We start from the raw sequence: 56,509 nt of genomic DNA on the forward strand, positions 1-56,509 counted from the left end.
TCGCCCATGCCCGAGATCAGGATGCCGCAGCCGAAGAGGAGGCCAATGGCAAAAGCGGAAAGAAGTTTCATGCCGTTATCCTCCAAAGACGTGGCGGGTCAGGTAGACGGTCACACCCGCGGTTGCCATGAACGTGACGGTTGCCACGATGGACCGTGCCGACAGGCGCGAGATGCCGCAGACACCATGGCCGCTCGTGCAGCCGGAGCCATAGGTCGTGCCGATACCGGTCAGAAAACCGCCGACCACCAGCAGCAGCGGGGAGGACGGCACGGTGATTTCCGGCAGCTGCCCGGTTATGCCGAGCATGATCAGCGGGCTGGCGACCATGCCGGCCAGAAAGGCGGCGCGCCAGGCCCAGTCCTGGTTGAACTGCGTGGTCAGAAAGCCGCTGGCAATGCCGTTGATGCCGGCAATGCGCCCGAGCACGGCCATCAGGGCAACCGTGGCAACGCCGATCAGCGTTCCACCCAGGAAACTCATAAGGGGTGTAAAGTCAGTCATGATGTGCCCTTGATTACGATATATTCAAATATATGAATATACGAAAAAAGTATCAAGGGGTAATTTTCGATCGCTTTTCCGGGAACGGGGAGCTGACACGCGAAAAACAAACTCGGCCATTGGTGCCTAACCCGCTGGAATAACGGCATCTTTTGGCGTGAAGCGAAGCCTGGATCCGAATATGTCTCGCAAGAGAATGGCGGCCTATTAGGACATTTTTGGGACCGCGTTGTGTGGAGGCTCAACAGTTCAACCGTCTCTAAACCAGCGCAAGGGGCTGGTCCGGAACGTGTTGCAGGCACCAGACCCGAACTGCTGCGATGGCGAGATTACTGAGCCTGCGGTGCAGCCACGGGCGTATCTTTTGCGGGAACCCCGGACGCAGCCGGAGGTACCGGACCATAGCTGAAGCCGAGCACGACTTCCGTCCCGTCCGCTCGCTTTCGCGTTATCGCGCCAGGCAGCAGATGGGCCGGATTGTCGGTCAGGTCCGGAGTTTCGATATCCGTTTTTGGACCGGAGAACTCGCCCATCGGGCGCAGGATATCCTCATGTACCACGCTACCGAGGTAAAGCGGATGCAGACTGCCCGCTTGCAGGATGGCATAGCGGCTTGGCCAGAGCCGCAGCACCCAGCGTCCGCTTTTGTCTGCGTTGGCGGAATGATCCTTGCGGATGAGAACGAGAGACGGTTGGCGACCGTTCTGGCTTCGAGGCAGGATCGGCAGGGAATCCGGCGGTGTCTTGCCTTCCACGAACCCGCCTGCACTCGAGAGGGACCATTTTGGTGGTTTCTGCCAGCCATCGGCTTCTGCAGCCTGGGCAAAGCGGTCCAGGGACCCGGTGTACTGGATCACCAGCGGTTCCTCGGTATCGCCATTCAGTTCGATCCGCTCAGCAGGCAGTGCCCGCCAACCGCCTGCAAGCCAGCCCGTTGCTGTCAGCGCTTCGGTGTTGGTGCGCGGCTCATAGATCTGAAGTGCCTTGTCATAGGTACCTGAAAGGTGCCAGGTGCCGAAGATGCCGAGCGTAGCAACGACGATGACGGCAAGTGTCGTCCGGCCGATCTTCTCGTTGTGGATCGGGCCGAACACGAAGGCGAAGGCCGAAACCATACCAATGCCGAACAACAGTCCGGCCAGGACGTCCGACATCCAGTGGGCGCCAAGGTAGACACGCGAAAAGCCGATGGTAATGACCAGTGTCGCGGTTATGGTGAAAATGCTGGCCTTGGCCCAACGGCTGAGATCGTGGGCGATCAACACGGCGCAAATGCCGTAGAGCACCGCGTTCAGCGTCGCATGGCCACTGGGGAAACTGTAGGCGTCGGCACCGGCATAAAGTTCGATCGGCCGCGAGCGATGCAGCATCAGCTTGAACAGGGGCACGAACATGGCGGTGCCGGCCATCGCGATGACGAAGCCGATGCCGCGTCGCCAGGCTTTCCTGAGGAACAGATAGGCGGCAACCGCAACGGTGACGGCGGTAACGACAATCCCGTCGCCGAGCGATGTCACGAACACCATGATCCGGTCGCCGACCGGCGTGCGCAGGCTGTCGAACAGGTTCAGGATGGCAAGGTCGGCCCGCACCATCGGTTCGCCGGGGGCGATTTCTCCGACGATCCAGAAGAAGGCCGGCAAGGAAATCAGCAGGATCAGCGCGGAGGCCAGCATGCCTGCCGAGCGTGGATGCGCGGGGTCGAAATTGCGCGCGATCCATTGGGATACCCGGTCCTGACGCCTGGCGAAGCGTTTGACGATGGCCGCATGGGTGTTGGGAAACAGCGGCAGGACAATCAGGATCATCCAGCGGCCGAGCATCACCGCCAGGAAGACGATGACCAGGAGAGCGCCGAGCACCAGGGCCAGCCGTCCGCTGATCTGGCCGATGGCATCAAGTGCGGAACCTGCAATGATCCCGGGGGCAATATGCACGATCGTCCAGGCGAAGGCGGAGGTGACGTTGACCACCGAAAAACGGGTGAAATTCATGCCGGCCATGCCGGCGATGCCTGGAACCACCGATTTTACACCAGGCACGAAGCGGCCGATAAAGACGCTCTTGCCACCGTGTTTCTTGAAGAAATTCTCGCCGCTTTCCACAATGTCCGCATATTTGTTCAGCGGCCACATGGTCTTGATCTTGTCCTTGAAGGTGTAGCCGATCCAGTAGGAGATCGCATCGCCTGCGGTCGCTCCCAGGGTCGTCCAGATGAACAGCGGCACGGGATCCAGCTTGCCGAGCCCGACGAGCGTTCCGGCGCCCACCAGCACCACCGTCGTCGGCACGAAAAGGCCGATCAGGAACAGCGCTTCGCCCATGGCGGCCAGAAAACAGATCAGACCTGCCAGGGACGGGTTTTCCGCGATGAAGGTCAGAACAGGATCAAGAAATTCGGTCACGGGGTCGGTCGTGTTGGTCGAGAAAAGTGAAAAACTGTCAAATGCCGGGTGCCTTCAAAGACGTGAAGCAAACGGTTACCGCTTCATATAGTTGCGCCTTCTTCCATCCGATAGCGAAAAATTGGAATCTCCTGCCATTCGGGAACATTGAAGCAAGAGATGGTTTTTTAAGTGCGGGTGTTTCAAGATGCAGCCAGTGCGTCTTTTCTTTTGAGGTCTTCATGTTTGAATCCGCCCGCCTGCCGCAGAACATGGACAAGAAAACCTTCAAGAAACTGGAGCCGCAGTTGCGCGAGGCGCTGCTGGCGGCCCAGCTGCCCGTTGTCGAGAAACAGCCGTTTTCGACGATGATCCTGGTTGATGGCCTGGATGGCGCGGGCAAGGGCGAAGCGGTTGCCCGGCTCTATGGCTGGATGGATGCGCGCCATCTTGTCTGCAACGCCTATGGCGAATTGATGGACGAGGCCCGGCTGCGCCCGCCGCTGTGGCGCTACTGGCGCGATCTGCCGCCCAAGGGCGAGACGGCCATCGTGTTTGGGAGCTGGTATCAGACCGTTCTGCGGGACTGGATCTACAAGAAGATCGACGAGGACGCCTTCGACAAGGCCTTGACCCGGATCCGCCGGTTTGAGGAAATGCTCGCCAACGAGGATGTGCTGATCCTGAAATTCTGGTTCTACCTGCCCAAGAAGGAACAGGAAGAACGGCTGAAGCACATCGAGAAAAAACATGCCGCGCGCCATGTGCTGGCCGATTGGGCAGCGTTGAAGCACCACAAGAAGGCGAGCGAGGCCGGCGAAAAGATCATTCTGGAAACCAGCAAGGGCTACGCGCCCTGGTTTGTCATCCCCTCGCAGGATCCCGAGTACCGCGATGCCGCGCTGGCACAAACGGTTGCCAATGCCATGAAGCTGAAGCTGGAGGACGGCGAACCGCATTCAATTGCCGCACCTCCCGTGGTCGGCGGGCTGAAGCGCGAAACGGCAGTCGACACCATCGACCTGACGGAAAAGCTGGAGAAGTCGGAATACGAAGAGCTTCGCGACAAGTACCAGAAGCAACTGTCCGATCTGTCGGACATGAAGTCCCTGTCCAAGACGGGTGTTGTTCTGGTGTTTCAGGGCAATGATGCCGCCGGCAAGGGCGGTGCGATCCGCAGGGTGATCCGTCCGCTCGATCCGCGCATCTACAAGGTTCACCCGATCTCGGCACCGACCGACGAGGAAAAGGCTCGCCCCTATCTGTGGCGCTTCTGGCGGCGCGTGCCGGCCAAGGGACATTTCGCCATCTTCGACCGGTCCTGGTACGAACGCGTGCTGGTGGAGCGTGTAGAAGGCTACGCCGGACACGACGACTGGCTGCGCGCCTACAACGAAATCAACGAGTTCGAGCAGGAACTCACGGACTTTGGCTACATTGTCTGCAAATTCTGGCTCGCTATTTCCGAGGACGAGCAGCTGCGCAGGTTCAAGGCGCGCGAGGACACTGCCTACAAGCAGCACAAGATCACGGATGACGACTGGCGCAATCGCCTGAAATGGGACCAATACGCCATCGCGGCCGGCGACATGATCGATCGCACATCAACCCACTATGCCCCCTGGACGCTGGTCTCCTCCGAAGACAAGCGCCATGCCCGGATCAAGGTTCTGAAAACGATCTGCGACCGGCTGGAGGAAAAGCTTTAGGAAGAAAAAGACTTCAAAACGACCCTCATCCTGAGGAGGACCGGTCAGGTCCGTCTCGAAGGATGGGCCGCTTGTACCGGATTATGCCGCCCATCCTTCGAGACAGCGCTGCGCGCTTCCTCAGGATGAGGACCGTTTTGCTGAAGGGACAGGTGAAAATGCTGCTCAGCAAGCATTGCCAGGCATTTGAACCCGTGTGGAATGGGCGGCGATCGCGCTCAACATTTCGACACTTTCCAGGACGCGTGCCACCGTTCTCAGAGAGCCCCAGCCAGGTAATCCATCGCCGCCTGCACTCCGCCCCGCCCATGGGGAATGCCCAGTTTCTGGAAGCCGAGTTCGATGGCTGACAACGTGCCGAGCAGCATGACGGCGTTGACGTGGCCCATGTGGGCAATGCGGATGCCTTTGCCGGACAATTCGCCGATCGTTCCACCGATGGTGACGCCGCAAACTTCCTTGGTGAAGGTCCTTAGCGCCGCCACGTCGCCTTCGTTGAACCGCACAACGGTGACGGAGTTCGAGCGGGCATGCGCGTCGGTGATGTTGAAGTCGACCGCGCCCTTTTCCGCCCAGACCGCAACCGCCCGCCGGGTTGCCTCACCCAGAAGGGCATGCCTGTGCCAGGTCTTCTCCAGCCCTTCCTCGAAAATGAGATCGAGAGCCTTGTGAAAGGCAAACAGAAGGTGCTCGGGCGGCGTTCCGCAGTATTTCTGGTAGTGCTCCGGCCCTTGCCGGAAAGTCCAGTCAGTGTAGTTGGTCCGCAGCTCCGCCGTTTCATGTGCCTTGTCCGCTTTCGGGCCGGCGGCAACAAAGGAGAGGCCTGGCGGGCACATCAGGCCCTTCTGCGATCCCGTCAGCGCCACATCGACACCCCAGGCGTCCATCTCGAACGGCATGCAGCCTAGCGAGGCAATGGTGTCGACCATGAACAGGGCAGGGTGTGAAGCTGCGTCGATCGCCTTGCGCAAGGCGGCAATATCATTCCAGACCCCGGAGGCCGTATCGACCTGAACCACCAGGATGGCCTTGATCTCGTGGGCGGTATCCTGTTTCAGCCGTTCTTGCAGGTGGGCAGGGTCGACCCCCTTGTCCCAGGCACCGGGCAGAACCTCGATATCGAGGTCCAGCACGTTGGCAGCTTCTCCCCAGCCAAGGGCAAAGCGGCCGGACTCCAGCACGAGCACCTTGTCGCCACGCTTCAGCGTGTTGCACAGGGCGGCATCCCAGGCTCCATGACCGTTGGCTGCGTAGATGTAGGTCTTGCCTTCGGTCCGGAACAGCCGCTGCAAACCGTGCAGGCAGAACCCGGTCGTTTCCAGCAAAGGGCCTTCATAAATGTCTACCGCAGGTCGGTGCATGGCCCGCAGGACTTCCTCCGGCACATTGGTTGGTCCTGGAATCATCAGAAATTCTTTGCCATTGCGAAGCGTCATGGCCGGGTCCTCGTTTGAAGGCAGATCCTGAACGGAAGGGGATAGGGCAGCCTTGGCCGCCGAAAGAATGTGTTGCTGTGAAAATTGCCCGCCTGCAGGCATCCGTCAAGACGCCAGTTGGTCAGCTCGCCGGATTAACATGCGCGATACGATGGTTTGTGCGACCGCGAAATAGTGTGGGAAAGAGAGCTTCGGACCGGAAACGGCTTTCACCCGGAAGCGGTGCAGGCAATAAGGGTTGGCAAGCTGCTGGAAACAATGATCTATTCGACCATGCCTTGTCGCGGGTGTGGTTACGTGTCTTCTGGTTGTAAAGAAAATGTCTTGTTTCCGTTAAGTAAATTCTCCAAGTTAGAGGCCGTTTGGTCTCGTCGTTTAGGCGTTGCAGCATGATCCTGGTTGAAGAAGGACAAAGCCCGCTGATTGTCTGCCTGCCCCATTCGGGCACGGAGATCCCGAACGCTGTCGAAAAAAGACTGAACGCCACGGGCCGTCTTCAGGCCGATCTCGCCTGGCGCCTGGAACGCGTGTTCGACTTTCACGGAGAGTTGAGCGCGACAGTGCTGCGCTCCACCATTTCCCGCTACGTTGTCGATCTGGACCGCGATCCCAAGACACCTGTCAGCGCTGCGCAGGATCCAGCGCGCGCCTTGTGTCCCGCCACCACGCTGGATGGCAAGCGCATCTATCAGGAAGGCGAAGAACCTGGCCCGACCGAGATCGAACAACGCACGCTGCTTTTCTATACGCCCTTCCACAAGGCCCTGCGCCGCCAGATCGACCGGCTTTTGCGAAGTCATCGCAAGGTGATCGTGCTGGATTGCCAGTCCATGCGTTCGAACATCAAGGGCGTGACCGAAAATGGACTGCCGCTGGTCAGTATCGGCACGGCGGACGGAAAGTCGTGTGATCCGGACCTGCGCAATGTGCTGGTCGGCTCGTTCAAGGGGCGGGAAGGGTATACGGTCAGCGTCGATGAGCAGACCCAGGGTGGTTTCATCACCCATACGTTCGGTCGACCGGACCGCGGCCTGCATGCGATGACGTTGCTGCTGGCACAACGCTCTTACCTGCGCCATGAATCACCGCCTTTCGAGCCGGACAAGGTGCGAATGGCCCGTCTGACGGCCGTCCTGCAGGATGCAATGACCCGGCTGGTGGACTGGACGTCGGTGGGCGGTGCTTCATCTGGTCAGAACCAGATTGAAAGCCTGCCCTTGCCGGTGGAAGAGCCTCTGGTGGAGACGATGGACGCTGAAGACAGCGGCAGCAACGCTGGCCCGGTTACCGACAATGCCGAAGCATTGACGGAAGGCGCGGCAGAAATCCCGGACGATATTTCGGCGGAAACGCCTGACGCGGCACCGGAAAAGGCGGAGATCAGCCCTGCCAATCCATTGACCCTGCCCAAGGTATCCAGCGCCCAGACGAGCAAGGTCGAGGACGGACCTGTCACGCCCTTGCTGGTGGCCGAGTAAGCTTTAGACGGTCAGACCACGTTCTTTTCGATAATCGGTGTTCCGGCAGCCAGCCGGTCGAACGCCAGCGGCGAGAGATCCAGCGTCTGATAGCCGCCTGTCACGACCAGTTCCGCAAGGCCGCGCCCAACCGCGGGTGACTGCTGCAGGCCATGTCCTGAAAACCCGAGTGCCAGATAGAACCCGTCCAGCCCCTGCACTGCGCCGACAAAGGCGTTGTGGTCGAAGAGGTTCATGTCATAGCAGCCGGCCCAGGCAGCCCCCGGCCGGATTGCCTCGAAAGCGGGAACGCGCGTTGCCAGTGTCGGCCAGATATGTTCTTCGAAAAGGCCATAATCGACGTCGAAATCGTGGCAGTCCGGATCGCGATCTTCAGGCGGCGCCGAACCGCAGATGTAACCGGTGCCTTCCGGGCGCGCGTAGGTGCCGTTCGGATCGATCAGCAGCGGAAAACGCTCCAGCTTGTCCTTGCATTCAAAGGTAAAGACGCAGCGCTTTTTGGAAACGATCGGAACGTCCATTCCGGCCTGACGGCAAAGCTCGGCTCCGCCGGAAGCTCCGGCGCAGTTGACGACGACAGGTGTCGACAGTCTCTCGCCCGTCGATAGCTCAACGCTCCAGCCGCCATTGCCGTCGGATGCCACCCTGGCCTTTGCGGCAATGTAGTCGACATCCAGCGACCGGGCCTTCTTGCGGAAGGCCTGCATCAGGCCATAGCCGTCGAACCAGCCTTCGCCTGTGACGCCATGACAGCCTGCGGCAAGGTCGGAAACCTCCAGCCAGGGAAACTTCGCCTTGAGACCGTCCGGGTCAAGAAAAGCGATGTCCGCGCCGAGCTGCTGCTGCAGGCGGTGATTTTCCTGAAGGATATTGAGCTTGTCGGGCGTTGCCAGAAACAGGTAGCCACCCTCGTGAAGATCGATAGCGGGCTTGTCGCCGTTCACGTTGAGCGCTGCTCCGATCTCCCGCAGAAAGCGGATGCCGTAAAGCGAAATCTCGATGTTGATGGCGCTGGAGAACTGTTGGCGAATGGACGCTGCCGAACGCGCGGAAGCGCAGGTTTCATAGGCGGGATCCGCCTCGATAACGACGATGCGTCCGGAAAAATCGTCGCGCATGGCCAGGTGGCAGGCGACGGACGAGCCCATGACGGCTCCCCCTACGATGACGACATCCGCAGTCTGGTCCGCCATGGAGCCTCCTCAAGCGCTGTCAGGAAAAACAACGGGCCTGCTGACGCAAACCCTTTTCAAGAGAACCGAACGAGAGACGGGCGGCTTGGCCGCCCGCGTCAAATGTCATGACTTCAGGGTCTTAGAAGAACGCCTGCAGGCCGGTCTGTGCACGACCGAGGATCAGCGCATGAATGTCATGCGTGCCTTCGTAGGTGTTGACCGTTTCCAGGTTCTGGGCGTGGCGCATGATGTGGTATTCTTCCTGGATGCCGTTGCCGCCGTGCATGTCACGAGACTGGCGGGCGATATCCAGGGCCTTGCCGCAGTTGTTGCGCTTGATCAGCGAGATCATTTCCGGCGCCACCTTGCCGGCGTCGAACAGCTGGCCGACACGCAGCGCTGCCTGCAGGCCGAGCGTGATTTCGGTCTGCATGTCCGCCAGCTTCTTCTGGAAGAGCTGGGTCTGTGCCAGCGGGCGGCCAAACTGTTCGCGGTCGAGGCCATATTGACGGGCGCGGGTCCAGCAGTCTTCTGCAGCGCCCATTGCGCCCCAGGCAATGCCGTAGCGTGCGCGGTTGAGGCAGCCGAACGGGCCTTTCAGGCCGGAAACATTCGGCAACAGGGCATCTTCACCCACTTCCACACCGTCCATGACGATTTCACCGGTGATGGAGGCACGCAGGGAAAGTTTGCCGCCGACCTTCGGTGCGGTGAGGCCCTTCATGCCCTTGTCGAGCACGAAGCCGCGGATGGCACCGTCATGAGCTTCCGACTTCGCCCAGACGACGAAGACATCTGCGATCGGAGCGTTCGAGATCCACATCTTCGAGCCGGTCAGCTTGTAGCCGCCGTCGATCTTTTCCGCGCGGGTGCGCATGCCGGCCGGATCGGAACCTGCATCGGGCTCGGTGAGGCCGAAGCAGCCGACAAACTCGCCGCTTGCCAGTTTCGGCAGGTATTTCTGGCGCTGTTCTTCCGAGCCGTAGGCATAGATCGGGTACATGACCAGCGAAGACTGCACGCTCATCATGGAGCGATAGCCGCTGTCGACACGCTCGATCTCGCGGGCAACGACGCCGTAAGCGACATAGGATGCACCGGCGCAGCCGTAGTCTTCCGGCAGGGTGACGCCCAGAAGGCCGAGTTCACCCATTTCGTTGAAAATGCCCCGGTCGGTCTTTTCCTCGCGGTAGGCTTCAATGACGCGCGGCAGCAGCTTTTCCTGGGCAAATGCGCGAGCCGTATCCTGGATCAGCTGTTCGTCTTCCTTCAGCTGGTCGCGCAGGTGAAACGGGTCCTGCCAGTCGAAGGAGCCGCCACCGGCCGGTGAGGACTTAACATTCGCGGGTGCGTTCATGGTCGTGTCTCCCAGGCCGTGATCCGGCCAATGATGTGCGGCCGCTAGACGGCCAGGGTCATTCTATTTCCTCTAGTCTTGCCTCAAATCCGTTTGCGTAAAAGCGAAACCTCGTCCATCATTCATGACGAAATGGAATGAAGTAGGGGAATTTGCCATGCGGCGCGCCTTCGTCCCGCCGGCAGACACGCTGATCGCGTTCGAATGTGCCGCCCGGCATCTGAGCTTTACCCGCGCCGCGGAGGAACTGCACCTGACGCAGGGCGCAGTGTCCAAGCAGGTTCGCCAGCTGGAAGACAGGCTGGGCGTCGAGCTGTTCCGGCGGGTTCGCCAGCGCATTGTCCTGACCGACGCAGGCCGGATCTACCTTCACGACATCCGAGGAGCGCTGGAACAGATGACCGCGGCCACGCGGCAGGTGATGTCCTATGCCGGCAGTGCGGACGTTCTCAACCTCGCGGTTCTGCCGACCTTTGGCACCCGCTGGCTGGCACCGCGGATTGCTGATTTCGGGCGCCGCTATCCGGATGCTGGCCTCAATCTGAGTGTGCGTCTGCAGCCGTTCGATTTCGACGAGGAGCCGTTTGACGGCGCCATTCACCACGGCGACCCGGTCTGGGCGGGGGCGATCGCCGAGCGGTTGTTCGACGAGGAAGTCATCCCCGTTGCCTCACGCGTCTTTCGCGATCGGCACCAGATCCGCACACCTGCCGATCTTGCCCGCGTGCCGCGCCTGCAGCTTGCAACACGCCCGCTTGCCTGGCGGCAGTGGTTTGATCTTGCAGGCGTGGAAACAGATGCCGCCTTCCAAGGCGCGCGTTTCGAACAGTTCGTCATGATCTCCGAGGCTGCGATCCACCACGCCGGAGCCGCGCTGATCCCGCGTTTTTTCGTCGAGGCGGAACTGGCCTCAGGACGTCTCGTCCGGCTTTTCGACCTCTCCCTGTCACAGCAGACGGCGTATTATTTCGTCTATCCGGAGGGCCGGACGATGCGGCCGGTGGTGTCTGCATTCCGAAAATGGCTGATGGAGGAAGCCCGCACCGCACGGACGCGCCGGGAAACAATGCTGCCGGGCTGAAGCAGGCGTCAAGACAGTGCGTCCCCACGACGGTTCCCCTGGACCCGACTTTTTAGTGATCGGCAGAAATTGAAACCGGCGGGCACATGGCCCACTTTTCAGCGGAACGATTGCACCTTGCCGGCGTTTTGCTCAAAGGCACCATTCGGAGAGACCAGTCCCGCTTTCAAACTGCCATAGCCCGGCCCCGGGTTATGATCTGCTGCCATGCCTGATGGCAATTTTCCCTGCTCGTGTAGGAAAGCAGCAGGTACAAGGAGACGTAATTGGAAAAGCACCATCTGCGCCTGATCCTCAATGGCAAGTCCGCCGGCCGTGACGATGTCCGCAGTGCGGTGGAGGCCGTACGGTCCATGGGCCACAATGTCTCCGTTCGCGTGACCTATGAGGCCGGCGATGTCGAGAGACTGGTTCGCGATGCCCTGCGCGATCACGAGAGCGAGCGGATCGACACGCTTGTCAGCGGCGGAGGCGATGGCACCTTGAACGAGGTTCTGGATGCGGCCCTGCATGATTTGCCCGAAGGGGAAAAACCTCCCTTTTCATTTGCGGTTCTGCCTCTTGGAACGGCAAATGACTTTGCCAATCACATTGGCCTTGATCCGGCGGACATCACCTCCTGCCTGAGGTTTGCCGTGCGCGCATCCGCCAAACCGACCGACATTGGCGAGGTCAACGGCTGTGTGTTCATCAACATGGCAACTGGCGGCTTTGGTTCACAGGTGACATCACAGACCGACCCGAACCTGAAGCGCGTTCTTGGCGGGGCTGCCTATCTCTTCACAGGTCTGCAGCGGTTTTCGGAACTTTCGGCCTGCGAAGCCCGTATCGAGGCGGATGATTTCTCCTGGGAGGGCTCGTTCCTGGCCCTCGCTGTGGGCAATGGCCGCCGCGCTGGCGGCGGCATTCGGCTGTGCCCCGATGCCAAGCTCGATGACGGCTTTCTCGATCTGACCATCGTTCCCTTCCCGCAGTCGGGCAAGGTGATCGACCTTTTGTCGGTGCTGCTGGACAGCGGCGTTGACGACATCAACGGCGGCCCGATCCAGCGCAAGGTGCGCAATCTGAAAATCGAGACCCAGCAGCCCGTGCAGTTCAATCTGGACGGCGAGCCGATGAATGGACAGTCCTGGCAGATTGGGATAAGGCACCACCAGATCGACCTCAGGCGCTGACGGTCGCCGCGCCCGGCAGCAGGCTGAAACGACGTCTTTCCGTCAGCCGTGCAAGGTGCGGGAAGGCGCAGGGCACGGCTTTCAAGAGACGGACAGCATGGACGAATACCAGCTCAAGAATTTCCTCAAGTTCGCGCCTGCCAGGCTGGGGCTGGTGCCGAAAAAACACCTGCTCGTCCACATTCCCAAGAACGGCGGCATGTCGGTGCGCCATGCCAAGGCGCTGGAAGGCAATCTGGTTCTTGCCAACCGGCGCCGCCTGAAAAGCAAGGCTTATGCAAACGCGCTGATGACCTTCATGAGGGATCGCGGGCTTCATCCAGGCTACGAACATGCCCGGCTGCGGGATATCGACCTTTCGGTGCGTGCCGGCACGGTGCCTTTTGCGGTTGTTCGCAACCCCTGGGCACGGACTTTTTCCAGATTCAAGTTCTACCTCCAGACAAGCGGATCCCACGAGGCGGAATTCGATCTGACGGTGAAGGGGTTCGAGGAATTTCTGGAGACGCGCCACGAGTGGGGCAAGGTTGATTTCTTCTGGCACCGCGCCTCGCTCGGCTGGTACCCGCAAAGCGACTATGTGATCGACGAGAGGGGGAAGGTTGCGGTCAATATCCTGCGTCAGGAAAAACTGGGTCCGGAACTGGCAAGATATCTCGGGGCAGATGACACGCTCGAACAGCGCAATATCTCCCGCAATGCCCGTGCCGACCAGGGAGAATTCTACACCGACAGGAATATCGGGATCGTCGCCGACTGGTACAAAACCGAAATCGAACTGTTCGGCTTCGATTTCGATACGCCGGCAACACGGAACGTCTTTTTCAGCTGACCTCAAGTGCGACAGTATTTTGTGTGCTTCAAGATGCGCCTTACTCTGTCCGGCTCCAGACGCTGTTTCCATCGATAACTTCCTTGGTTATCCCAAGTGCATCGCGGTGTTCCCGGCCGATGTCGATCGCCACATAGTCTCGCCGCGCGCCGATGAACCTGTTCCTGAATTGTGCGGTAAAGGCATTCAGGTCTGGGTTCATGTAGTTCAGCTGTTTTTCCGGATCGAGTGTCTCATCCATCAGCTCGGCACATCTTGCAGCGAAATCGCTGTGCAGGAAGGAGGGGCTGGTTCCGAAGATCGGCCGCTTCTTGTTGAGACCCTTGCCGAGATCCATTCCGAGGAATGTCCTGCGGCCGGGTTCATAATGATAGAAGGACCGGTAGCCCCAGTTCTTTTCCCGGGTCATCAGGCTGATCTGGCGAACGTCGCGTGTCATTGCCTTTCTGACTTCTTCGGGACGGACATCCCGGTTCAGCACCCAGTCGTCTTCCAGGTGGAAGCACCAGTCCGCAACCGGCTGTCGCCAGAGCCAGCGGATTGCTTTTGTAAAGTGAGGCTTGTCAGGCTTGCGGGTGACGACATTGGCAAAATGCTGTTTGCAGATCTCCTCGCAGGCATCAACCTCCACAGGTCCGCCTTCAAAGGGATCGATGTTGACGTAAAGCGTTCCGATCTCGAAATGCCTGAACAACCGCTGTGAAAAGCTTGCCAGAGTTTTCTCCAACAGCTCAGGCCTTGCCCCCGAAACGAGGAGTACGTCGATTTTCACTGCGTCTGTCATCAAACCTGTCTGCAAATGAAGCCGGAAATGACCACCGTTAATCCACCCGTGCTTGAAATCGCCTGAATTCGCCTGGCGGGTCGTTCCCGTCGCGGTTATGCCAAGCCATCAGCCCGAACGCCAGCGATCTTTGACCTGCGCGCTGCCATATCATTATGACTTTTGCTGTTGCCAGCACATGTTCAAAGCATTCGGAAGTCAGGGTTCTCTTTCTTTTGATTTTGGAACCGACTATAACGCCGGAATCTTCGGTGCGAATTGAGGTGCCGGTCGGACGCCAGCGAATGACCCACAGTTTGCGAACTCTCTCAAACACCAGCGCCGCAGAAATGAAACTCACGTCCGCATTGCTTCTTGAAGAAGCTCTCACGGAACTGGATTGAGACAAAAGAGTCCGATGCAAAAAACAGCTCTCATCACGGGGATCACTGGCCAGGACGGCGCCTATCTCGCAGAACTGCTGCTAGAGAAAGGCTATACGGTTCACGGCATCAAGAGACGGTCATCGTCTTTCAACACAGGACGGATCGATCATCTCTATCAGGACCCGCACGACCGTGATGTGAAGCTGCACCTGCACTATGGTGACATGACGGATTCCACGAACCTCATCCGCATCATGCAGGAAACGCAACCGGACGAAGTATATAACCTCGCCGCGCAGAGCCACGTTCAGGTATCTTTTGAAACCCCGGAATACACGGGAAACGCGGACGCTCTCGGTACCCTGCGCCTGCTTGAGGCCATCCGGCTTCTTGGATTGAGCGAGAAAACGCGCTTCTACCAAGCATCCACGTCTGAGCTCTACGGAAAGGTACAGGAAGTTCCGCAGTCGGAAACCACTCCTTTCTATCCAAGAAGCCCTTATGCCGCGGCAAAGCTCTACGCCTATTGGATCGTCGTCAACTACCGCGAAGCCTACGGCATGCACGCCAGCAACGGCATCCTCTTCAATCACGAAAGCCCGATCCGCGGCGAAACCTTCGTGACCCGCAAGATCACCCGCGCCGCCGCCGCGATCAAGCTGGGCCTTCAGGACAAGCTCTACCTTGGCAACCTGGACGCCGAACGTGACTGGGGGCATGCAAAAGACTACGTCCGCGGCATGTGGCTGATGCTGCAGCAGGACAAGGCGGATGATTATGTTCTGGCGACGGGCAAGACTACCTCGGTGCGTAATTTTGTGAATTGGTCATTCTCTGAAGTGGATATCGCGTTAGATTGGCAAGGTTCCGGGGTAGATGAAAAAGGGATCGATGCGGCAACCGGAAAGGTTGTTGTGGAGATCGACCCTCGGTACTTCCGTCCGACCGAAGTCGATCTACTGCTTGGTGATGCCACGAAAGCATTCGAAAGACTGGGCTGGAAGCATGATCGAAGTGTTCGCGATCTCATTTCGGAAATGGTTACAAGCGATCTTCGGGAAATGAAGCCTTAGCCTTAAATGCTTCAGGGATTCAGACTATAATGCCAAGAGTTTTGCTGACCGGCGGTTCCGGTATGGTTGGGAAGAATTTGCTCGCGCATGAGCGACCCGACAACTTTGAATTTATTGCTCCCGACAGCTCGAAACTCAATCTTCTGGATTTCGACCAAACCGAAGCTTTTCTGAAGCGAGAGAAGCCGGACATCATTGTGCACGCCGCCGGCGTCGTTGGCGGAATTCAAGCCAATATCGCGAGCCCAGTCCGCTTTTTGACCGACAATTGGAATATGGGCAGCAACTTGATTACGGCTGCTCGGTCTGCAGGTGTTCCTCAACTCCTGAATATCGGCAGTTCTTGTATGTATCCCAAGGATCAGGACACGCCCCTCAAAGAAGCTCAAGTCCTCAGCGCCTCATTGGAACCCACCAATGAGGGCTACGCTCTTGCCAAGTGTGCCGTTGCAAGGCTTTGCGAATACATCGTTCGTGAAACGCCAGAGTTTCAATATAAAACAATAATTCCATGCAACTTGTATGGACGCTTCGATAAATTTGATCCTGCTGTCTCCCATTTGGTCCCTGCTGTCATACGCAAAATTCATCAGGCAACATTTGCCAAAAACAAAACGGTTGAGATCTGGGGAACAGGAGAAGCGCGCAGAGAATTCATGTTTGCAGAGGACTTGGCGGACGCAATATTTTTCTTCTTGGGTAAGTTTGAGAAGCTGCCGACGGTAGCAAATGTTGGTGTTGGAAAAGACTTCACCATTAATGAATACTACGAAATAACATCTAATGTTATAGGCTATTCCGGCAAATTTACGCATGATCTGACCAAGCCGGTAGGCATGAAGCGAAAATTGCTAGATGTCAGCCTGCAGTCCGAAATGGGCTGGAAGCCCAAGACGAGCCTGAATGACGGTATTCGCCAGACCTACGAATATTTCCTGTCCCTTGGAGAATGAAATGAATTACCCACTTGCAAGTACAACCTGGGACGAGCGTGAATATGAGGCGCTTCAGCGAGTAATTGAGTCCGGCATTTTCACAATGGGGAAAAAAGTCGCTGAGTTTGAACAGGAATTTGCAAGATTTGTAGGCAGTAATCATGCAGTGATGGTCAATTCCGGCTCTTCTGCAAATTTGCTCATGGTTGCGGCGTTGCGATATAGGTCGAACGCACCCATTCTGCCGGGCACGGAAGTAATTGTCCCCGCAGTGTCCTGGAGTACCACCTACTATCCCCTTTATCAGTATGGGCTGAAACTGAGGTTCGTTGACGTCGATGCTGAAACTCTGAATTACGACCTGGAACAGTTGGAAGGGGCAATCACGCCCGCAACTAAAGTCATCATGGTTGTAAATCTACTCGGAAATCCCAATGACTTCACAGCTATAAACAAAATTGTCGAAGGCAGGGACATCTTGCTACTAGAAGACAACTGCGAGTCTTTAGGTGCACTTTTTGATGGCAAACAAGCTGGTACGTTCGGACTCATGGGAAGTTACAGTTCGTTCTTTAGCCATCACATCTCCACAATGGAAGGTGGCTTGATCACTACCGACGACGAAGAACTATATCATATTCTTCTTTGCCTTCGTGCACACGGTTGGACGCGTAACTTACCAAAAGAAAATCATGTCGCCCCAATGAGCGATAATCCATTCGAGGAATCGTTCCGGTTCATTTTACCTGGATACAATGTACGCCCTTTGGAGATGAGTGGCGCAATAGGGCTCGAACAACTTAAGAAGCTTCCAGACATGGTGCTTGAGCGTCGGAGGAATGCTGAAAAGTTTCGTGATTTGATGGAAAAGTACCCATTCCTGAGAATTCAACGGGAAATTGGCCAGAGCAGCTGGTTTGGGTTCGCATTCACCGTCAAATCAGACATGGGCTATGATAGAGGGCAGATCATTGCTGCACTGAACAAGTCAGGTATCGAAGTACGCCCTATCGTCGCCGGTAATTTTACAAAAAACCAAACGATGAAGTGGTTTGACTATTCAATTTATGGCGATCTCAAAAATGCAAATGATCTTGACCAAAATGGGTTCTTCATTGGAAATCATCACTTCTCGCTATCGGATGAATTTGAAGTATTGGATCGGGTTCTGACTGCGGTTGTTAACGGTCAAATTTAGTTTATTCTTGCAGAGAGTTGTAATTTGCAATTCAAGAAAAGAGATTTGGTTCGCTGGATATGTTTGAGAATCGTAATATTAAACAGCTAATCGAATTGTCCGCGAACTATCGTAGCGGTTTTGTCCTCAAACCTTTGCGGAGATATTGTTGATAAAAGCAGCTTTTGTGTCTTCGTCGGAAAATTGGGTTTGGACGCGTCAATTTCCCAATCTAGAACCAATCTGGAACAATGTTTATTTTGATTTTTCCAATAATTTGGAAAATTGTGATATACTCTTTGTGTTTGATGCATTACCAATAAAATATTGCGGCAAAATTAAAGCTCGAAAATGCGTGTTTATAGCTTCAGAACCGCAGAACGTGAAAGTATATTCTTCGAATTTCTTGAGACAATTTGACCTTATCGTGACGACTGACAAGACTAGCCAACACCCAAATGCTGTCTATCAGCAGCCTGGATTGCCTTGGCATGTCGGTGTTTGGAGCGAATTCAACCGATTAAGTAATCTTCCACTTACCTTCGATTTTTTCAGGGACTACCAACCTAAGAAATCTAAATTGATCTCTGTAATTTCGTCAGATAAGGCGTTTACGGAGGAACATAGAGCGAGATTGCGCTTTGTGGACGCTCTTAAGTGTCATTTCGGAGATAGAATTGACTATTTCGGCCGAAACATTTGCTCGTTTACAGATAAAATGGAAACTCTTTCACAGTATAAATATCATATCTCATTAGAAAACTGCGCAATCTTAGATTATTGGACCGAAAAACTCTCAGACCCTTTCTTAACTCTGACATACCCAATATATCACGGTTGTCCAAACGTAAATGACTACTTTCCAGAAGGCGCACTATCAAAAATCGACATTCGTGATACGGAAGAATCTATTTCTAAAATAGAGCATATTATTAACTCGAGTTTAGCTGAAGAATCCGAAAGTCTATTAAAAGAAAGTAGACGAAGAGTCTTGTTTGAACACAATTTGTTTTCTGTTCTGGCCAAAATAGCCATCTCATTAAATCAAGATAAATACGGAGGTTACAAAAAAATTGAGTCGGAAAAGTTTTTCATAAAGAATACCTCAACTCTCAAGCGATATCGGAAACGCCTATCGCGTAGGATTGTAAATTTATTAGGCGAGTAGCCAATTGTTGTTTGCAGAAAACAGTTCGATTAGATTAGTTGGAGTTTTTCTGCCAATTTTCCCAAACAAACTCATAGCACCATGTTCTATGATGTGTTTTCGAGAGTTTCTCTGTGAGCGTGTTCCGAAGTTCTTTTGCATTATCTACAAAATCATGAAACTGTACTTGTATATTTTCAAATTTTTCAATTAACCCCGACGAAATCATGTGATCTAGGAGTTGATATTCAGAACCTTCTATATTTATCTTGATAAGATCGACATTCTTGATATGTAAAGAGTCGAAAACATCTGAAAATTTCTTAACAGTCACAGTTTCGATGCCATTAGCGTCAGATTTATGTAGTATGGATGAGCCGTCACCTTCATTGGAGAGTGTAAATCGACCGTTCTCGTCAGATAGTCCAAAATTAAAACAATGTACTTTTGAGTTTTGAGTAAACCTTTTTTCACATTTCTCAAAAAACTCAACGCTAGGCTCGAACAAATAAACGTAGCAACGGTACCGAATGTTGATTTGGTTTGCAAAGTCACCTTGAAACCCTCCCAAATCAAATACGGTTGAATCCTCATTAAGTGGATATGATAATCTCAATGTCTCATCTCCCTTATCCCGAAACCACCGTTTTACTTCTGTAAGGGGCGCTTCATTCTCCGAGTTTTGAAGTGAAGATTGTTTACGGAAAAGAAATAGACGTTTTATCCAGCTTAGCATTGCGAAAAATCTTCCTAGCGTTGAGCTTAATGTTATTATCGGAGGATAATTGCACACAACTAAAGCCTGAAGCAATTGCCTAGAATAGGCCTTAGTGCGACTGCAAATTTTATACATAACCAAGAAATATGATCAACTATCCATTATACGCCGCGTTAAAATGGCCTTTTCAACAAATGTTTCGAATACGAGCGCTATTTGGTGACATCCGTATTTCAGTGTAACCTTAATGTGAAGAAAGTGGTATGTATGAGCCGTTGTCGACAGGTATTAGTTGGTAGCAATTAACGAAATGGCACGGTCGCATCGAATGAAACAGCTCAAAACAATAGACACCTATGTTGTAAACTTGGAGCGATCAGAAAAACGTAGATCTGAAATGTCTACGAAACTTGATGCATTGAACATTCCCTATGAGTTTTTTGATGCGGTTGATGGTCGAATCGAAAATCACCCCCTGTTTGTAAGATATAGTGAGCGTTCTGCGCTAAAGCATTATGGGTTCGAACTCGCGCCTGGGGAACTTGGTTGTTATGCCAGTCATTTCCTTCTTTGGCAGCTCTGCGTTGAAAAAGATAAGCCAATTCTGATTTTAGAAGATGACATTGAGTTCAACTTTAATTTCAATTCAGCATATGAGCTTGCTGTTCAAAAAGTTCACGAATACGGTCTCCTCCGTTTATCCGGACACAAAATCAGAAAATATGCGATCTGCGAGCAAATAAGAGAACTAAAAATCGTTCGTTTTAAGCGAGGTCCGCACGGGACATCGTCATATGCACTTTCACCTCTTGCAGCAAAGAAGCTGATTAGTAAGGCTGAAGTTTGGTACGAACCGGTTGATGTTCATTTGGATAGATTTTGGAGTCACGGCGTTGAGAGTTTCGGGATTCAACCCTTCCCTGTCTCGCACGTTGCTACTTCGGAGGCTGATTCCGAAATTTGGCAAGGAAAACGGCGCGGTAGTCGTCCAAAAGAATTCAAGAAAAATACTCGCTTCATTCGTTTGAATGACTCTTTGCGGCGATTTTTTGTAAACATTCCATATATAGGTCGTTGGAAACATAAATAGTTTTTCGAAATATCTGGAAAGAGACGTATCAGAGAAAGTATAAGTCAGTTGATTATTGTTCAAATAACTGGTGGGCTAGGCAATCAGATGTTTCAGTATGCTATGGGACGATCACTGTCTGAGCAGTCTAGCATGCCATTGAAATTGGATATTTCAAGTTACGAGAATTATAAACCTCATTCATTTTTACTTGATAGGTTAAACATAAAAGCTGAGATTGCTTCCAGAGAAGAAATTCATGAAGTAAAGAAGAAAAAGAGAGAATTTAAGTTTCCATTTACAAATCGCAGATCAATAAATTATGTGAAAGAAGAGGGGTTCACATTCAATCCCGAAGTGTTGAATTTGAAAACATCGACTTATTTTTCTGGATATTGGCAAAGTGAGAAATATTTTAAAAATATCGAAACCCATATCCGAAAGGAGTTTGTGCTTAAAAAAGAACTTGCTCAAAGCCGAGAGAAAATCCGTAAAGAAATACGGGCTTCCAGAAAACCTGTTTCTATTCACGTTAGACGGGGTGATTACGTTAGTAACGCGAAGGCAAACGCATTTCATGGAACGTGCGAACCTGAATGGTACGCAAAGGCAATACAAGAAATTAGAAAAAATTCAGCGGAGATTACACCAGTTGTTTTTTCCGATGACATTGATTGGGTTAAGAAAAATATTGAATTAGATTGCAATGTCATTTGGGTTGAGCCCAATGAAGACGGCCATGACTTCGAGGACATGTACCTAATGTCAGTCTGCCAAAACCATATTACTGCAAATAGTACATTCAGCTGGTGGGGCGCGTGGTTAAACCCTAATAAGGATAAGCGCGTAATTGTGCCTCACAAATGGTTTAATTCCCAATCGATGAAAACCATAGACTTGATCCCAACTGGCTGGGAACGCCTTTAGATCAGATGTCATCGCTAATGTATACTTCAATATCTGTTTATCTTATTGCTAGTGTCTCACAAACAACGCCGTCAATCTCTTCGTTGAAATCTTCTCAAACCTGAACCCCTGCTCGACCAGAAAATGGCACACGGCTGGCAGGGTGGGGTCTTTGGTGAGGCCGCGTTCGGGGCCGCAGTCGACGCAGATGTAGTGGACGCGGTCCAGGATCTTGTCGGCACCTTTCAGGATTTCCGGCTCGGCGCCTTCGCCTTCGATCTTCAAGAGTTTGATCGAGCGGATGTCGTTTTCTTCGCAGCAGTCGTTGAGAGTCGTCGTTTCCACCTCAACAACAGAGCCGTAGCCGGAAAATTCGATGAGGGAGGAATCGGCCGTGTCCGATTTCTCATAGAATTTGAGTGTCGTCTTTTCGTGCCACAGGGCGCGTTGTTCGACAGTGCCGCCCGGGTTGTTGAGCTTGCAGCAGGCGGCCTCGTCCCGGCCGGGCTCGAAGGCGATATAGCGGACGGACTTGCCTTCAAGGCGCAATCCGAGGCCGATCTCGCCTATGTTCGCGCCGCAATCGATGACAACGTCGCCGTCTGAAATCATTGCCGGGTCGATGAAATAGTCGTCCAGAAGGCCCTTGGTTCTCGGCTGAACACCGTAACGGTAGAAGCCGACGCGTTCGCTGTGAAGAAAGGAGATCTCCTGGCCCTTATCGTCCCGAACGCGGAAGACCGGCTCATCTGAAACAACCTTGATGTTCCAGCGCTTCTTGCTCCGCAGCGCATTCGAGAACGTGACATACCAATTGAAAAGCTTTGCGAAGGTCTGCCGGTTCGGGTGACGGACGATGAAATTGTATAATCTTTTTTTCTTTTTCATGTTCGCGCCTGCGTGGGTTGCCTTGCGGTAATCGGTGTCAGCTCTCGAAAAGCAGCGTGGAATAGGTCTTGCAAATGGCGTCTTCGGAAAACTGGCCTTCAAGGCGGCGTTTGCCACCGTCAACCAATGCATTTTCCTGATCCGGCTTGCCGAGCAGCTGTTTGACCGACCCCACCAGCCCGTCGACATCCCCGCAGGGCGACAGCAGCCCGGTCTTGCCGTGGTCGATCAGCCAGCTTGGGCCGGGCGAGGCGGTTGCGACAACGGGCAGCCCGGCGGTCCAGCCTTCCAGGACAACGTTGCCGAGCGGTTCTTCGTCGGTCGGGCACAGCAGGATATCGGCAGCTTTCAGGAAAGGCGAGGGGTCGCGTTGCCAGCCGAGAAAGTGGACGCGGTCCTGAACGCCGAGGTTTGATGCCAGGGCCTTCATGTCGGACATCAGCTCGCCGTCGCCGATCAGCCAGGCATGAACGGTCTCCGGCAGGCCGGCGACAGTTTGAATGGCAAGGTCGAAGCGCTTGCGTTCGACGAAGCGGCCAAGGTGGATCAGCACCGTGGCGTCTTCGGGCGTGTTGTAGTCCGCCCGGTCGACCGGCTTCAGATCCGCGGGCAACGGATCGACAAAGTTGCTGATCACATGGGCACGTTCCGCAGGCCAGCCCATTTCGATGGCCTGGCGAATGATCTCCGGCGTGTTGCCGATCAGGTCCTCGACATTGCCATAGGTGTGGAAGCCGTCCGGCCAGTCGCCAAGACGCAGGAAGGTGCGCATGTTCGGGCCGGGTTTCGGCATCCATTTGCTGGCCGGGCTCATCCAGCCCATGGTGGAACGCGCGCCGAATGCCTTGATCTGGCGAGCAATGTCCCAGCGGATGACATGGCGTTTCAGGTGCGAGCGGCTGAAGGTCATTTCGCGCACATCGCAGAGTCTGGCGAGGTCATCGCGCCAGGGCCGGTCCTTTCGGATGAAAGCGATCTGCTCCACGCCCCGCCGGGCAAGGGCGCCTGTCAGGCGCACGAAGAACCGTTCTGCCCCGCCATCAACGCCAAGATGAATGTGGGCGAGTTTTTTCGGCTGCATCTGCGTGTCAGTGACCATCGATCACATCGTAGTAGTTATGCGCCCGGCCCAGAAGTCCGCGCAGGTTGCCGGAGCCTTTCATGAGACGGATCAGGCCATAGTAGAAGAGTTTCTCGCCGCGCTTTCTGGCGAAGGGTTTCAGCACGAAACCGACGATTGTCGCCAAGAGGCCGAAGAACATGCGCCGCAGGCTTTTGGGAATGAAATGCAGGGCGGCTTTCAGCCGGCCTTCGCGCAGCACGATGTTGAACGCGCCGGAGGTTGCCGCCATGTGCATGCGGCTCAGCAGGCGGCCGGTGGTGACGCGCGAGGCCGGAATGTCCTCCTCGACAAAGGCATCATCCACCCAGATCATCTTTGCGCCGGCCGCATGGGTGCGGCGGAAGAAGTCGATATCCTCGCTGCCGAAGGTCAGGCGTTCGTCGAACCGCAGGCCAAGACCGTCCCGGGAGATGATGCGGCCGCTCAGCAACACGTTGTTGGTTGGCGCTTCGGTGATGATCGAGCCGGTCGGCCGCGGCTTCAGGAGCTGCGATTTCCACCAGTGCGGGGCCGGCTTTTCATAAATCCGGCGCACGGGGCCGTTGGCGACTTCGGCCTTGTGTTCCACGCAGGCGGCCAGAAGTTTCTCGATCCAGTCCGGTTCTGCGCGTTCGTCGTCATCGATCAGCGCCACCCAGTCCGGGGCGTGTTCCAGTGCCGCTTCCAAGGCCGTGTTGCGGGCAAAGGGGATGCCCTTGCGTTTTTCATGATGGAAGAAAACCGGCAGAGACAGCCTCTTCTTCACATCTTCTGCTGCAGCTCCTGTGAAATGCGGCACGGGATCGTTTTCCACAACGACGATCGCCATCTGCGTGTTCGCGGGCGCGATCAGATTGTCGAGGCTATCCAGGCACGCCTGCAGCATTTTCGGCCGCTGCGCGGTGCAAACGGCAATGACCAGTTTCTGGGTCATGAAGGGGTCTCTACCATTCCTCTTGGGTTGGGCAGGGTTTGGCGCATGTGCCTGCCGCTGTCAAAGGGTTTCGGGAAAAGCCATCTGAGGAAATTGACCTTTCCAGCGCGTCGGCCGCGCGCTAGGCTTCCCCTTCAACCCTTTGAGGGACCGTATGTAGCGGCCGTGTTCTGGGAGGAAACACATGAAGGGAATGATGATGCACCGTCCGCTGAAAATCGCGGACCTCATCACCTTTGCAGCGGATACCTATCCGGCCGGTGAGATCGTGTCCGTGAGAACGGAAGGCGACATTCATCGCACCACCTACAAGGAAACCGCCGGCCGGATCGCCCGGCTGGCTCATGGCCTGAAGGCACTCGGCATCGCTGAAAGCGACCGGGTGGCGACACTTGCCTGGAATGGCTACCGCCATTTCGAGCTCTATTATGCAATTTCCGGCATCGGCGCCATCTGCCACACCATCAATCCGCGGCTTTCAGCGGAACAGATGATCTATATCGTCAATCACGCCCAGGACCGGGTGCTGTTCGTTGATCTCACCTTCGCGCCGATCGTTGAAAAACTTCGGCCGCATTTTCCGGCAGATCTGCGGATCGTCATCATGACGGATCGTGCGCATATGCCCGAAACGACACTGGAAGGTGTGCTCTGTTACGAGGAAATCCTTGACGGACAGCCGGGTGAAATCGACTGGCCGGATTTCGACGAGGACCAGGCCGCCGGGCTTTGTTACACTTCCGGCACGACAGGCAATCCGAAGGGCACGCTCTATTCGCATCGCTCCACGGTGCTGCATGCTTACGACATGTGTGTCACCATTCCCCGGGTCCTCAACGAGGGCTCACGCATCCTGCCGGTGGTGCCGCTGTTTCACGTCAATGCCTGGGGCCTGCCTTATGGCGCGCCGCTTTCCGGCTCCAGCCTGATTTTTCCGGGCGGCGCACTGGACGGCAAAAGCCTGTTCGACCTGATGGACCGCGAAAAGGTCTTCTCCGCCTGGGGTGTGCCGACTGTCTGGATAGGTCTCATGAACGAGATCCGCCAGCGCGGCCGCATTCCCGAAGGCTTCGGCGATATCGTCGTTGGCGGATCGGCTGCCTCGCGCTCTCTGATCGAGGCTTTCGAAAAACAGGGCGTCAATGTCTGCCATGCCTGGGGCATGACGGAGATGAGCCCGCTCGGCACCCAGTGCAACCTGCCGCCGGAGATGGCGGATCTGCCGTTCGACCAGCGTATCGACAGGAAGCAGAGCCAGGGGCGGCGGATCTTCGGTGTCGACATGAAGATCGTCGATGATGCCGGCAATCGCCTGCCGCATGACGGAACGACCCCGGGCCATCTCTATGTGCGCGGCAACACGATCACTTCCGGCTATTACGAGGATCCGGAAGCCTCGAAACCCGTGTTCGACAAGGAAGGCTGGTTCTGCACCGGCGATATCGCCGCCATCAGTCCTGAAGGCTTCCTGACGATTACGGACCGTTCCAAGGACCTCATCAAGTCGGGCGGCGAATGGATCAGCTCGCTCGATCTGGAAAACATCGTCATGTCTCATCCGGGCGTGGCGAATTGCGCGGTGATCGCGATACCCGACGCCAAGTGGGACGAGCGTCCGCTGCTCATCGTTCAGCCGTCGGAGGAAGCGCAGCCGCAGAAGGAGGAGATCCTCTGCCATCTGGCGGAACGGGTCGCCAAGTGGCAGGTGCCGGATGACGTCGTCTTCGTCGATGCATTGCCGATGACGGCAACGGGCAAGGTGTCGAAACTCACCTTAAGAAAACAGTTCCCGGAGGCACCGCATGACGCCTGATCACTTGTTCGGCCTTGGCGGCAAAACGGCACTGGTCACGGGTGGCGCGACCGGGGTCGGCCGCATGGCCGCCGAGGGGCTGATGGCCGCGGGTGCGCGGGTGATGATCGCCAGCCGCAAGTTGGAAGCCTGCCAGGGGGCTGCCGAAGAGCTGAACGCGCTCGGCTATTCGGGAAAGGCCGAAGGCTTTGCCGGGGACGTTGCAACGGAAGAAGGTGTTGCGGCGCTGGTGGGCGAAATCGGCAAGCGCACCGGCAGCCTGGAAATTCTGATGAACAATGCCGGCACAAGCTGGGGCCAGCCGCTTGGCGACTTTCCCTATCACGCCTGGGAACGGGTGATGCGGGTGAATGTCACCGGGTTGTTCCAGCTGACGCAAGGCCTTTTGCCGCTTCTGGAAGCTGGCGCGAGCGACGACGATCCTGCACGGGTCGTCAACGTCGGCTCGGTCATGGGGGAAACGGCCCATGGCGACAGGGCCTACAGCTATGCGGCATCCAAGGCTGCTGTTCATCATCTGACGCGGATCCTTGCCAAAGAGCTGGCGGCACGGCGCATCACAGTCAATGCGCTGGCCCCGGGACCTTTCGTCAGCAACATGACGGCCTTTGCAACGGCGGACGAGAATGTCCGCTCGCGTGTGGGAGCCCAGGTGCCACTCGGCCGTGTCGGCCGGCCGGAGGATATCGCAGCCGCCATGCAATATCTGTGCGGGCGAGGCGGGGCCTATATCACCGGCGCCATCCTGCCCATCAGCGGTGGCATCAATGTGGAAACCGGGCCAGACCTCTTCCAGGAGGCCTATTGAGTGAGCGCTGATACGCTGTCACGCACCCTTGCCGCAAGCGAGCTGGAAACGCTTGTCGGAACGGAGGTCGGCGTGTCTTCCTGGTACCTGATCGACCAGGCCAGGATAGACGCTTTTGCCGAGGTGACGCACGACCACCAGTTCATCCATGTTGATCCTGAAAGGGCGGCGGAAACACCTTTTGAAGGTACGATCGCGCACGGGTTTCTGACGCTGTCGCTCCTCTCCGCGATGGGGGTTGAAGCCCAGCCGAAGATCAAGGGCGCAACGATGGGCATCAATTACGGTTTCGACAAGGTGCGTTTTCTTGCACCCGTAAAGGTGGGCAGCCGGGTCCGCGGGCGGTTTGTCCTCGCCCGTCTTTCAAGGCCGAAACCGCTAGAGGTTGATATCGTCTGGCAGTCGACGGTGGAGATCGAGAACGGCAAGCGGCCTGCGCTGGTCGCCGAATGGCTGAACAGGTTCTACCTGGAAGAAGAGGCGGACAAATCATGTTGAAGGCAAGATCCCTTCCCAAGGCTCTGCAGGGCTTGAGGCTTCCGGCTGTTGCGGCACCACTCTTTATCGTCTCCTGTCCGAAGCTGGTGATTGCCCAGTGCAAGGCCGGCATTGTCGGCAGTTTTCCGGCCCTCAACGCAAGGGACGAGCCTGGCGGTCCGGTTGTTCTGGAAGCCTGGTTGAAGGAGATCACCGAAGCGCTGGACCGGCACAACCAGGAAAATCCGGATCGGCCTGCCGCGCCTTTCGCGGTCAACCAGATCGTCCACCGGTCCAATGAGCGACTGGAGCGGGATGTCGAAATCTGCACGCGGTGGAAGGTGCCAGTCTGGATCACGTCCATGGGCGCGCGTGTCGAGGTGAACGAGGCGGCCCATTCCTGCGGCGGCATCGCCCTGCATGATGTCATCAACAACACCTACGCAAAAAAGGCCGTCGAAAAAGGCGCCGACGGGCTGATTGCGGTCGCGGCAGGGGCAGGTGGTCACGGTGGCCCGCAGTCACCTTTCGCGCTGGTGCGCGAGATCCGGGAATGGTTCGACGGCCCGCTGCTTCTGGGCGGGGCCATCTCCACCGGCGAAGCGCTGCTGGCGGCACGCGTTCTGGGCGCCGATTTTGGCTATGTCGGCTCGCCTTTCGTTGCGACGGAGGAAGCCAACGCGGACCGGACCTACAAGGACATGATGGTCACAGGCGGGGCCGAGGACGTGCTGACGTCCTCGCTCTTTACCGGACATCCGGCCAACTACCTGAAAGGTTCCATTCGCAAGGTAGGTCTTGATCCCGATCATTTGCCGGACGAGTGGGATGTCAGCGTCATGCCGGACGACAGTCCCAAGCCGAAGGCCTGGCGGGAAATCTGGGGCGCTGGTCAGGGCATCGGCGCGATCAAGTCCGTCGGGCCGGCAGCCGCCGTGGTCGAGCGCCTGGAAACCGAATACCGCGCCGCCATTGAGCGGCTGCGCGCCGATATCTGTTAGGGGGAAGTGATGGATCTTGGAATGACCGACCGGGTGCGGCCGCTGATCGAGCAGGTGCGCCAGATGGTGGAAACCGAAATCGCCCCTCTCGACCGGGAATATCACGAGGAAGTCGGCCGTCACCCGTCCGGTGATCGGTTCCGGATGACGGAGCGCCAGCTTGAAATTCTGAACAGCCTTAAGGCCACGGCCAAGGAACGCGGGCTCTGGAATTTCTGGCTGACGGACAGCGAAAAGGGCTTCGGCCTGACGACCGTGGAATACGCCTATCTGGCCGAGGAAATGGGCAAGGTCGGCATTGCCGCGGAAGTCTTCAACTGCAATGCCCCCGACACGGGCAATATGGAAGTGCTGGAGCGCTACGGCACCGAGGCTCACAAGGAAAAGTGGCTGAAGCCTCTGCTTCGGGGCGATATCCGCTCGGCCTACCTGATGACGGAACCCGATGTTGCCTCCTCGGATGCCACCAACATCGCGCTGACGGCTGTGCGCGATGGCGATGCCTGGGTGCTGAATGGCGACAAGTGGTGGGCAACGGGTGCGGGCGATCCGCGCTGCGCGCTCTACATAGTCATGGCCGCAACCGATCCGGACGCCCACAAGCACAGCCGCCATTCCATGTTCCTGATCCCGGCGGATGCCGAGGGCATCGAAGTGCTGCGGCCGATGCATGTCTTCGGCGCCGACGATGCGCCGCACGGCCACATGCATATCCGTTTCACCAATGTGCGGGTGCCGCAGGAAGACCTCGTGCTGGGTGAAGGTCGGGGTTTCGAGGTTGCACAAGGACGCCTCGGTCCGGGCCGCATTCACCATTGCATGCGGGCCATCGGCCAGGCGGAAAAGGCGCTGGAACTTCTGTGCAAGCGAGCCATGGGCCGGGAAGCCTTTGGCAAGAAGCTGATGGATCTTGGCGCCAACTACGACATCATCGCCAATGCGCGCATGGAAATTGAAATGGCCCGTCTGCTCTGCCTCAAGGCAGCCTGGGTGATGGACACACAGGGCACCCGTGCCGCGCAGCCGTGGATCAGTCAGATCAAGGTGGTGGCGCCCCTCACCGCCCTGAAGGTGGTCGACGAGGCCATGCAGGTGCATGGCGCCGCCGGCATCAGCCAGGACTTTCCGTTGGCGGCCATGTGGACACACCTGCGCACTCTTCGCTTTGCCGACGGTCCCGACGCCGTCCACCGTCGCCAGGTAGCGCGCACGGAGCTGCGGAAATATTCCAACGGGAAGCTGTGACGATGGACTTTCTCCAGCTTTCAATCAGGAGCGACCGCCACGACGCCTTACCGCCCCACCTCCTCATCCTGAGGAGCAGCCCTTGCGGCGTCTCGAAGGATGGGCCCCTTGCTCCAGAGTTTGCCGCCCATCCTTCGAGACAGCGCTGCGCGCTTCCTCAGGATGAAGAGGTGGGGAAGAAAGCGGCCGATGGACTGGTTCAAGGAATGGGTTTCACCACATGGGCGTCCCGCTCATGACCCCGGGCACGGACCTCGACCTCACGGCCTTAGGTAGCTGGCTGGAAGGGGCCCTTCCCGGCTTCAAGGGCCCGCTCAAGGCCGAGAAGTTCAACCGGGGGCAGTCCAACCCCACGTTCCGGCTCAGCGCAGCGTCTGGTGACTATGTCCTTCGCCGCAAACCACCCGGCGTGCTGCTGAAATCAGCGCACGCGGTCGAGCGTGAGTTCCGTGTGCAAAAGGCGCTGGCCGGGTCGGATGTGCCGGTCGCACGCGTGCATGTTCTGTGCGAGGACGACAGCGTGATCGGGTCTGCGTTCTACGTCATGGATCTCGTCCGGGGCCGCAATTTCGATGAACCGCGTTTGCCGGATCTGGATCCGCAAACACGGCGCGGCATTTTCGACGAGCTGAACCGCGTCCTGGCGGCCATCCATGGCATTGATCTGGAAGCGCGCGAGCTTGCCGATTACGGCCCCGGCGGGAATTACTACCGCCGCCAGATCGACCGCTGGACCAAGCAATACCGGGCAAGTGAAACCGGCCCTATTCCCGCGATGGACGAACTCATTGCCTGGCTAGACGCCAATGTGCCCGAAGACGACGGACGGCGCACGCTGGTGCATGGCGACTATCGCATCGACAACCTCTTGTTCGCGGTAGATGGGCCAGCCTGCGTTGCCGTGCTCGATTGGGAACTGTCGACCATCGGCCATCCGTTTGCCGATCTGGCAGCCTTGATCATGCAGTGGCAGCACCCGCCCGGGACCGAAGGCCGGGGGCTGGCCGGCGTTGACCGGAAGTCGCTGGGCATTCCGGAAGACCAGGACTTCATCGACGCATACTGCGCCCGCATGGGGCTCACCGGCATTCCGGGTTTCGGTTTCTACCTGGCCTTCGCCTTCTTCCGCATGGGGGCGATCCTTCAGGGCGTCAAGAAACGCGCCCTCGACGGAAATGCCTCCAACCCGGAGCTCGGTCTGAAGCTGGGCGAGAGCGTTCCGCACTACGCCGCTGGCGGCTTGAAGGCGGCCCGACAAGGCTAGACTCCCTCCAGAAAGCCGCAAGAGGCTCGTCCGGGGTGACAACTTGTGTGGTGGCGTATGCTTTTCCCCATCAACACCGCGCGCAGCGGCGCAGCTTGCCACCCTTGGTCACCCCTTCGCGTTCATCTCCGCAAAGGTTCCACCAGTTTCGGCGATCTGCCGCAGGAGAGCCGGGACTTTCCAGTAGTAGGCGTCTTCCTTGGCATACTCTTCGATCCGGCGAACCAGTTCACCCGCGCCGATGACATCTGCCGTGTGCAGCGGGCCGCCGCGGAAACGCGGGAAGCCGTAGCCGTTGAGGAAGACGGCGTCGATGTCGATGGGGCGAAGCGCGATGCCTTCCTCCAGAACGCGCACGGCTTCGGAAATCATCGCGGTCATGAAGCGGCTGACGATTTCATCTTCCGTGAAGCTGCGCGGCGTGACACCGGCCTTCTCCCGTTCCGCGTCGATGATCGCGAGCGCTTCCGGGTTCGGCCGGGAACCCTGATCATCGTAGATGTAGAAACCCTGACCGGTCTTGCGCCCGAACCAGCCGTTCTCGCAAAGTCGGTCGGCTATCGGAATATAGCGTTCCTCGGCGGGTCTGGTGGCGGCGCGGCGCTTGTTGGCGGCCCAGCTAATGTCGAGCCCGGCAAGGTCGGCCACCTGATAGGGCCCCATGGCAAAGCCGAAGCCGCGCATGGCCGTGTCGATCTGTTCCGGCGAGGCGCCATCCATCATCATGTAATCGGCGGCCTTCTTGTAGAAGGTCATGATGCGGTTGCCGATGAAGCCATCGCAGACGCCCGAGCGCACGGCGATCTTCTTCAGTTTCCTGGCCAGCGCGAAGCCGGTCGCAACCACATCGGCGCCGGTCTTGTCGGCAACCACCACTTCCAGAAGCCGCATCACATGGGCGGGCGAGAAGAAATGCAGGCCGATGACATCCTGCGGACGGGAGGTCGTCGCGGCGATCTCGTTGATGTCGAGATAGGATGTGTTCGAGGCAAGCACGGTGCCCGCCTTGCAGACCTTGTCCAGCGTCTGGAAGATGTCGCGCTTGACGCCCATGTCCTCAAAAACGGCCTCTATGACGAGATCTGCATCCGATAACGCGCCAAGATCCGTCGAGGTGCCGAGTTTCGCGGCCAGAATGTCGTCGCGGCCAGCTTCCGAAAGCTTGCCGCGTTTGACCGCACCGTCAAGGTTCCTGGTGATCGTCGCAACACCGCGGTCAAGTCCGTCCTGGTCGCGTTCGGTCAAGGTTACGGGCAGGCCGGCCAGCAAGATGGCAGTTGCGATGCCCGAGCCCATGGTGCCGCCGCCGATGACGCCGACAGAGTTGATCTCGCGCGCGGTCGCGGTGGCTTCGGGGATCTTGGTGACGGCGCGTTCGGAAAAGAAGGCGTGGATCAGGCCGGCCCGCTGGGGGCTTGCCATGCATTCCTCGTAGAGCCGGCGCTCTTCCTTCATGCCGTCGCGGATCGGCAGGTGGCAGGCTTCGACGGCATCGACGCATTTGTGCGGTGAGAACAGCAGCGGCTGGCTCTTGGCGAGTTTTGCCCGCATCGCCTCGATGGCGGCGGGATCCGGTTCGGCGGTCAGATCGCCCGTCTTGCGGTTCGGCAGATCACCGGCCAGAAGATCCTTGGCGGAGGAGAGGGCAACGTCACGCGGATCGCCTTCAACGATCCGGTCGATCAGGCCGTTGGCCAGGGCCTCGTCGGCACCCATAGGCTTGCCGCTGGTGATCATGTCGAGAGCCACTGCGATGCCCGCAAGCCGGGGGGCGCGCTGGGTGCCGCCGGCGCCCGGCAGAATGCCGAGCGTCACTTCCGGCAAGCCCACCTTGGATCCCGTCAAGGCGACGCGCGCGTGGCACGACATGGCAACTTCCAGGCCGCCACCAAGCGTGGTGCCGTGCAGGATGCAGACGATCGGCGTGGAGGCGCTTTCGATGAAGTTGCACAGTTCGGGCAGCCACGGGTCGAGCGGCGGCTTGCCGAATTCGCGAATGTCGGCACCGGCAATGAAGGTCCGTCCCTTCGCATAAAGCGCGATCACCTCAACGCCGTCGGTCTGCTGCAGGGTTTCCACTGCCTGCCACAAGCCGGAGCGGATCGCGTGGGAGGCAGCATTCACCGGCGGATTGTCGAGAGCGATGAGGCCGACAGAGCCGTTGATCTCGATCGAGACGACGTCGTTGATACCGGTTTCGCCGGTAGGGGTTTCCGTAGGCATGAATTCCTCCCAGGGCGCCAGTCGAGGCGCGAATTTTGGGCCGGATTGTCAGGTCCGGGCAGAGCTTGTCAAGGTGACCGAAGAGGGCAAGTGAAGTGTTCAGTCCTTCGGCGGTGCTTTCGGTGTGAAAGCACAGCGGTCAGGTTTCAGGTCGATAAGCGGGGTGCCGTCGAGGCAGTCAAGCCCGCGCACGATCAGGTTCGGACCATCGACGGAAACGAGTTTTGCCAGAACGGTGCCAATCGGGTTCGGCCGGACGGGCGAGCGCAGGGCAAACGTGCCAAAAATGTTGTCGCTATGTGCCGGGTTCTGGACGATGAGGTCCCGCCGGGCCTTGTCGAGCCAGTAAAGCAGTTCAATCCTGTCGTATTCTTCGATGCCCTTCAGTGCCGGGACCCAGGGCTCGAAAATCTCGATCCGGCACTCTGGTCCGTCCACCTTGCCCTGGCGCGGGCAATCCTTGCGGTCCTTCCAAGGGGTGTGGATCCTGCCGATGAAGAAGAGCCTTGCATCGTCCGGTTCCTGGATCGGAACCGAAATTTCATGCGGGCGGATATCGCTCATCGTTGTCTTTCCTGAATATATGCCGGAACACTGAAGGCGGCGCGGGTCAAGCGGACAACCAGCGGACGGCGCCGTGGCCGGCCAGGTCATAACCGCCGAGCGCCGCGGCCTTGTCCCGGAACTCTGACGTTCGTGCAAATTCGAACAGCATCTGAACAGGCGGGGTGAAAAAGGAGCGCCGGTCGATAAGCAGGTCGAAGCATTCCTCGGCCAGCGGCACGAAGGCCAGCTTGAAAGGTCTTGCCGCGGTTTCGATGCCGAGCGCGGCATCGGCTTCACCGGCGGCAACGGCCGACGCCGCATCGTTTTCCGTGTGGGCGGTGGCAGGGCCGGTGGTCAGATCTGCTTCGCTCAGGCCGGCATCGGCAAGCAATCTGGAAAACAGGAGGGCAGTGCCGGTGCCCGGCTGGCGCATGGCAACGCGCCTGCCTTTCAGATCGGCAACGGATCGAACAGTCGGTGCAGCTTCCCGGGAAACCAGAAGGCCGCGTTTGCGGGATGCCCAGCTGATCAAGACCGCGTCCTTCAGGCCCAGTTCGCTGACTGACGCGACATTCCAGCCGTTTTCTTCCGGCAGATGCAGGCCGGCAAGGGCGGCGTCTCCGGCGGCAAAGCGGTTCAGACCGTCTGCGCTGCCGTTGCACAGCATGGCCAGTCCGCAATCGGAAGCATGAACCGCCCAGTCCAGCAGGGGGTCGTGTGATCCGGCCAGAACGCCCGGGCGTTCCGGTGTTGCGGCGGCAGTCGGACCTTCGATCCAGGACCGCAGTTCGGCTGCGGGAAACAGGAGTTTGCCCGTGATTCGCCGATGCGGGATCTCGTTGGCCGCGGCAAGGTCGTAAACCTTGCGTTCCTTGACCCGCAAAAGGTCGGCCACTTCCTTCGTGGTCAGGAACTGAAGCTGCTGTGTGCCGGTGTCGTGCAAGGTGTTGCCCATGATTGATTCAAGGGACATTATCGGAGGAACTTCCGGAGAGACAAGACTGTCCGGAAAGACTTCGCCTGGTCGGTTTGACGGATAAAGGAAACCGTACCGCCCGGGCCGGATTTTTCTGACCTGATTTTTTAAAAAGTGGAATAAATTTCCTCAAAGTTCGAAAAGAGGAAATCTTTTATTTTTATCTTTTGCCGGATACGAGAGGAATTGTCTCACCTCGCGTGACTTGCTAATGAAGCTTTAATGAAGGCAAAAATGCCTCGTTCAAAGAAGCAGCAATGGCTTCCGGGGGTAACAAAAAGAATATGGATTACTTTCTACAGCAGCTGATCAACGGCGTGACGCTAGGGTCGATCTACGGCCTGATCGCCATTGGCTACACGATGGTGTACGGCATCATCGGGATGATCAACTTCGCCCATGGTGACATCTTCATGGTCGGCGCCTTCATCGCGCTGATCTTCATCGTCGCTTTCGGCATCACGGCAGGCCTGCCAGTGGCGCTCCTCATTCTGGCGCTGATCGGTGTCCTGGTCATTTCGATGGCCCTGACGGCGGCCTGGGGATGGACGGTCGAGCGGATCGCCTACCGCCCTCTGCGCGGCTCCTTCCGCCTGGCGCCGCTGATCACCGCGATCGGCGCTTCCATCACGCTTCAGAACTTCGTTCAGATCTCGCAGGGCGCGCGCAACAAGCCTCTGCAGCCCTTGATCTCCGGGGGCTTCACGCTGAGCGACGGCGGGCCGGACGGAACCGGCTTCATCGTGCAGCTGTCCTACACGCAGATCCTGATCATCGTGGTGACCGTTGTTCTGATGGTCGGCTTCACCTTCCTGATCAACAAGACCTCTCTGGGCCGTGCGCAGCGCGCCTGCGAGCAGGATCGCAAGATGGCGTCGCTCGTCGGTGTCAACGTCGATCGGACGATCTCGCTGACCTTCGTCATGGGCGCAGGCCTTGCGTCCGTCGCCGGCCTGATGTTCCTGCTCTACTACGGCGTGATCGACTTCTACATCGGCTTCCTGGCCGGCGTGAAAGCCTTCACCGCTGCGGTTCTTGGCGGTATCGGCTCGCTGCCGGGTGCCATGCTCGGCGGGTTGCTGATCGGCCTCATCGAGACCTTCTGGTCCGGCTATTTTTCGGTAGAATACAAGGACGTTGCCGCCTTCTCGATCCTGGCGATCGTGCTGATCTTCATGCCCGAAGGCCTGCTCGGCAAGCCGGAAGTGGAGAAGGTCTGATCCATGTCAGCAAAATCTGAGAACCTCTTCATGGTGTCGCTCAAGGATGCGGCGGCCGGGGGTGCGATCGCGCTTGCCCTGTTCGGTGTCCTGATCGGCATGAAAGCCGAGGTCGCAAGCGGCCTTGGCGGTCAGCTCGGCATTGAATACCGCTGGGCAGCCGTTGCCATTGCAGTCGCCATCGTCTTCGGTGGGCGGCTGCTCCTCAACCTGTTCGTCTGGAAGGCCGACAAGCCGGTCACCGAAACGGCGAAAGGTTTCCTGCCGAGCGCCAAGCCCCTTGCCAAACTCGGCAAGTTCGCGATGCCGGTGTTTCTGATCCTGGCTGTGGTCCTGCCGTTCCTGCTGATGTCGGCCTATGGATCGCGCGGGTCGCGCCAGTATCTCGACCTTGCCATTCTGGTGACCACCTACGTGATGCTCGGCTGGGGCCTGAACATCGTGGTCGGTCTCGCCGGCCTGCTTGATCTGGGATACGTCGCCTTCTACGCGGTCGGTGCCTATTCCTACGCGCTGCTGGCCCAGTATTTCGGCTTCTCCTTCTGGATCTGTCTGCCGCTCGCCGGCATCCTGGCCGCTTTCTGGGGTATCATCCTGGGCTTCCCGGTGCTGCGTCTCAGGGGGGACTATCTTGCCATCGTGACGCTGGCCTTCGGGGAAATCATCCGGGTGGTCCTGCTCAACTGGTATGACTTCACCGGTGGCCCGGACGGTATCTCCGGCATTCCGCGGCCGAGCTTCTTCGGTATCGAATTCGAGCGCGGCCCGGGCGGCTTCGCCGACACCTTTGGTCTGGAATACAATTCCATTCACCGCATCATCTTCCTCTACTATCTGATCCTGATCATGGCTCTGGTCACCAACTTCGTGACCATGCGTCTGCGCAAGCTGCCGGTCGGGCGGGCTTGGGAAGCCCTGCGCGAAGATGAAATCGCCTGCCGCTCGCTCGGCATCAACACCACCAACACCAAGCTGACCGCTTTTGCGCTCGGTGCGATGTTCGGCGGTTTCGCGGGTTCGTTCTTCGCCACCCGGCAAGGTTTCATCTCGCCGGAAAGCTTCACCTTCATCGAATCCGCGGTCATCCTGGCGATCGTCGTTCTCGGCGGTCTCGGCAGCCAGATCGGTGTCGTCATCGCCGCAGTCGTGATGATCGGTGGTTTCGAGTTCTTCCGCGGACTGGAAGAATACCGCATGCTGGTGTTCGGGCTTCTGATGGTCGTCATCATGGTCTGGAAACCGCGCGGCCTCATCTCCACCCGCATGCCGTCGATAACCCTCAGCGGCAAGAAGGCCAAGGGCATCAGTGCCGACCTCGTTCAGGAGGGCCACGGATGAGCTCCTGGGATACAAACCCTGTCCTGACGATCGAGCATCTGACCATGCGCTTTGGCGGCCTGGTCGCCATCGACGATCTGTCGTTCAATGTCGGGCGCGGTGACATCACCGCCCTGATCGGCCCGAACGGCGCCGGCAAGACCACCGTCTTCAACTGCGTTACCGGCTTCTACAAGCCGACCGAAGGGCGGGTCGTGATGAACCGCACCAACGGCGAGCATTACCTGCTCGAGCGCATGGCGGATTTCCAGATCTCTGCGAAAGCCAAGGTCGCCCGTACCTTCCAGAACATCCGCCTGTTCGGCGGCATGACCCTTCTGGAGAACCTGATGGTCGCGCAGCACAATCCGCTGATGCTGGCTTCGGGCTATTCGCTTGCGGGTATCTTCGGTCTGGCAACCTTCCGCAAGGCAGAGCGTCAGGCAGTCGAAAAGGCGCGTTACTGGCTGGAAAAGACCGCGCTCATCGACCGGGCGGACGCCCCGGCCGCTGACCTGCCTTACGGCGACCAGCGCCGTCTGGAAATTGCCCGGGCCATGTGCTCCGGTCCGGAGCTGCTGTGTCTGGACGAACCGGCTGCAGGTCTGAACCCCAAGGAAAGTGGCGAACTGAACGCGCTCCTGCAGTACATCCGCAAGGAGCACGGCACCTCTATCCTTCTGATTGAACACGACATGAGCGTTGTGATGGAAATTTCGGATCACGTCGTGGTTCTGGACTATGGCGAGAAGATCTCCGACGGCACGGCGGCCGCAGTGAAGGACGATCCGAAGGTGATCGCCGCTTATCTGGGCGTACCGGACGAAGAAGTCGACGCCGTGGAAGAGGAGGTCGGCATATGACAACCTCCAACCACCTCCTGGAAGTCAGGAACGTCGAGACCCACTACGGCAAGATCATCGCGCTGCGCGGTGTCGATCTGACCGTCGACCGGGGCGAGATCGTCTCCCTGATCGGGGCCAACGGCGCCGGCAAGTCGACGCTGATGATGACCATCTGCGGCACGCCGCAGGCCAGCTCCGGCCAGGTCATCTACGATGGCGAAGACATCACCCGCATGCCCACCCACCAGATCATGCGCAAGTCGATTGCGCAGTCTCCGGAAGGGCGGCGCATCTTCCCGCGCATGAGCGTGATGGAAAATCTGATCATGGGTGCAGAAATGGCCGGCAACCACGATCTGGAAGCAGGACTTCAGCGCGCCTTCGACCTGTTTCCGCGCCTCAAGGAGCGCCGGAACCAGCGCGGCGGCACGCTTTCGGGCGGTGAGCAGCAGATGCTGGCGATCGCCCGGGCCCTGATGTCCAACCCGCGTCTTCTGCTTCTGGACGAACCGTCTCTCGGCCTTGCACCGCTGATCGTGAAACAGATCTTCGATGCTATCCGGGATCTCAACCAGAGCGACGGTCTCACCGTCTTCCTGGTGGAACAGAACGCCTATCATGCGCTGAAACTGGCACACCGGGCCTACGTGATGGTGAACGGCAAGATCACCATGTCGGGTTCCGGAAAGGAACTGCTCGCCCGCGAGGACGTGCAGGCGGCCTATCTCGAAGGCGGAAGACACTAGGAGCGCGCTATGGGTATTCTTTATCAGACCAGTTTCGGCGTGTTTCTCGTCCTGCTGTGCTGCCTTGGCGGCGGCGCGGCCTGGATGACGGGACGTGCCTGTGCCAACACCTGGCGGCCGCTTTATGTGCTGTTCTGGTTTGTGTTCCTGTTGAGCCTGGCGATCAGGTTCCTGACCTTCGCCCTGTTCGACGGAACGCTACTGTCGGTGCACTATCTGGTTGTAGACTATCTCATTCTGCTTGCAATCGGCCTGGCGGGATGGCGGTATACACGCACCAACCAGATGACGACGCAGTATGTCTGGCTTTACGAAAAGACGAGTCCCTTCAGTTGGCGGTTGAAGACCGGCCAGACGGACAAATACGCCAAGGATTGAGAATTCCGGAGGTGCGTTTTCCGCACCGATGGGGAACCGGCTGGGAATGGACGAAAAACAACAAGAATCGTCCCTGGCCCGGCCAAAACGGAAGCACGGGCTTCCATTCCAAGTGGTCCAGATAACTGGAACCAGGGGAGTTGATGATGAAAAAGTATCTTTTGGCTAGCGTTGCTGCAGTTGCCGGTGTGGCCATGTCCACCGCCGCTTTTGCAGACATCGTGATCGCAACTGCAGGCCCGATGACCGGCCAGTACGCCTCCTTCGGCGCGCAGATGAAAGCCGGTGCCGAGCAGGCCGTGGCGGACATCAACGCAGCTGGCGGCGTCAATGGTGAACAGCTGGTGCTGGAAGTGGGCGACGATGCCTGCGACCCGAAACAGGCTGTTGCCGTTGCCAACCAGATGGTCGGTAAGGGCGTGGTCTTCATGGCCGGTCACTTCTGCTCGGGCTCTTCCATCCCGGCATCCGCCGTTTACGCGGAAGAAGGTATCGTCCAGATTTCTCCGGCTTCCACCAACCCGAAGTTCACCGACGAACGTCCGGGCCCGGGCACCTTCCGCGTTTGCGGTCGTGACGACCAGCAGGGTCAGGTTGCCGGTACCTATCTGGCAGAGGAATTCGGCGACAAGAACATCGCCATCGTTCACGACAAGACTGCCTATGGCAAAGGCCTCGCCGATGCCACCAAGGAAGTCATGAACGCTGCCGGCAAGAACGAAACCCTCTACGAAGCCTACACTGCCGGTGAAAAGGACTACACCGCGCTGGTTTCCAAGCTGAAGTCGGAAAACATCGACGTTCTCTACGTCGGCGGTTACCACACCGAAGCCGGCCTGATGAAGCGTCAGATGGTCGACCAGGGCATGAGCACCGTTCTCGTTTCCGGCGATGCACTCGTGACCGACGAATATTGGTCGATCACCGGCCCGGCTGGCGAAGGCACTCTGATGACCTTCTCTCCGGACCCGCGCAAGAACCCGGAAGCTGCTCCGGTCGTGAAGGCACTTGAAGACGCCGGCAAGACCGCTGAAGGCTACGCGCTCTACACCTACGCCGCCATCCAGGCTTGGGCAGCAGCTGCCGCAGCTGCCGGCTCCACCGAGTATGACGACGTTGTCGGCGCCCTGAACGACGGCGACTTCAAGACCGTTCTCGGCGACCTCTCCTTTGACGACAAGGGCGACGTCACCCTGCCGGGCTACGTCTGGTACGAGTGGAAAGACGGCCAGTACGACTACAAATAAGCCGTATTAGCTGCAAGGTTGATGCTTAGCGTCAGGCCCCGTCCGGCAGTTGCCGGGCGGGGTTTTTTGTTGCCCGCACGGTGCCCGCGTCTCCCTTGTCGCGCTATTTTCCGCATGACGCAGCCAGAGCATTCCGTGACGTTCTACGGCTATTGGTGCAAGTTGGCTTGCGCGAAACTCTTCTAGAGGCACAACAAAGAACATCGTTGTGTAGTAAAGATTGCCGAACCCGGAGAAAGATATTTCTTTCTTCGGGCGCTTCTTCTTGAGTAAAAAATACGGCTTCATACCGCGCTGCAAAATATTAAGTCGGCGCCTGACTAAAAAATATCCAAATTTTTTTCATAACCCCTTTCCAAAAGGCAGTAATTTTGTTTTTCTATGCGCGTTCGCACACATCGATAGCTCTTCAGGAACAGAGGTTACCTGGAGGTTATTGGTCGTGCGTCTAATAATAATGATAGAAGCTGACTTGGGGACACAATGGCGAACACACGGGGCGCTGCTGTTAAGTATGACAGCGTTCAAAAGAGCTATGACGGGGAAACCCTGGTCGTAAAGAACCTCAATCTCGATATTCCGCCGGGCGAATTCCTGACAATGCTCGGCCCGTCCGGTTCCGGCAAAACCACCTGCCTGATGATGCTGGCCGGTTTCGAACCGGCAACGCATGGCGAAATCTACCTGAACGACCGTCCGATCAACAACGTGCCCCCGCACAAGCGCGGCATCGGCATGGTGTTCCAGAACTACGCCCTGTTTCCGCACATGACGGTGGCCGAGAACCTCGCCTTTCCGCTTCAGGTGCGCGGTGTCGGCAAGGCTGACCAGCAGGAGAAGGTCAAGCGGGCTCTCGAGATGGTCGAGCTCGGTTCGTTCGGCAACCGCCGTCCGGCACAGCTCTCCGGTGGTCAGCAGCAGCGCGTCGCAGTGGCCCGTGCCCTGGTGTTCGATCCGGAGCTGGTGCTGATGGACGAGCCGCTCGGTGCGCTCGACAAGCAGCTGCGCGAGCAGATGCAGTACGAGATCAAGCACATTCACGAGAACCTGGGCGTCACCGTCGTCTACGTGACCCACGACCAGACCGAAGCACTGACCATGTCGGACCGCGTGGCTGTGTTCAACGATGGTGTCATCCAGCAATTGTCGACGCCGGACGATCTCTATGAAGATCCGAAGAATTCCTTCGTCGCCCAGTTCATCGGTGAAAACAACAAGTTGAATGGCAAGGTCGTCGAGATCAACGGCTCTGAGTGCCTTGTTGAACTCGATGACGGCACTAAGCTTAAGGCTGACAAGGTCAACGTGTCCGCCGTCGGCGACAGGACGACCCTGTCCCTGCGGCCGGAACGGGTGGAGTTCGACACCCATGACACGATGGACAATCTGGTCAACGGCCGGATCGAGGAGCTCATCTACCTCGGTGACCATATCCGCGTTCGCATGAACGTGGGCGGCAACGACGAGTTCATCGTCAAGGTTCGCAACCGCGGAGAAAAGCGCAAACTCGCCGTCGGCGAGACAGTCCGCGTCGGCTGGGCGCTGAACGACTGTAAAGCGCTCGATGCGGTTGTCTGAAATCGCCCGGCGGCCGGCAACCGGCCGCCAGCGACCACAACGGAAAAATCCGTTAAATCCTAAAAGAGGGAGCTAACTCACATGAAGCTCAAAACTGTAATTCTCGCAGGCACCGCTCTGGCATTTGCCGGCAGCGCGGCCATGGCGAAGGACATGACCATCGTTTCCTGGGGCGGCGCCTATCAGGCCTCCCAGAAAAACGCCTACGCCGATCCGTATGTCGCGGAAAACTCCGACATCAACGTGATCTGGGACGAGTCTTCGAACGAGGCTGTCGCCAAGCTGCGCGCCATGAACGAAGCCGGCAACATCACGTGGGATCTGGTCGACGTGGTTGCTTCCGACGCGATCCGTCTGTGCGACGAAGGCCTGGCACTGGAAATCGATCCGGACACCGACCTTGCCGATGCACCGGACGGTACCAAGGCTTCTGAAGACTTCGGCGACCTGCTGGTCTCCGAGTGCTTCATTCCGCAGATCGTCTACTCCACCACCTTCGGCTATCGTTCCGACATTGCGGAATGGAACGGCAAGGAGCCGGACGACATCTGTGACGTGTTCGATCTGGAAACATTCCCGGGCAAGCGCTCGCTGGAAAAGCGTCCGATCAACAACATGGAATGGGCTCTTCTGTGCGACGGCGTGCCGAAGGAAGAAGTCTACAACGTTCTTGAGACCGAAGAAGGTCAGGAGCAGGCATTCAAGAAGCTCGACACCATCAAGGACAACGTCGTGTGGTGGTCTGCTGGTGCGGAAACCCCGCAGCTTCTGGCCGACAAGGAAGTCGTGATCGGCTCCACCTACAACGGCCGTCTGTTCTCCCTGATCGAAGAGCAGAAGCAGCCGGTCAAGATGCTGTGGGACGCTCAGGTGTTCGACCTTGACGGCTGGATCATCCCGGCCGGTCTTCCGGAAGACCGCCTCGCCATGGTGAAGGACTTCGTCAAATACGCCACCGACACCCAGCGTCTGGCGGATCAGGCGAAGTACATCTCCTACGGCCCGGCTCGCAAGTCCTCGGCACCGCTGGTTGGCAAGCACGCCGACCTCGGCATCGAAATGGCTCCGCACATGCCGACCGACCCGAACAACGCCAAGAACACCTTCCTCTATAACTACGAGTGGTGGGCGGATTACCGGGACGACATCGACGCCAAGTTCCAGGCGTGGCTGGCCCAGTAATCAACTGATGCTGTTCGCGTTCGGATGAACGCGAACAGATGAGAAACCGGTCCGGGTGAGGCGATGCCTCACCCGGATCTTCCAACGGATTTGCGGAAGACTGTTTCATGAGCGATACCCACGCGGGCGAGGTTCTGACGACGCAAGACGGCAAGCCGCTGAAGGCGGCCCTTGCCAAGGCGCTGCGCCGCGAGAAGCTGCGCGCCCTGGCGCTGATTGCGCCCCTGCTGATTTTTGTCCTGCTCACCTTCGTTGCCCCGATCGTGGACATGCTGTTCCGCTCGGTCGAAAACGGGATCGTGGAAGACACGCTTCCCAAGACCGTCATCGCTCTTCAGGAGTGGGATCCAACCTCCGGCAACGTGCCCGATGAGGTTGTCTTCGCGGCGCTTTACGACGACCTGGTCGTCGCCGTCGAAGAAAAGACCCATACCCGCCTCGGCTCACGCCTCAACTACGAGGAAACCGGCGTTTCCAGCCTGTTCCGCAAGACAGGGCGCGGCGTCAAGCGCATGGACGAAGCCGGTCCCTACAAGGAACAGTTCATTGACCTGGACAAGGACTGGGGCAATGTCGAGACCTGGCAGGTCCTCAAACGGTTCTCGCCGCGCTATACGGCCGGCTATTTCCTGAATGCCTTCGACGCGCAGCAGACCGCGAACGGAATCGAACTGAAGCCGGAAGACGAACGGATCTACATGTTCCTGTTCGGCCGCACCCTGTTCCTGTCTATCGCGATCACCGTGTCGTGCCTGCTTCTTGGCTATCCGATCGCGTTCCTCTTGTCGGCCTTGCCGCTGCGTTCCTCCAACCTGCTGATGATCCTTGTGCTTCTGCCGTTCTGGACATCGCTTCTGGTGCGGACGTCGGCCTGGAAGGTGCTGTTGCAGCAACAGGGGGTGATCAACGACTTCCTTGTCTGGACAGGCATCATCAGCGACGCCGGACGCCTGGTCATGATCAACAACCAGACCGGCACCATCATCGCCATGACGCATATCCTGCTGCCGTTCATGATCCTGCCGCTGTATTCGGTCATGAAAACCATTTCGCCGTCCTATGTGCGCGCGGCCAAGAGCCTTGGCGCCAACGACTGGACCGCGTTCTGGCGGGTGTATTTCCCGCAGACCGTGCCGGGCATCGGCGCGGGTGCCGTGCTCGTCTTCATTCTGTCGATCGGTTACTACATCACACCGGAACTGGTGGGCGGAACGTCGGGCATCTTCATTTCCAACCGGATTGCCTACCACATCTCGTCGTCGCTCAACTGGGGTCTGGGCGCAGCGCTCGGCACGTTGTTGCTCGTCGCGGTTCTGGTGCTCTTTGTTGTCTACGACAAGATCGTCGGCATCGATAACGTGAAACTCGGATAGGTGGCGGCATGAGTGCACTTCCTCCCTACGCGTCTCCTCTCCAGCGGACCTGGTACTATACGTTCCGGGTGATCTGCGGGCTGATCTTCTTCTTCCTGATCTTCCCGATCCTGGTAATCCTGCCGCTCAGCTTCAACGCGGAGAACTTCTTCACCTTCACCAAGGCGATGCTGGCGCTCGACCCGGCAGGCTATTCCTTCAAGCACTACCAGGACTTCTTCACCAATCCGGACTGGCAGCAGGCGCTGACCAACTCGGTGCTGATCGCACCTGTCGCCACCATCTTGGCGACGGGCTTCGGCACCCTGGCGGCCATCGGCCTGTCCCAGTCCCATGTGCCCTACAAGTCCGCGATCATGGCAGTGCTGATTTCGCCGATGATCGTGCCGCTGATCATCTCGGCGGCAGGCATGTACTTCTTCTATTCGCGCATCGGCCTGCAGGGCACCTATTGGGGTGTTGTTCTGGCCCATGCCGCGCTTGGAACGCCCTTTGTCATCATCACGGTGACGGCGACACTGGTCGGTTTCGACCGCAGTCTCGTGCGGGCGTCGGCCAGCCTGGGCGCCAACCCGGTCACCACCTTCTTCAAGGTGCAGATGCCCCTGATCATTCCAGGTGTCGTCTCCGGAGCGCTGTTTGCCTTCATCACCTCCTTCGATGAAGTGGTGGTGGTGCTGTTCCTGGGATCCGCCGGGCAGAAGACATTGCCCTGGCAGATGTTCACCGGCCTTCGCGAACAGATCTCGCCGACCATCCTGGCGGTGGCATCCCTGATGGTGGCCATTTCCATCTGCCTGTTGACCGTACTGGAGCTGCTGCGCCGCAGGTCCGAACGCCTGAGAGGTCTGTCCCCGGGCTGATCCCGGACGGGCGCGAGGAGCGCCCCGCTGCTTTCAAGGTGAGCCGGTGGCGGAACGCCAGTCACCGGGTGGAGACAGGGTCTCCCGGTAGCAAGACATTTTGAATTTGGGCCTGGCGGGCCGGCTTCTTCGCGGAAGCCGGCCCGTTTTGCGTTTCAGGTCCCTGGAAACCGAAGCTCGAACGAACGGAAGGAGCCTTCAATGAGCAACGACATGATCCGCATTTATGAAATGAACAACGGCGAGAAGGCGTTTTCGCCCTTCTCCGCTGCCGAAATGGACAGCCGCCAGGCAAAACTCCGCAAGCTGATGGCGGACCGGCAGATCGATGCCGCCCTGTTCACCTCCTATCACAACATCTGCTACTACTCCGGCTTCCTCTATTGTTACTTCGGCCGCAAATACGGCTTTCTGGTCACACAGGACAAGGCAACCACGATTGCGGCCGGTATTGACGGCGGTCAGCCCTGGCGCAGGACCCACGGCGACACCGTGATCTACACCGACTGGCGCCGGGACAATTACTTCCACGCCATCCAGTCGCTGCTTGGGATGCCCAATCCTGGGGTCAAGCGCATCGGCATCGAGTTCGACCACGTCTCCCTCGACATGCTGAAGCTTCTGGAAGCCTCGCTTCCGGGCGTGGATCTGGTCAACATTGCCGCCGACGCAATGGCGCAGCGCACGATCAAGAGCGCCGAGGAGCACGTGCTGATCCGCGAAGGCACGCGCATCTGCGACGTTGGCGGTGCGGCTCTGGTGGAGGCGGTTCAGGCCGGCGTTCCGGAACACGAAGTCGCCATGGCCTCGACCAATGCCATGATCCGGGAAATCGCGAAGTCCTTCCCGTTCGTCGAGCTGATGGACACCTGGACCTGGTTTCAGTCCGGCATCAACACCGACGGAGCGCACAACCCGGTCACCAACAAGAAGGTGGAAGCCGGCGATATCCTCAGCCTCAACTGTTTTCCGATGATCTTCGGCTATTACACGGCGCTGGAGCGGACCCTGTTCTGCGAATATGCCTCCGACGAGCACCTGCGGCTTTGGGAGATCAACTGCCATGTCCACCGCGAGGGACTGAAGCTGATCAAGCCGGGCGCGCGCTGCTGCGATATCGCAAGCGAGCTGAATGACATCTACCGTAGCCACGATCTCCTGAAGTACCGCAGCTTCGGCTACGGCCATTCCTTCGGTGTGCTCAGCCACTACTACGGCCGTGAAGCTTCAGTGGAGTTGCGTGAGGATGTCGACACGGTGCTTCAACCGGGCATGGTCGTCTCCATGGAGCCGATGATCATGATCCCGGAAGGCGAAGCCGGAGCAGGCGGTTACCGGGAACACGACATTCTGATCGTTTCGGAAACCGGGGCTGAGAACATTACCGGTTTCCCGTTTGGACCGGAGCACAACATCCTGCCGAAACGATAAGGCGGCAAACTTTCTGGTGTTGGGAAGAACACTGGCGGCAAGGTGCGGGCATCTTGCCGCCAGTGACGGTCTCGAAAGGAACCCGTCGCAATGCAGCAAATGCTCCGGGGCGATCGCTGGACCCTTCAACAAACATCTTGGGTTACCCGGCAAGGCATGATTTAACCGGGCTATCTTCGAGCGCCTGCGGAGGGCTGAATGACCTCATCCGACACCATGAAACCTGCTCTGGCCAGCCTGGCCCGGACCTGTGAAGCGATCGCCAACGGGCGCTTCGACGAGGTCGAGGAGCTTTATCAGGTGATCACGGACGAGGGTGTCGAAGCTGATATCCGCGCTTTGGCGGAAACCTTTTCAGGCATGGTCGTGCAGGTAGAGGCACGCGAATTCCATTCCAGCCAGCTCATTGCGGAACTGACGGAAACCAAGCGCCAGCTGGAAGCGGCCGAAGCGAAGCTGCGCAAGGAAAATGCCGAGCTGAAAACCCGGCTGGACAAGTTCGAAGTCACCTACGACAAGGAACAGGCCCAGGCTGAAATCGAACAGGTGAGCGATTCCGACTATTTCCGTTCCCTGCAGTCCCGCGCCAAGGATCTTCGATCCCGGTACAAGTCCTGAACTTTCAAAACATCCTTCGAGATTGATCCGTGACCAAAATCATTTCCACTCATTCCTATCGCGGCGGCACGGGCAAATCCAACGTCACGGCCAACCTGGCCGCGGTGCTTGCCCTGCGTGGTCACAGGGTTGGCATTGTCGATACGGATATCCAGTCCCCAGGCATCCACACCCTCTTCAAGGTCGATCTGAACACGGTCAACAACACGCTGAACAACTACCTGTGGGGGCATTGTTCGGTGACTGATACGGCGGTCGATGTCACGGAAAACGTGGTCGATGGCGACGGCAACCCAACGGTGCCGGACGGTGGCAAGGTCTTTCTGGTGCCTTCATCGATCAAGACCGGTGAGATCGCACGGATCCTGAAGGAAAAATATGATGTCGAGGATCTGAACCGGGGTTTCGTCGATCTCTGCCGAGGCCTGGAACTCGATTATCTGCTGATCGATACCCACCCGGGCGTCAACGAGGAAACACTGCTTTCCATCGCTATCTCCGACGCGCTGCTTTTGATCCTTCGTCCTGACATCCAGGACTTTCAGGGCACCGCAGTCACATTGGAACTGGCGCGCAAGCTTGAGGTGCCGCAGCTGTTTCTGGTGGTCAACAAGGCTCTGGAAACCTTCGATTTCAACGAGTTGGCACAGCGCATCTTTTCCAACTACCGCACGCCGGTGGCAGCTGTCCTGCCGCTGTCGACGGATCTCATCCAGATAGGCAGCACAGGCCTGATCAGCACCCAGCAGCCGGATCACGGTTTCACGCGGGCGATCGAGACGATCGTCGATTCCATCGAGTGATTACAGTTGCAGGCCAGGTTAGCGGGTGGTCTCGGCTCAGTCCTGCATTTCAAACAGGCCCTTCAGGAAACTGTCGACGTCTCCAAGGCGTTTGTTGCGGTCGAACTCGAGCGCCTGGCGCAAGGTGTTCCAGGCTTGCGGGGACAGCCCCTCGATAGGCGCCGGCCCGAGACCTTCCCGCGCGACCTCGTCTATCGGCCGGAACTGGAACGGATGGCCGCCGGTCAGGATCTGGTACGTGATGCAGCCAAGCGCAAAGACATCGTCGCGGGGATCACGGTCCGCGCGCCGGAATTGCTCGGGGCTTGCGTAGGCCGAGGTCAGGCTATCCCGGATCGGATGGTCCGCACTGGCGCTTGCCGCTGCCGCCAAGCCGAAATCAAGGAGCTTGATCGTGCCATCCGTCAGCAGAAAGATGTTGCCGGGCTTCAGATCCGAATGAACGACGCCCCGGCTGTGCGCATGGGACAGACCTGCACAGGTGCCGCGCAGGACCCGGGCGCATTCGCCCAGAGGCAGGGGTTTGCCAAGGGCCCGCCCGATCCGGCGGTCCAGTCCCACGCCGTTTAGCTGCTCCATGACGATAAACACATCGGCCTTGTCGCGATCGAAGTCGTACACGGTGGTGATATTCGGATGTGCGAGTGCCTGAGACTTGCGCGCCTCGGCCTCCAGAAGCCGCACGGCTTCGGTGTCGTTGCGATAGTTCTCGTTCAGAAGCTTGATGGCGACATAAGGCTGGTCGTGAGCTGCCTCCAGGCGCCGGCGATCAACGGCTGAATAAACGTGCCCCATGCCGCCGCTCCCGATCTCGGTGTCCAGAATGAACCGGTCACGCAAAATGGAGCCGACACCAGCGCGTTTCACCTGGGGTGTCGCCAGCTTGTTGACGTCGAGACTGTCTCTTTGTCCGCCGCCGGAAACGCGGCGCGCGTCGGAACGAAACCGGGCACTTTTGAATTCGGTCAGATATTTGTCCAGTTTGCCGCTGTCGGCTGAAGGTGGTGGTTCTTCGGCGGCATTCGCGCGTCGACTGCGAAAGCCGGCGTAGCCCGCAACGAGTGAGGTCAAAATGGCCTCGTCCATCTTGCCCCGTGTCTTGTCACTTGCTGTCTCGTCACCCGTTGCCCCGGCTGGCTCGTTCAGCAATGGCAATGGCGGCAGGTTTGCAGGGGGCGTTGCTGCCTGCTCAGGTGCGGGTGCCGATACCGGTTCCTGCTGTGTGCCGTGAACAGCATGTGGACGTGGCGGACCGTCAATCACGTTGTAACCGGAATGCTTGGCATCGCCCGCCGGCAACTGGTTCTGCAGTCTCTGGCCGAGCTCAGTCGGAAGGTGGCCAGCTTCGACAAAATCCCGGATTGCCTGCCGCGTTTCATCAAGGGCGTTCGCTGATTGCTGTGCACCGGTCCACAGCTGCTTCGACAAGGCGTCATAAGACAGCTTGCCGGACACGAAGGCGGTTATCAGCGTGTGCGTGGCGGTGGTCGTGTCTGACGTCAAATCTGCTGGATCCCTGGCGACAATTCGGCCCGAAGCTTCTCTTGGCCCCGGAACAGGAGCAGCGCAAGCCGTTGGGGCGACAAAGGTAGAGCTGGGAAAACGCGTGGGGTATGGTTTGCCAGCCGACGCTCAGTATGCGCGCTGCAGTCGTTTTGTTCCAGTTGGCTTCGAGCATTTTTGCTTGGATGACCTGAGCGTTGATCGGATCGTCGAACGATCCGGGGGCAATTTTTGAAACGCCCATCCACCCCTGATAGATTACCCGAGCGGCAGGTGATTTATTGGCAAGGGATGGAAGAGGAATTGACTGCGCGCAACCTTGAAACCGGCTCTGCTACACCCTGACCCGCTGCAACGGTGTGTTGGGACCAGGGGTATGAGACCGACGGCAATATCGTGATCGCGCAAGTCACATTCGCCTTCATGTCAATTTGAGTGAAACTTACAATCATCAATAGGGGTTGATCGAAATGACCGGGGAAGACGACATCAAAGGCGGGATCGCCAGCTTCTCGATTGGCCTCGGAAACAAGGGGCACGGTGCAGTCCCGATCAAGCCGGCACCGCCTTTCAGGGTGCTGATCGCAGGAGACTTCGGCCTTGCGGCAACCGGCGTGGCTTTCAATATTACCGGCCAGGACGTCGAGGAAATCCTGGAACAGAAAACACCATCCTTTTCCGTCTCGGCGGTCAATATGCTCGGTTCGCATCCACCCGAGCTGGAAGAACAGGTCTCCTTCGCGCGCCTGAAAGATCTGGCTCCGACAAAACTGCTGCGCGGATTTCGCTTTGTGCGGGATCTTGAGGCGGCTTCCGGTGACCAGGATCAGCTTGCCGTTCATGACCAGCGTTACGACAAGATCGGCAAGTCGGCACTGGATGAGCAGAAGTCATTGATGGAAAGACTGCTGAAAGACGACGAATTGCCGGCTTCAGAGCAAGGCAAGCGTAAGGAAAACGATGCCTCGAACAGCAGCAAGGGAACCGAGGGGCTCGACGCCCTCCTGTCGATGATCCGCAGTCCGGAGGAAAAGGCTGCTCCTGGCGAAAGCGGCAGTGCTGCGAAAACCGCAGTGGACGCCTTCATTCAAAAGACGCTCCAGGAAACGGGCCAGGTTTCAGGTGCACCTGTCGAGGGGAAAAAGAAGGATGCGCCAGCCGATACGCTGCAGCAGGCACAGGCGCGTCTCTTCTTCGAGAGCCCGAAACTGAGCAATGTGCTGCTGAACTGGCACGGATTGAACCTGCTCCTGAGTGAAGTTCCGTTCGACCTGACGCTGGAACTTCATCTCCTTCAGCTCGATCACGATCTTGATGCCGTCGACCTGCAGGAGGTTCTGGGCGAAACCGGCGAGGCCCTGCAGGCAGAACTCTACGATATCGCGCTGTTTGCGAACGAAATCGGCCTTGGCCCACGCGACACGGAACGGCTGAAGGTACTTGCGCGGGAATGCGCCGAAAGTGACACGGTTGGGCTTGCCGCGCTTGCCGGGCACTTTGCCGGAGTACCGGGTGAGGAAGTTGCCGACATCGAAACGCCACATCAGTTGCTCGGCAAGCCGGGCTTCGAAGGTTTTGCAGGCCTGAGGGCCAGCGATACCGCCTCTCACCTGGCACTGTTCTGGAACGATGCCCGGTTGACCGCCGAAGAGGACGGTGCGCCGGCGCTGTTTGTCTCAGGTGCTTTTGTCGCCCTTTCCGAAATACTGGTCCAGCTTGAAACTGAAGTGTTTCCGCGGCTCCCCGTCGGCATGCCAAAGGATTATGATGCGCTGGAGCTTGTCGAAAACCGGTCGATGGGCGGTGAAGTTGCCATGGCAACACGGTTTGCCGTCGGTTCGGACACGGCACCGTCGCTCGCAATTGCCGGCATCAACGTGCTGGAGGGCGTCGCCAACAGAACCAGCCTCGTATTCCGTCGGGCCGTGACGGTCCAGCCCGGCGAAGACGGTCGGGGCGCGCTGGATCAGGCCCTACTGGTGTCCCGCCTGTTTTCCCTGTTCCAGGAAGCTCTCGGCGAGGCGGTGTTTGCAGGGCAGGATGCTGACGAGCGCGAGGCTGCGGTCGCAACGAGCCTGGAAGTCCTGAGCAGATCCCTCTCAGACAAGGTCACTTTCGAAGTGGAACGAATGGCGGTGGAAGATCAGGATCTGATCGGCGTAACGGCATTCGTGCGGAATGGCTGGGCCTCGGGCCAGCAGCATTCCTTCTATCTGCCGGCTTCCGGCGGCTGAGCATCTGTTTCCGTCCAAACGGTTATCACCGTGATGTCGTCCGAGGATCCGCCGGCCACAGCGCGCGAAACAAGCCGGTCAGCAAGACCGGAGGTTCCCTCGGTGGCCATCCTGGCCAGCGTGGTTTCGTCCATGCCTTTCAACAGTCCGTCGGTGCAAAGTACGAAAACATCGTCGGGCATCATCTCCAGCGTTCGGCGGTCAAGCTGAAGCGTGTTGTGGATGCCGACAGCGGCAGTCAGCCGTCCGGCTTTGTCGGCATGGTCCTCCGAGATGAGGAACAGTTGCTGCTGGCGCAAAAGGTAAAGACGCGAATCTCCGGCCCAGATGCAGCTGGCTTGTGTCCCGCTGATGATCAGGCTGAGAGTTGTCGTGCCTGAAATGTCTTGTTCGGGGAGAGCGAGAAAACCGGCGTAAAGACCGTGATTGACGTGGTTGAGCTTGGCTTCCAGGGCAATCTGCCGGGCTTCGTGGCTGCTCGGCGGCATGTTGGTCAGTTGCGAGATGGCGTGAACCGTCGCACGGCTGGCGACGTCACCCTCTCTGTGACCACCCATGCCATCGGCAATCGTGAAAAGCCCATGCGACGGGGCCGCAAAGTGGCAGTCCTGGTTGACCTTGTGTCGGCGTCCGCGCCGGGTCGCTGCTTCGGATCGTAGCAACGCAACAGCGGCAGAAGTGTCGACCGTATTCAAACGCACGTTTTCCCGAGTAAGGGCCGCAGGACCAGTCCGGGTTCGATCTTAACGCGCAGTCATTCTCCGGAAAAGAAGTCTCCGGTTTCCAGCTGGGCGCCGGTCATGTTCGTCTGGATGAGGTGGCTCGTCGCAGGGCCCGGATAGCTGTCTCCGGCAAGCAGACCGAACGCGAGCCGGATCGAGAGTGGCTGGGAAGCATGCAAAATTTGCTTATCCCTGGTCTCGTAGCCTTTCGCGTGGTGCGCCTTTATAAAATGTACAAGTTTCACGCCGAAATTGCGTGGCAGATGCTTTCATCGGTTGAAACCGGAGGCTGTCGGCTTTTTGCACTCCGGGCACTGATGCAGATTTGGGAAATGGCAATGACCGCAGACGTCGCAGAAATCACCATCGGCCACGAGACGGACGGCGACCTGATCGTTGTTCGTCCTGTCGGCAAGCTGGACACGCTCAGCGCAAAAACCTTCGAAACCTACCTGAAGAACCTGATCTCGGAAAAGCCGGCAACCTTGCTGATCGACATGGAGCAAGTGGACTACGTCACCAGTTTCGGGCTGAGATCACTGTTGATCGTTGCCAAGCTTCTGGCTCCTTCCGGAGACAAGCTGGTGCTGTTCCAGGTGAACCAGTCCGTGGTCGACGTCCTCAAGATCTCCGGCTTTCTGAAGATCATGCAGGTGGCGGAAAGCCGGGAAGACGCAAAGGCGCTGGCGGGTTGACCGAAGCTCACGCCCAGCAGCTTGAATTGAACAACGTCCGGCAGGGAACGGGATGGTGGATCTCGAGACGGTGACAGTTCGAAACGACCTGGAGGACCTGCCGGCGGTCTATACCGTGCTGGAGCGGTTCTGCACAGGAGCGGGCCTGTCCGACGCGGTCCGCCGTACCCTGTGCCTGGTCGTTGAAGAGCTGTTCGCCAATACCGTTGCCTACGGCTATCCGGATGGCGGCAAGGACCAGATCGCGGTCACGGCGGCGCTTGGGCCGACACACGTCAAGCTCGTTCTGTCCGACAGGGCGAGACCATTCGACAACAGCGGCATGCCGTCCGGTCCACCGGAAGCGGACACAGTCGAGGACATGGGCATTGGCGGTCTGGGCCTTTATCTGGTGCACCAGCTGGCAGATGATGTGGCGACCCAACGGATCGGAAACGTCAACCACACCACGGTCCTGGTGCCTCGCGCCAAGGATTGACGGGCACCTTGCTGCAAGGCGGTTCCCTCAGAAGGCAAATTCCATCATGGAGAAATCGTCCGGCAGGGGCGCATTGTCGTGGAATGTGGCCAGCCAGTCGTAGATGGCTTGAGGGACGGTTCCGTCCACGGATTTCGATTTGTCCGCGAGCTCGGCCCAGGTCAGTGTCCGGCCATCCGCATCCTCGATTTCGTACGTGCCGTCGCTGATGACGAGCAATCGGTCGCCCGGGCGAATGTCGAATGTACCGCCATCGAATTCCATATCTGGGATGGCGCCGATAACCATGCCTTCCGGCGTTCCGAGGCCGATGACGTCCAATCCCGATGCCGAAGGCCGCATGAGAATGGCAGCAGGGTGGCCGCCGGAGGCATAGGCCAGTTGCCGGGTCGAGTGCCGATAGACGCCATACCAGATGGTGAAGAACATGTTGTTCTGCCGTTCCATCGGAAAGGCATTGTTCAGTTTGGCAAGAACGTTTGCCGGGTCACGAAAATCGGTGCCCCCAAGCGCATTCGAGCGCAGCACGTTGATGATCGCGACAGACAGCAATGCGGCCCCGACACCATGGCCGCAGACGTCGATCAGGTAAATTGCGAAATGATCGTCGTCGAGGTCGTGATATCCGAACGAATCACCGCCGAGTTCGGTTGACGGCACCAGAAGCCAGTCCGCTTTCGGGGCTTCGGGACGCCTTTCCGGCAGGATGGAATAAACATAATTGCCGGCATCACGAAGCTCCGCTTCCAGGCGTTCCTGGGTGCGGGTCAGCAGGATGTTGTATTCGGCCAACTGGTCTTCCACGGCCTCGCCATGTTCGATCGTTGCCTCGTAAAGCAGCTTGAGGTCGTCATGTTCAGCGCGCAATTCCTCAAGTTCTCTGCGCACTCGCGCGAGTTCGCCAGCGGAAGTGTCTGGTTGGGCAGCGGCGCCAAAATTACTGGTGCTTGTCATGTTGTAAATATGATGCCTTTACGGACGCGCGGTGGAAACTCAAAGTTTAGAGTTCTGCTGCTATGTTAATGAAGCAGAAAACATTGGAGCAATCGCGGTTGATATATCCTTGGCAATGAGCGACACCGTATTGTTAAATACATGAATTATCGATGACACGAGTCCAATCGGCCAAAATTTCCAGCTTTCTCGTATAACAGAAGTGCATCGCTTTGAGGTGCAATTGACCACGCCAGCGGGGGAATAAAAATGCAGGCACCTTCTGAAGGCATATCATCAAATTCCGGTCTGCCGCAGATGATTCACCTGGATTTGGACATCAAGGATTTTTGCACCGACTGGACCCATTGCGATCTCATGTCGGGATACATTGCCCGGATGGTCAGCCACAACCGGCTGGATTCGCTCCTGTTTTCCAATCTCTATTCGTCGGCTTTGAACGAGCTGCTGGAAGCGGTGTACCGCACCCACGGCTCAGGCGGCAAACTGCAATGCGCGGTTCAGCGCGACGGCAATGTCGACAGGATCGAACTGACTTTCCCTGCGGACGAAGAAACCTACAAGATCTATGAGACCGCCATTGCGAAGGTCAACGGCGAGGACGCCGAAACGCTTTATCTGGAAGCGCTGTTTGCCGACGCCGAACCGGATGCGAGCCTGGGGCTCCTGGAACTCGGCGTCGACTACGGCGCCCGGCTTGCCATCGGACGGAGCGAAGACGGCCGCATGAGCCTGGTTGCAGAGCTCGTGCTTGAGGACGACACAGAATGATCGCTGATAATATGACACAGGCCTTTCAATGGACATTCAACGAGAACGATCAGGAGTTCTCGCTCCATGGCAGCTTGCGCCCCCAGCGGGCCGAGGAACTGCATGGCTGCTTTTCCGCGATGGAACAGTCCGTCGCCAAGGTGAGCGGAAAATTCTACGTCAACGTCAGGCGCCTGGTGCGCATGAACAACGTCGCCTTCCACGCATTTGCCGGCAAGATCCTGGATCTTGTGCGCAACCGCAGCGATCTGAGCGTTCATGTGACGACGTCGAGTGTCGTTGGCTGGGCAACGCGCAAGTTCGCCGTGCTGGAGACGATGTCCGACAAGATCACCGTCAGCGAATACGACAACGAGTTCTACCCGGGACAGTCCTTCGTCGAGGACAGTGAATTCATTCATGTCCTGCGGACACAGACCAAGCTTACCTGGCGCCATGAGAAGGAACTCCTTCGCCGCCACGGCCTGAAGCCGGGAATGCAGGTGGCCGACATTTGCTGCGGCATCGGCGATTTCGCCGTGCTCCTGCAAAAGGAGTTCGAGCCGGACCGGCTTGTCGCGCTGGACCATTCCAGATCCAGCCTCGACTACGCACGCCGTGTCGCCGCCGACTTCGGCATCAAGGGCATTGACTATGTCTTTGGCGATGCCGCGGACATGCTGCTGGAGGACAATCAGTTCGACTTCGTGACCTGCCGACATTCCCTGCAGGTGTTCGATCAGCCGGAACTGATCCTCAAGGAGCTCTACCGTATCTGCAAGCCGGGCGGCCGCATTTACGTGACCAACGAAAAGAACTCCCATTGCCTCGGCGAACCGAGATCGGAGTCTATCCAGTGGACCTATAACGAGGTCGCCAAACTCTGGCACCATTTCGATATGGATATCGAAATCGGCCCGAAATGCCGGCGCCTCCTGATCGACGGTGGTTTTGAAAACGTCACCATAGGCTCCTTCATGGTCACCAACA

55 protein-coding genes (2 of these 55 only partly in view) are annotated in these 56,509 nt (G+C 57.9%); 35 read left to right on the plus strand and 20 right to left on the minus strand.

The genetic code is table 11. The annotated features are described in order from the left end of the window. From ACVDG9_RS00495 to ACVDG9_RS00510, 4 genes are all read right to left on the minus strand, one after another. On the minus strand, positions 1 to 71 hold the beginning of the coding sequence (locus ACVDG9_RS00495) for a DUF6691 family protein (protein ID WP_062491082.1). 364 nt of this gene lie to the left of the window's left edge; 71 of the gene's 435 nt are visible here — the first part of the coding sequence; it begins with the start codon at positions 69 to 71; its stop codon lies off the left edge, out of view. A gap of 4 nt (positions 72 to 75) precedes the next feature. Beyond that, complete coding sequence (locus ACVDG9_RS00500) at positions 76 to 504, minus strand: YeeE/YedE family protein (protein ID WP_447237041.1); 429 nt, start codon at positions 502 to 504, stop codon at positions 76 to 78. A gap of 329 nt (positions 505 to 833) precedes the next feature. Beyond that, a complete protein-coding gene (locus ACVDG9_RS00505; RefSeq protein WP_447237042.1) occupies positions 834 to 2,909 on the minus strand; it encodes a bifunctional DedA family/phosphatase PAP2 family protein in 2,076 nt (691 codons plus the stop codon). 37 nt (positions 2,910 to 2,946) lie between these two features. Then, positions 2,947 to 3,132, minus strand: coding sequence for a hypothetical protein (locus ACVDG9_RS00510; protein WP_139314197.1), 186 nt, complete (start codon positions 3,130 to 3,132; stop codon positions 2,947 to 2,949). On the opposite strand from ACVDG9_RS00510, the gene pap reads away from it, so the two are divergent. Beyond that, positions 3,131 to 4,597 carry a polyphosphate:AMP phosphotransferase gene (gene pap, locus ACVDG9_RS00515; RefSeq protein ID WP_075283379.1) on the plus strand — a complete coding sequence of 489 codons (1,467 nt, stop codon included), beginning with the start codon at positions 3,131 to 3,133 and terminating at the stop codon, positions 4,595 to 4,597. The two genes, ACVDG9_RS00510 and pap, sit on opposite strands and share 2 nt — an antisense overlap. A gap of 257 nt (positions 4,598 to 4,854) precedes the next feature. Here the strand turns inward: pap and ACVDG9_RS00520 are convergent, their stop codons facing one another. After that, positions 4,855 to 6,033 carry a pyridoxal-phosphate-dependent aminotransferase family protein gene (locus tag ACVDG9_RS00520; RefSeq protein WP_075284530.1) on the minus strand — a complete coding sequence of 393 codons (1,179 nt, stop codon included), beginning with the start codon at positions 6,031 to 6,033 and terminating at the stop codon, positions 4,855 to 4,857. Positions 6,034 to 6,422: 389 nt separating this feature from the next. Here ACVDG9_RS00520 and ACVDG9_RS00525 point away from each other — a divergent pair, with 389 nt between their 5' ends. Next, entirely contained in the window at positions 6,423 to 7,511 is a 1,089-nt protein-coding gene (locus ACVDG9_RS00525) for an N-formylglutamate amidohydrolase (protein ID WP_447237043.1), read from the plus strand. Positions 7,512 to 7,522: 11 nt separating this feature from the next. Here the strand turns inward: ACVDG9_RS00525 and ACVDG9_RS00530 are convergent, their stop codons facing one another. Together ACVDG9_RS00530 and ACVDG9_RS00535 are read right to left on the minus strand one after the other, a co-directional pair. After that, positions 7,523 to 8,704, minus strand: a complete 1,182-nt coding sequence (locus ACVDG9_RS00530; protein WP_447237044.1) for an NAD(P)/FAD-dependent oxidoreductase — start codon at positions 8,702 to 8,704, stop codon at positions 7,523 to 7,525. Between the two features lie 121 nt (positions 8,705 to 8,825). Further along, the gene (locus ACVDG9_RS00535) at positions 8,826 to 10,043 is read right to left on the minus strand and encodes an acyl-CoA dehydrogenase (RefSeq protein ID WP_152504934.1); all 1,218 of its coding nucleotides are present in this window, start codon (positions 10,041 to 10,043) and stop codon (positions 8,826 to 8,828) included. Between the two features lie 157 nt (positions 10,044 to 10,200). Between ACVDG9_RS00535 and gcvA the strand changes: the two genes are divergently transcribed. The 3 genes from gcvA to ACVDG9_RS00550 all read left to right on the plus strand — a co-directional run bounded on the left by gcvA (position 10,201) and on the right by ACVDG9_RS00550 (position 13,131). Then, positions 10,201 to 11,124 (plus strand): transcriptional regulator GcvA, encoded by a 924-nt coding sequence (gcvA, locus tag ACVDG9_RS00540; protein WP_022999230.1) that lies wholly within the window; start codon positions 10,201 to 10,203, stop codon positions 11,122 to 11,124. Between the two features lie 266 nt (positions 11,125 to 11,390). Continuing rightward, on the plus strand, positions 11,391 to 12,299 hold the full coding sequence (yegS, locus tag ACVDG9_RS00545; protein WP_022999229.1) for a lipid kinase YegS: 909 nt from the start codon (positions 11,391 to 11,393) through the stop codon (positions 12,297 to 12,299). Between the two features lie 97 nt (positions 12,300 to 12,396). Then, the gene (locus ACVDG9_RS00550) at positions 12,397 to 13,131 is read left to right on the plus strand and encodes a hypothetical protein (RefSeq protein ID WP_447237045.1); all 735 of its coding nucleotides are present in this window, start codon (positions 12,397 to 12,399) and stop codon (positions 13,129 to 13,131) included. Positions 13,132 to 13,171: 40 nt separating this feature from the next. Here the strand turns inward: ACVDG9_RS00550 and ACVDG9_RS00555 are convergent, their stop codons facing one another. Both ACVDG9_RS00555 and ACVDG9_RS00560 read right to left on the minus strand, forming a co-directional pair. Next, positions 13,172 to 13,915, minus strand: a complete 744-nt coding sequence (locus tag ACVDG9_RS00555) for a hypothetical protein (protein WP_447237046.1) — start codon at positions 13,913 to 13,915, stop codon at positions 13,172 to 13,174. Positions 13,916 to 13,952: 37 nt separating this feature from the next. After that, the gene (locus tag ACVDG9_RS00560; RefSeq protein WP_229005413.1) at positions 13,953 to 14,255 is read right to left on the minus strand and encodes a hypothetical protein; all 303 of its coding nucleotides are present in this window, start codon (positions 14,253 to 14,255) and stop codon (positions 13,953 to 13,955) included. Between the two features lie 57 nt (positions 14,256 to 14,312). Here ACVDG9_RS00560 and gmd point away from each other — a divergent pair, with 57 nt between their 5' ends. The 4 genes from gmd to ACVDG9_RS00580 all read left to right on the plus strand — a co-directional run bounded on the left by gmd (position 14,313) and on the right by ACVDG9_RS00580 (position 18,633). Next, positions 14,313 to 15,353, plus strand: coding sequence for a GDP-mannose 4,6-dehydratase (gmd, locus tag ACVDG9_RS00565; RefSeq protein WP_447237047.1), 1,041 nt, complete (start codon positions 14,313 to 14,315; stop codon positions 15,351 to 15,353). 29 nt (positions 15,354 to 15,382) lie between these two features. Next, positions 15,383 to 16,306, plus strand: coding sequence for a GDP-L-fucose synthase family protein (locus ACVDG9_RS00570; RefSeq protein ID WP_447237048.1), 924 nt, complete (start codon positions 15,383 to 15,385; stop codon positions 16,304 to 16,306). A 1-nt stretch (position 16,307) separates the two neighbouring features. Continuing rightward, a complete protein-coding gene (locus tag ACVDG9_RS00575) occupies positions 16,308 to 17,486 on the plus strand; it encodes a DegT/DnrJ/EryC1/StrS family aminotransferase (RefSeq protein ID WP_447237049.1) in 1,179 nt (392 codons plus the stop codon). Positions 17,487 to 17,634: 148 nt separating this feature from the next. Next, positions 17,635 to 18,633 (plus strand): glycosyltransferase family 10 domain-containing protein, encoded by a 999-nt coding sequence (locus tag ACVDG9_RS00580; protein ID WP_447237050.1) that lies wholly within the window; start codon positions 17,635 to 17,637, stop codon positions 18,631 to 18,633. A gap of 34 nt (positions 18,634 to 18,667) precedes the next feature. Here the strand turns inward: ACVDG9_RS00580 and ACVDG9_RS00585 are convergent, their stop codons facing one another. Then, entirely contained in the window at positions 18,668 to 19,348 is a 681-nt protein-coding gene (locus ACVDG9_RS00585; protein ID WP_447237051.1) for an FkbM family methyltransferase, read from the minus strand. A 310-nt stretch (positions 19,349 to 19,658) separates the two neighbouring features. On the opposite strand from ACVDG9_RS00585, the gene ACVDG9_RS00590 reads away from it, so the two are divergent. Both ACVDG9_RS00590 and ACVDG9_RS00595 read left to right on the plus strand, forming a co-directional pair. After that, complete coding sequence (locus tag ACVDG9_RS00590) at positions 19,659 to 20,420, plus strand: glycosyltransferase family 25 protein (RefSeq protein WP_168686585.1); 762 nt, start codon at positions 19,659 to 19,661, stop codon at positions 20,418 to 20,420. Positions 20,421 to 20,459: 39 nt separating this feature from the next. Then, positions 20,460 to 21,326, plus strand: a complete 867-nt coding sequence (locus tag ACVDG9_RS00595; RefSeq protein ID WP_267480472.1) for an alpha-1,2-fucosyltransferase — start codon at positions 20,460 to 20,462, stop codon at positions 21,324 to 21,326. 48 nt (positions 21,327 to 21,374) lie between these two features. Here ACVDG9_RS00595 and ACVDG9_RS00600 read toward each other — a convergent pair whose 3' ends face one another. From ACVDG9_RS00600 to ACVDG9_RS00610, 3 genes are read right to left on the minus strand one after another with little or no spacing between them, the layout of a single operon-like run. Beyond that, positions 21,375 to 22,193 carry an FkbM family methyltransferase gene (locus ACVDG9_RS00600; RefSeq protein ID WP_447237052.1) on the minus strand — a complete coding sequence of 273 codons (819 nt, stop codon included), beginning with the start codon at positions 22,191 to 22,193 and terminating at the stop codon, positions 21,375 to 21,377. A gap of 37 nt (positions 22,194 to 22,230) precedes the next feature. Further along, positions 22,231 to 23,292: a glycosyltransferase gene (locus tag ACVDG9_RS00605; protein ID WP_447237053.1), complete on the minus strand. Its 1,062-nt coding sequence runs from the start codon at positions 23,290 to 23,292 to the stop codon at positions 22,231 to 22,233. Next, the gene (locus ACVDG9_RS00610; protein ID WP_370200328.1) at positions 23,282 to 24,229 is read right to left on the minus strand and encodes a glycosyltransferase family 2 protein; all 948 of its coding nucleotides are present in this window, start codon (positions 24,227 to 24,229) and stop codon (positions 23,282 to 23,284) included. Before ACVDG9_RS00610 ends, ACVDG9_RS00605 begins: the two co-directional genes overlap by 11 nt. A gap of 184 nt (positions 24,230 to 24,413) precedes the next feature. Between ACVDG9_RS00610 and ACVDG9_RS00615 the strand changes: the two genes are divergently transcribed. The 6 genes from ACVDG9_RS00615 (at position 24,414) to ACVDG9_RS00640 (ending at position 30,837) form a co-directional block, all read left to right on the plus strand. Then, on the plus strand, positions 24,414 to 26,042 hold the full coding sequence (locus ACVDG9_RS00615; protein ID WP_447237054.1) for a long-chain fatty acid--CoA ligase: 1,629 nt from the start codon (positions 24,414 to 24,416) through the stop codon (positions 26,040 to 26,042). After that, positions 26,032 to 26,850 (plus strand): SDR family oxidoreductase, encoded by an 819-nt coding sequence (locus tag ACVDG9_RS00620; protein WP_447237055.1) that lies wholly within the window; start codon positions 26,032 to 26,034, stop codon positions 26,848 to 26,850. Before ACVDG9_RS00615 ends, ACVDG9_RS00620 begins: the two co-directional genes overlap by 11 nt. Beyond that, positions 26,851 to 27,348, plus strand: a complete 498-nt coding sequence (locus ACVDG9_RS00625; RefSeq protein ID WP_447237056.1) for a MaoC family dehydratase — start codon at positions 26,851 to 26,853, stop codon at positions 27,346 to 27,348. After that, a complete protein-coding gene (locus ACVDG9_RS00630) occupies positions 27,342 to 28,328 on the plus strand; it encodes an NAD(P)H-dependent flavin oxidoreductase (RefSeq protein WP_447237057.1) in 987 nt (328 codons plus the stop codon). Before ACVDG9_RS00625 ends, ACVDG9_RS00630 begins: the two co-directional genes overlap by 7 nt. A gap of 9 nt (positions 28,329 to 28,337) precedes the next feature. Then, positions 28,338 to 29,573 carry an acyl-CoA dehydrogenase family protein gene (locus tag ACVDG9_RS00635; protein WP_152504923.1) on the plus strand — a complete coding sequence of 412 codons (1,236 nt, stop codon included), beginning with the start codon at positions 28,338 to 28,340 and terminating at the stop codon, positions 29,571 to 29,573. A gap of 220 nt (positions 29,574 to 29,793) precedes the next feature. Beyond that, on the plus strand, positions 29,794 to 30,837 hold the full coding sequence (locus ACVDG9_RS00640) for a phosphotransferase family protein (RefSeq protein ID WP_447237058.1): 1,044 nt from the start codon (positions 29,794 to 29,796) through the stop codon (positions 30,835 to 30,837). Positions 30,838 to 30,945: 108 nt separating this feature from the next. Here ACVDG9_RS00640 and ACVDG9_RS00645 read toward each other — a convergent pair whose 3' ends face one another. The 3 genes from ACVDG9_RS00645 to ACVDG9_RS00655 form a co-directional block, all read right to left on the minus strand. Then, positions 30,946 to 33,060, minus strand: a complete 2,115-nt coding sequence (locus tag ACVDG9_RS00645) for a 3-hydroxyacyl-CoA dehydrogenase NAD-binding domain-containing protein (protein ID WP_447237059.1) — start codon at positions 33,058 to 33,060, stop codon at positions 30,946 to 30,948. A 99-nt stretch (positions 33,061 to 33,159) separates the two neighbouring features. Then, positions 33,160 to 33,624 carry a tRNA (N6-threonylcarbamoyladenosine(37)-N6)-methyltransferase TrmO gene (gene tsaA, locus ACVDG9_RS00650; protein ID WP_022999211.1) on the minus strand — a complete coding sequence of 155 codons (465 nt, stop codon included), beginning with the start codon at positions 33,622 to 33,624 and terminating at the stop codon, positions 33,160 to 33,162. 46 nt (positions 33,625 to 33,670) lie between these two features. After that, positions 33,671 to 34,579, minus strand: a complete 909-nt coding sequence (locus ACVDG9_RS00655; protein ID WP_447237060.1) for a substrate-binding domain-containing protein — start codon at positions 34,577 to 34,579, stop codon at positions 33,671 to 33,673. Positions 34,580 to 34,866: 287 nt separating this feature from the next. On the opposite strand from ACVDG9_RS00655, the gene ACVDG9_RS00660 reads away from it, so the two are divergent. The 13 genes from ACVDG9_RS00660 (at position 34,867) to ACVDG9_RS00720 (ending at position 48,183) form a co-directional block, all read left to right on the plus strand. Beyond that, complete coding sequence (locus ACVDG9_RS00660) at positions 34,867 to 35,802, plus strand: ABC transporter permease subunit (protein ID WP_022999209.1); 936 nt, start codon at positions 34,867 to 34,869, stop codon at positions 35,800 to 35,802. A gap of 3 nt (positions 35,803 to 35,805) precedes the next feature. Next, the gene (gene livM / locus ACVDG9_RS00665; RefSeq protein WP_031268733.1) at positions 35,806 to 37,140 is read left to right on the plus strand and encodes a high-affinity branched-chain amino acid ABC transporter permease LivM; all 1,335 of its coding nucleotides are present in this window, start codon (positions 35,806 to 35,808) and stop codon (positions 37,138 to 37,140) included. Next, positions 37,137 to 37,982, plus strand: coding sequence for an ABC transporter ATP-binding protein (locus tag ACVDG9_RS00670; protein WP_022999207.1), 846 nt, complete (start codon positions 37,137 to 37,139; stop codon positions 37,980 to 37,982). Before livM ends, ACVDG9_RS00670 begins: the two co-directional genes overlap by 4 nt. After that, a complete protein-coding gene (locus ACVDG9_RS00675; protein WP_022999206.1) occupies positions 37,979 to 38,710 on the plus strand; it encodes an ABC transporter ATP-binding protein in 732 nt (243 codons plus the stop codon). The genes ACVDG9_RS00670 and ACVDG9_RS00675 overlap by 4 nt, the downstream gene beginning before the upstream one ends. 9 nt (positions 38,711 to 38,719) lie before the next feature. Then, positions 38,720 to 39,088, plus strand: coding sequence for a DUF6867 family protein (locus ACVDG9_RS00680; RefSeq protein WP_022999205.1), 369 nt, complete (start codon positions 38,720 to 38,722; stop codon positions 39,086 to 39,088). A 146-nt stretch (positions 39,089 to 39,234) separates the two neighbouring features. Continuing rightward, positions 39,235 to 40,335, plus strand: coding sequence for a branched-chain amino acid ABC transporter substrate-binding protein (locus tag ACVDG9_RS00685; RefSeq protein ID WP_031268732.1), 1,101 nt, complete (start codon positions 39,235 to 39,237; stop codon positions 40,333 to 40,335). A gap of 483 nt (positions 40,336 to 40,818) precedes the next feature. Beyond that, positions 40,819 to 41,913, plus strand: a complete 1,095-nt coding sequence (locus ACVDG9_RS00690) for an ABC transporter ATP-binding protein (RefSeq protein ID WP_022999203.1) — start codon at positions 40,819 to 40,821, stop codon at positions 41,911 to 41,913. A gap of 81 nt (positions 41,914 to 41,994) precedes the next feature. After that, positions 41,995 to 43,095 (plus strand): extracellular solute-binding protein, encoded by a 1,101-nt coding sequence (locus tag ACVDG9_RS00695; protein ID WP_022999202.1) that lies wholly within the window; start codon positions 41,995 to 41,997, stop codon positions 43,093 to 43,095. Between the two features lie 107 nt (positions 43,096 to 43,202). Beyond that, positions 43,203 to 44,468: an ABC transporter permease gene (locus ACVDG9_RS00700; protein ID WP_022999201.1), complete on the plus strand. Its 1,266-nt coding sequence runs from the start codon at positions 43,203 to 43,205 to the stop codon at positions 44,466 to 44,468. Between the two features lie 8 nt (positions 44,469 to 44,476). After that, positions 44,477 to 45,331 (plus strand): ABC transporter permease, encoded by an 855-nt coding sequence (locus tag ACVDG9_RS00705; RefSeq protein WP_031268731.1) that lies wholly within the window; start codon positions 44,477 to 44,479, stop codon positions 45,329 to 45,331. 201 nt (positions 45,332 to 45,532) lie between these two features. Beyond that, positions 45,533 to 46,762 (plus strand): M24 family metallopeptidase, encoded by a 1,230-nt coding sequence (locus tag ACVDG9_RS00710; protein ID WP_447237061.1) that lies wholly within the window; start codon positions 45,533 to 45,535, stop codon positions 46,760 to 46,762. 198 nt (positions 46,763 to 46,960) lie between these two features. After that, positions 46,961 to 47,380, plus strand: a complete 420-nt coding sequence (locus ACVDG9_RS00715) for a hypothetical protein (RefSeq protein ID WP_055657000.1) — start codon at positions 46,961 to 46,963, stop codon at positions 47,378 to 47,380. Positions 47,381 to 47,409: 29 nt separating this feature from the next. Further along, positions 47,410 to 48,183, plus strand: a complete 774-nt coding sequence (locus tag ACVDG9_RS00720; RefSeq protein ID WP_447237062.1) for a MinD/ParA family ATP-binding protein — start codon at positions 47,410 to 47,412, stop codon at positions 48,181 to 48,183. 36 nt (positions 48,184 to 48,219) lie between these two features. On the opposite strand, the gene ACVDG9_RS00725 is transcribed toward ACVDG9_RS00720, so the two are convergent. After that, positions 48,220 to 49,686, minus strand: coding sequence for a serine/threonine-protein kinase (locus ACVDG9_RS00725; protein ID WP_447237063.1), 1,467 nt, complete (start codon positions 49,684 to 49,686; stop codon positions 48,220 to 48,222). A gap of 470 nt (positions 49,687 to 50,156) precedes the next feature. Between ACVDG9_RS00725 and ACVDG9_RS00730 the strand changes: the two genes are divergently transcribed. Further along, complete coding sequence (locus ACVDG9_RS00730; RefSeq protein WP_447237064.1) at positions 50,157 to 51,920, plus strand: hypothetical protein; 1,764 nt, start codon at positions 50,157 to 50,159, stop codon at positions 51,918 to 51,920. On the opposite strand, the gene ACVDG9_RS00735 is transcribed toward ACVDG9_RS00730, so the two are convergent. Beyond that, on the minus strand, positions 51,896 to 52,621 hold the full coding sequence (locus ACVDG9_RS00735; protein WP_447237065.1) for a PP2C family protein-serine/threonine phosphatase: 726 nt from the start codon (positions 52,619 to 52,621) through the stop codon (positions 51,896 to 51,898). The two genes, ACVDG9_RS00730 and ACVDG9_RS00735, sit on opposite strands and share 25 nt — an antisense overlap. Positions 52,622 to 52,674: 53 nt before the next feature. After that, complete coding sequence (locus tag ACVDG9_RS00740; protein WP_447237066.1) at positions 52,675 to 52,821, minus strand: hypothetical protein; 147 nt, start codon at positions 52,819 to 52,821, stop codon at positions 52,675 to 52,677. Between the two features lie 159 nt (positions 52,822 to 52,980). On the opposite strand from ACVDG9_RS00740, the gene ACVDG9_RS00745 reads away from it, so the two are divergent. Then, on the plus strand, positions 52,981 to 53,337 hold the full coding sequence (locus ACVDG9_RS00745; protein ID WP_158514225.1) for an STAS domain-containing protein: 357 nt from the start codon (positions 52,981 to 52,983) through the stop codon (positions 53,335 to 53,337). A 52-nt stretch (positions 53,338 to 53,389) separates the two neighbouring features. Further along, on the plus strand, positions 53,390 to 53,815 hold the full coding sequence (locus ACVDG9_RS00750) for an ATP-binding protein (RefSeq protein WP_055657014.1): 426 nt from the start codon (positions 53,390 to 53,392) through the stop codon (positions 53,813 to 53,815). Positions 53,816 to 53,842: 27 nt separating this feature from the next. Here ACVDG9_RS00750 and ACVDG9_RS00755 read toward each other — a convergent pair whose 3' ends face one another. Further along, the gene (locus ACVDG9_RS00755; RefSeq protein ID WP_447237067.1) at positions 53,843 to 54,703 is read right to left on the minus strand and encodes a PP2C family protein-serine/threonine phosphatase; all 861 of its coding nucleotides are present in this window, start codon (positions 54,701 to 54,703) and stop codon (positions 53,843 to 53,845) included. Between the two features lie 315 nt (positions 54,704 to 55,018). Between ACVDG9_RS00755 and ACVDG9_RS00760 the strand changes: the two genes are divergently transcribed. Together ACVDG9_RS00760 and ACVDG9_RS00765 are read left to right on the plus strand one after the other, a co-directional pair. Further along, complete coding sequence (locus ACVDG9_RS00760; RefSeq protein WP_022999188.1) at positions 55,019 to 55,540, plus strand: hypothetical protein; 522 nt, start codon at positions 55,019 to 55,021, stop codon at positions 55,538 to 55,540. Further along, a protein-coding gene (locus ACVDG9_RS00765) for a class I SAM-dependent methyltransferase (protein ID WP_022999187.1) crosses the window boundary here: on the plus strand, positions 55,537 to 56,509 show its 5' portion. Its footprint extends 206 nt past the window's final position; only the first 973 of its 1,179 coding nucleotides appear in the window; the start codon lies at positions 55,537 to 55,539; the stop codon falls past the right edge of the window. The genes ACVDG9_RS00760 and ACVDG9_RS00765 overlap by 4 nt, the downstream gene beginning before the upstream one ends.

This window comes from Roseibium sp. RP-7 (genome assembly GCF_053005225.1).

Excerpts from the sequence above, each read along its gene's own strand:
- ACVDG9_RS00500 (WP_447237041.1), bottom strand. The coding sequence starts at position 504 with ATGACTGACTTTACACCCCTTATGAGTTTCCTGGGTGGAACGCTGATC.
- pap (WP_075283379.1), top strand. The coding sequence starts at position 3,131 with ATGTTTGAATCCGCCCGCCTGCCGCAGAACATGGACAAGAAAACCTTC.
- ACVDG9_RS00510 (WP_139314197.1), bottom strand. The coding sequence starts at position 3,132 with ATGAAGACCTCAAAAGAAAAGACGCACTGGCTGCATCTTGAAACACCC.
- ACVDG9_RS00520 (WP_075284530.1), bottom strand. The coding sequence starts at position 6,033 with ATGACGCTTCGCAATGGCAAAGAATTTCTGATGATTCCAGGACCAACC.
- ACVDG9_RS00525 (WP_447237043.1), top strand. The coding sequence starts at position 6,423 with ATGATCCTGGTTGAAGAAGGACAAAGCCCGCTGATTGTCTGCCTGCCC.
- ACVDG9_RS00530 (WP_447237044.1), bottom strand. The coding sequence starts at position 8,704 with ATGGCGGACCAGACTGCGGATGTCGTCATCGTAGGGGGAGCCGTCATG.
- ACVDG9_RS00535 (WP_152504934.1), bottom strand. The coding sequence starts at position 10,043 with ATGAACGCACCCGCGAATGTTAAGTCCTCACCGGCCGGTGGCGGCTCC.
- gcvA (WP_022999230.1), top strand. The coding sequence starts at position 10,201 with ATGCGGCGCGCCTTCGTCCCGCCGGCAGACACGCTGATCGCGTTCGAA.
- ACVDG9_RS00550 (WP_447237045.1), top strand. The coding sequence starts at position 12,397 with ATGGACGAATACCAGCTCAAGAATTTCCTCAAGTTCGCGCCTGCCAGG.
- ACVDG9_RS00555 (WP_447237046.1), bottom strand. The coding sequence starts at position 13,915 with ATGACAGACGCAGTGAAAATCGACGTACTCCTCGTTTCGGGGGCAAGG.
- gmd (WP_447237047.1), top strand. The coding sequence starts at position 14,313 with ATGCAAAAAACAGCTCTCATCACGGGGATCACTGGCCAGGACGGCGCC.
- ACVDG9_RS00570 (WP_447237048.1), top strand. The coding sequence starts at position 15,383 with ATGCCAAGAGTTTTGCTGACCGGCGGTTCCGGTATGGTTGGGAAGAAT.
- ACVDG9_RS00575 (WP_447237049.1), top strand. The coding sequence starts at position 16,308 with ATGAATTACCCACTTGCAAGTACAACCTGGGACGAGCGTGAATATGAG.
- ACVDG9_RS00585 (WP_447237051.1), bottom strand. The coding sequence starts at position 19,348 with ATGCTAAGCTGGATAAAACGTCTATTTCTTTTCCGTAAACAATCTTCA.
- ACVDG9_RS00590 (WP_168686585.1), top strand. The coding sequence starts at position 19,659 with ATGAAACAGCTCAAAACAATAGACACCTATGTTGTAAACTTGGAGCGA.
- ACVDG9_RS00600 (WP_447237052.1), bottom strand. The coding sequence starts at position 22,193 with ATGAAAAAGAAAAAAAGATTATACAATTTCATCGTCCGTCACCCGAAC.
- ACVDG9_RS00605 (WP_447237053.1), bottom strand. The coding sequence starts at position 23,292 with ATGGTCACTGACACGCAGATGCAGCCGAAAAAACTCGCCCACATTCAT.
- ACVDG9_RS00610 (WP_370200328.1), bottom strand. The coding sequence starts at position 24,229 with ATGACCCAGAAACTGGTCATTGCCGTTTGCACCGCGCAGCGGCCGAAA.
- ACVDG9_RS00615 (WP_447237054.1), top strand. The coding sequence starts at position 24,414 with ATGAAGGGAATGATGATGCACCGTCCGCTGAAAATCGCGGACCTCATC.
- ACVDG9_RS00620 (WP_447237055.1), top strand. The coding sequence starts at position 26,032 with ATGACGCCTGATCACTTGTTCGGCCTTGGCGGCAAAACGGCACTGGTC.
- ACVDG9_RS00630 (WP_447237057.1), top strand. The coding sequence starts at position 27,342 with ATGTTGAAGGCAAGATCCCTTCCCAAGGCTCTGCAGGGCTTGAGGCTT.
- ACVDG9_RS00635 (WP_152504923.1), top strand. The coding sequence starts at position 28,338 with ATGGATCTTGGAATGACCGACCGGGTGCGGCCGCTGATCGAGCAGGTG.
- ACVDG9_RS00640 (WP_447237058.1), top strand. The coding sequence starts at position 29,794 with ATGGGCGTCCCGCTCATGACCCCGGGCACGGACCTCGACCTCACGGCC.
- ACVDG9_RS00645 (WP_447237059.1), bottom strand. The coding sequence starts at position 33,060 with ATGCCTACGGAAACCCCTACCGGCGAAACCGGTATCAACGACGTCGTC.
- tsaA (WP_022999211.1), bottom strand. The coding sequence starts at position 33,624 with ATGAGCGATATCCGCCCGCATGAAATTTCGGTTCCGATCCAGGAACCG.
- ACVDG9_RS00655 (WP_447237060.1), bottom strand. The coding sequence starts at position 34,579 with ATGTCCCTTGAATCAATCATGGGCAACACCTTGCACGACACCGGCACA.
- ACVDG9_RS00660 (WP_022999209.1), top strand. The coding sequence starts at position 34,867 with ATGGATTACTTTCTACAGCAGCTGATCAACGGCGTGACGCTAGGGTCG.
- livM (WP_031268733.1), top strand. The coding sequence starts at position 35,806 with ATGTCAGCAAAATCTGAGAACCTCTTCATGGTGTCGCTCAAGGATGCG.
- ACVDG9_RS00670 (WP_022999207.1), top strand. The coding sequence starts at position 37,137 with ATGAGCTCCTGGGATACAAACCCTGTCCTGACGATCGAGCATCTGACC.
- ACVDG9_RS00675 (WP_022999206.1), top strand. The coding sequence starts at position 37,979 with ATGACAACCTCCAACCACCTCCTGGAAGTCAGGAACGTCGAGACCCAC.
- ACVDG9_RS00680 (WP_022999205.1), top strand. The coding sequence starts at position 38,720 with ATGGGTATTCTTTATCAGACCAGTTTCGGCGTGTTTCTCGTCCTGCTG.
- ACVDG9_RS00685 (WP_031268732.1), top strand. The coding sequence starts at position 39,235 with ATGAAAAAGTATCTTTTGGCTAGCGTTGCTGCAGTTGCCGGTGTGGCC.
- ACVDG9_RS00690 (WP_022999203.1), top strand. The coding sequence starts at position 40,819 with ATGGCGAACACACGGGGCGCTGCTGTTAAGTATGACAGCGTTCAAAAG.
- ACVDG9_RS00695 (WP_022999202.1), top strand. The coding sequence starts at position 41,995 with ATGAAGCTCAAAACTGTAATTCTCGCAGGCACCGCTCTGGCATTTGCC.
- ACVDG9_RS00700 (WP_022999201.1), top strand. The coding sequence starts at position 43,203 with ATGAGCGATACCCACGCGGGCGAGGTTCTGACGACGCAAGACGGCAAG.
- ACVDG9_RS00705 (WP_031268731.1), top strand. The coding sequence starts at position 44,477 with ATGAGTGCACTTCCTCCCTACGCGTCTCCTCTCCAGCGGACCTGGTAC.
- ACVDG9_RS00710 (WP_447237061.1), top strand. The coding sequence starts at position 45,533 with ATGAGCAACGACATGATCCGCATTTATGAAATGAACAACGGCGAGAAG.
- ACVDG9_RS00715 (WP_055657000.1), top strand. The coding sequence starts at position 46,961 with ATGACCTCATCCGACACCATGAAACCTGCTCTGGCCAGCCTGGCCCGG.
- ACVDG9_RS00730 (WP_447237064.1), top strand. The coding sequence starts at position 50,157 with ATGACCGGGGAAGACGACATCAAAGGCGGGATCGCCAGCTTCTCGATT.
- ACVDG9_RS00745 (WP_158514225.1), top strand. The coding sequence starts at position 52,981 with ATGACCGCAGACGTCGCAGAAATCACCATCGGCCACGAGACGGACGGC.
- ACVDG9_RS00750 (WP_055657014.1), top strand. The coding sequence starts at position 53,390 with ATGGTGGATCTCGAGACGGTGACAGTTCGAAACGACCTGGAGGACCTG.
- ACVDG9_RS00760 (WP_022999188.1), top strand. The coding sequence starts at position 55,019 with ATGCAGGCACCTTCTGAAGGCATATCATCAAATTCCGGTCTGCCGCAG.